Below are 40842 nucleotides of genomic sequence, written 5' to 3'. Positions count from 1 at the left end.
GAAACGTTTAAAAAATTCTCAGAAGCTATTTTTAATTTTATGTCAAATACGATACCAAGTATAGTCGACATGTTGGTTGATCGAATTACTGACAATTTTCAGATCATCATCCCTGGAAAATGATCTGGAAGGGGTATATATCTATACAACCCTAACGCAATTCCAATGCCAATAAATACCTTAAGAATCAATTTTCTATTATTGTAGAGGGGGGGGGTAATAGGATACACACTCAAAGCAATCCAAAATGGCCACAAGAAAAAGGCAAAAAACAAAAAGACATAGGCCGAATTCATGGTGAGGGATTGGGACCCTATTTCAACCCCTTTCCATACTAATCCTTCGGAAAATTGTTGCACGCCAAACAAAAACGGAATCGCAGCCAACAAACTATAGTTTTTATTTTTTTGACTACTTTGATAAAGGCAATATGCCCCTGTTGGAATCAAAAGGGCGGCGGCTGAAAAACTGGCTGTTGCGGAAAAACACATTTTTGTGAATCCTTTGTGTGCCGTTGGGTTGTTATGTTGTTTTCATAAATTATCGATCAATCGTTCGGATCCTGGATGGCCACGTCGGATTTCATCCTCCTCGCCATGACGTCATGGCGAACGAACGAAGTGAAGTGTGGCCATCCAGGAATAGTGATCAATAGTTCATGAAAATGGTATTGGATGATCTACCTACAAGTCTGTTGCATAATCATTAAAATTCCGTTAATGCCGTGTGAATTCAGATTTCAATTCCAAGGATCTGTGAATTATGTGTATACTCAGGTGTTCAAAAAATAAGGAAAAAAGATAATGGCAGCATATCAGTATATTTATGTAATGAAGGGGCTTTCAAAGATTTATCCGGGCGGGCGGGAAGTCATGAAGGATCTTTGGCTTTCGTTCTATCCTGGGGCGAAAATCGGGATTATTGGTCCAAACGGGTCCGGTAAAACGACATTGCTTCGCATCATGGCGGGAATCGACAAAGAATTTAATGGCGAAGCCTGGTCTGCTGATGGTATTAAAATTGGCTATCTTCCCCAGGAGCCTGTTCTTGATCCCAATTTGGATGTTGCTGGAAATGTGATATCGGGTCTGTCGGAAATCAAATCGCTGCTTGATCGGTTTGAGGCGGTCAATATGCAGTTTGCCGAACCGATGAGCGATTCCGAAATGGATGCGCTGTTGGCGGAGCAGGCCGATCTTCAGGAAAAAATTGATCACCTTGATGCATGGGATATGGATCGCAAAGTTGAAATTGCCATGGATGCGTTGCGGTGTCCGGCTGGCGACGCAAGCGTTGACAGTTTATCCGGTGGTGAAAAACGCCGTGTGGCGTTGTGTCGTTTATTGCTCCAGAAACCGGATATGTTGCTTTTGGACGAACCGACAAACCATTTGGATGCTGAATCGGTTGCATGGTTAGAACGGTACCTAACAGATTATACGGGCACAGTCGTTCTGATTACCCATGATCGATACTTTTTGGATAATGTTGCTGGTTGGATTTTGGAATTGGATCGGGGTCAGGGTATTCCTTACGAAGGGAATTATTCATACTGGCTGGAACAAAAACAAAAACGTCTGGGCACAGAACAAAAACAAGAATCAGCCCGGCAAAAACAATTAGCGACTGAATTGGAATGGATTAGGCAATCCCCAAAGGGGCGGCAAAGCAAAAGCAAGGCGCGTATTCAGTCATACGAAGAATTGTTGAACGAATCGTACGATCATGGACAAGGGGAGGGGGCGATTCATATCCCGCCGGGTCCGCGTTTGGGTGATGTCGTGATCGAGGCCACCAACCTCTCAAAGGGATTTTCGGATTGTTTGTTGGTTGATAACCTCAGCTTCAATTTGCCGCGTGGCGGAATTGTTGGTGTGATTGGTCCAAACGGCGCCGGTAAAACAACGCTGTTTCGGATGCTGACGGGGAACGATCAACCTGATCAGGGATCCTTGAAGATTGGTGAAACCGTTGAAATGGGGTACGTTGACCAATCACGTGATACGTTGAATCCTGGCAAAAGCGTGTGGGAAGAAATATCCGGCGGTTTGGACGAAGTTGCCCTTGGGAAACGGACAATGCCTAGTCGTGCTTATTGTGGACTGTTTAATTTCAAAGGGGCAGACCAACAAAAGAAAGTTGGACAATTATCGGGGGGGGGAACGCAACCGCGTCCACCTTGCTAAGATGTTGAAATCTGGTGCAAATGTTTTGCTGCTTGATGAACCAACCAATGATCTGGATGTGGAAACCCTGCGTTCATTAGAGGAAGGGTTACTGAATTTTGCCGGATGCGCCATTGTCATTAGCCATGATCGCTGGTTCCTGGATCGTATTGCAACGCACATGCTGGCATTCGAAGGGGACAGTCAAGTCGTGTGGTTCGAAGGAAACTATCAGTCATACGAAGCCGACCGAAAGCGACGCCTGGGAATGGCAGCGGATCAGCCTCATCGCATTAAATACAAACCCTTGGCACGCTAGGGAATCAAGCAAGAAAAGTAAAAAGTAAGAGAGCACAATGCAGCAGCACAGTAAGAATTTTTCAGCTAAAATGGTTTTAACGGCGGGTTTCGCCATGTTTTCGATGTTCTTTGGTTCCGGGAATCTGGTGTTCCCCTTGATTATTGGCAGCAAAACTTTGGGCCATTATTCGTATGCCATTGTTGGCTTGATCATCACGGCCGTCTTTGTGCCGTTTTTGGGATTACTGGGTATGATCCAGTTTGAGGGGGATCGAAAGGCTTATTTCTCTAGTCTTGGAAAGATCGTTTCATTTTCGCTGATTCTTTTGATGCTATCACTCATGGGGCCATTTGGCATTATTCCACGATGCATTACGGTTGCGTTCGGTGGTATTCAGGTTGTGGCGCCGTCTTTGTCCTATGTTGCGTTTAGTCTTTTCTTTTGCGTATTAATTGGCGCGCTGATTTGGAAAAAAAACAAAATCGTCAGCATTATCGGATTGGTGTTAACGCCATTTAAGCTTGGCAGCATTATTTTGCTGATCGTGATTGGTTTGTGGTTTAATGATCTTCCTATCCCGCTGGAATCCTCCACTGAAAATGCATTTTTGATGGGGTTTTCTTATGGATATCAAACCATGGATCTGATGGCGGCCTTCTTTTTTGCCTGTACGATTTGTGACTATCTGCGGATGCGTTATCAGGCAGAACAAAATGGTTTCCTGATCAACAGTCAGCAGCTTTTTAAAATGGCTATTGCGGCAAGCTTGATTGGGGCTTTGTTGCTAAGCGTGGTTTACGTTGGATTTGTAATGTTGGGGGCAAAGTATGCGCCATACCTTCATGGTGTGCCACCTGAATCGATGCTTGCAGAAATTGCAAAACATGCCCTTGGGCATTATGCGACGCCTGTTATTGCCATGGTATTGGCCGTTTCTTGTTTGGCAACAGCAACCGTCGTTGCAACATTGTTTGCTGATTTTCTGACGGATGACATATCATCGAATCGGCTTAGTCGTCCACAATCGATTGTACTGACGTTGGTTACAACGTTTGGAATGTCGCTTTTGGGGTTCCAGACGATTTGTTCTTGGTTGGGGGCTATTCTTTCGTGGATTTATCCACTTTTGGTCGTTTATGCCATTATGCAAATCATTCGAAAATTAAGAATGCCAAGGTTGGTTAATTGCTAAAATTGGATTTTGCACTTGACGGTATAAAACCAGGGGGCCGCGTTGCGGTCGCGATGTCCGGTGGTGTCGATTCGTCGGTTGCCGCTGGATTGATGGTGGAGGCTGGTTATGATGTTGTGGGGATAACCCTGCAATTATATGACCAGGGGGCGATGGCTGCCAAGAAAAAGGCATGCTGTGCAGGGCAAGATATTTACGATGCGCGTTCCGTTGCCGATCATTTAAATTTCCCCCATTATGTGTTGGATTATGAAACGGTGTTTCGTCAAAGCGTGATTGAGGATTTCGTCGACAGTTACTCACGCGGGGAAACCCCGATCCCCTGTGTCCGATGCAATCAGCAAGTCAAATTCAAAGATCTTTTATCAACTGCCCGTGATTTGGGGGCGGACGCTTTGGTAACGGGGCACTATGTTCGTCGCGTTGCGTCCCCCGATGGGGCCCATCTGTACAGGGGGATTGATTCCAATCGCGATCAAAGTTATTTTTTGTTTACCACAACCCAGGATGAATTAGATTATCTCCGTTTTCCATTGGGGGATATCAGTAAAACAGTAACGCGTGATATTGCGCGGCGCCTTGGGTTGACGATTTCCGAAAAACCTGACAGTCAGGATATTTGTTTTGTCCCGGCTGGTGGATATGCTGAAATTGTGGCAAAGTATCGGCCTGGTGCGTTGGATCCCGGTGACATTGTCCATATTGATGGGCGGGTTTTGGGTACACACAAGGGCATTATTCATTATACGATTGGCCAGCGAAAGGGGTTGGGGGTTTCGGCGCCAGAACCGCTTTATGTGATTCGACTGGACCCAGCAGAACGCCGCGTTGTGGTGGGGCCCTATGAATCGTTGGCCATCACTACGATCACCCTGAAAGATGTGAATTGGCTTGTGGATCCACAGATGTTTAAGGGTGGATATTCTTGCCAGGTCAAAATTCGATCAACCCATCAACCGATTTCTGCAACTGTTCAGTATGCCGGCCCGACGTCAGCCAGGGTTACTTTTAAGGATCCGGAATATGGCGTTGCGTTTGGTCAGGCCTGTGTGTTCATAGAAAACGGACCCCTGGGCGATCGTATTCTTGGGGGCGGGTGGATTACAAACCATGCTTAGGGGTGTTTATCAGTCTTTGAAATCATTCATCAACGCAGGCATAAGCGTTCTTTCTGTCCTAATTTTTGATGCAAATCCCGCGCATGGGCTGAGCAAGCCAGAGGCTGAAAACCGATGTGAAAGATGTCTGCAGGATATCGAAAAACAGCAAAGCACAATTAAGGGCGATGATTTAAAAAGTGTTTGCACAAAGGGCATAGAAAAAATCCGGGATACGCTGTCCAAAATTAAAAAATCCCCGAAACCTGAAGAAATCCTGAGTTTGAACGAGGACTGTCATAGGGCTGCCCGATCAATGCAATGGTTGATTGATACTTTTGGGGCGTTGCCTAATGCGCCAGTGGTGCAACCGCTTATTCTGCCAAAACAAGAGATTGCCCCAGTTTCCCCAAAGAAATCCAAGTCTAAAAAAGGCCGGTAGCGGGGAATTGTAAAATGACTTGCTTTCTGATGAAACCCCTCTAAACTGTACTGTATGTATTTGAAAATAGCCCGCATTGTAATGGGGCATTAAATAAGGAATTTATTATGGCTAGTAAGTGTTCAAACAAACAGTCCTGTTTGTCTGGTTTTTTGGTTGGCGCAGCTGTTGTGGGCGCCGTTGGATATGGTGCTTATCATTTGGGATGCAAAAATAAACCCCTGGGGGGATCTGGTGGCCAGCAGCAAGAAATTCAAGATATTGTCATTAAGGTGATCAAGGAAAAGCCAGATTTGATAATGACCGCCTTAAACGACGGGATGCAAGCCCAACAAGATAAATTGCGGATTGATATGGAAAAAGACGCATCAGCAATGAAAGATAAGCTTTTGCAATCCAGTATTGTGATTGGGAATCCAAAGGCTGATGTTCGTCTTTTGGCATTTATTGATCCAATGTGCCCACACTGTGGGGAATTTTTGCGGATTTCAAATGCACTGTTGTTGAAACGTCAGGACCTGGCTATTCACCTGATTCCAATTGCGATGCTTGGGGCAAATTCTGTTGCTTTGTCTAAAATGATGTTAGCCGCATCAGGGCAAAATGTTGATAAAATGAAAACATTTTTCCTAAAATTTGGCGAGAAAGCAGGGGAAATCGATCAACGGCCTAAGCTTTTGAAATTGGCAAAGGAATCGGGTTTGGATGTCGACCAGTTAGAAAAAGCAGAGACTGCTCCGGAAACCGAAAAACAGCTTGAATCCAACACAAAGCTTGCGGAAACGTTAAAGATTCCCGGCGTGCCAACTGTTTTTGGAATTTATGCCAGCGGAAAAATGTCAATTATTCCACCGACGGATTTAGAGAATTTTAACACATTGATTGATACAATAAAGGCAGACAAACCTATCGAGGCTTCATTAGCCAGCAAAGAGTAGCATGGGATCGAATTTTAGTTTTTTAGCTCCGCTGATCAATCACAGGCATTCCCGACCAATTGTCGGGGGTGTGATTGCTTTTATAGTTTGTATTCTTTTTGGTAAATGGATGCTTCATAAGGATCCCGTTCCCAAACCTGCGGAGATTTTTTCTGTGGGAGTCGTAAAATCAATCGCCAAAGATTACAGCCCGACACTTAAACTAACGGGCAACACAAAAGCATTTCGTGAAGTCACTATCAAGTCCGAGGCTGCCGGCAGGGTCATCAAAATCCTTGTTGAAAAGGGGCAGATCGTTAAAAAGGGGCAAGAGATTCTGCAGATACTCGATGACAACAAGGCAGAACTTTTGTCGAGCTCCAAGCTAAAGCTTAGTCAAAAAGAGATAGAGCTCCATGGCGTTAAGGCCTTAAAAACAAAGGCCTTTAAGACAGAGACTGATTTTTTGTCGGCTTCCGCTGATTTAAAGGCCGCCAAGGCTGATTTGCAAAAAACCGAACGGACAGTTGACAATCTAATCATCAAGGCTCCGATCGACGGATATTACGAAAAAAATTTGGTGACCGAGGGAGATTATGTGAATGCGGGTGATCCCGTTAGTTTTCTTGTGGTGCTCAACCCCCTTAAATTGATTGTTAATGTTCCTGAATCCGAAATTTCCTTTATTCAAATGGGGCAAAAAGCAAATGTTTTGCTTGCGTCGCAAAAGGACCCCATCCCAGCAACGGTGATTTATGTTTCCAAGGTTGCCGATAAAAACACGCGGACGTTTATAGCGGAATTATCAATCGACAACACGCAAATGCTTTTGGCTGATGGTATAACGGCTTTTGTTTCCATTGAAAAATCACCTGTTAAGGCCCATGTTATACCAACCTCGTCTTTGGCATTGAATGACCAGGGTATGTTGGGGATTAACATCATCGAACAACAAAACAAGACCAATTTCAAACCGGTTGACATTGCTGTATTTGATCGGGATCATGCGATTGTTCCGGGCTTGCCTGACGAGGTGATCTTAATTACAACGGGTGGGGAATTTACGAAACCGGGTCAGACCGTTAACCCTGTGGAAGCGAGCCCCAAATGAAAGCCCTGATCGCGGCTGCCCTGGAGCGTACTAGGACCGTTTTGTTGCTTCTTGTTTTTTTTATTGTGTGTGGCACCTATGCCTATGTGACAATTCCAAAAGAATCAACGCCGGATATTAAGGTTGCCATCATTGGCGTAACGTTAACCTACAATGGGATTTCCCCGCAAGATTCGGAACGTCTGCTGGTTCGACCAACCGAGCAGGAATTAAAATCCATAGAAGGTATCAAAAAAATAACCTCGACCGTCTACGAGGGCGGTGGTTACATTGTGATCGAGTTTCACACCGGCTTTGATACAGACAAAGTCCGTTCAGATGTACGGGAAAAAGTGAACGTGGCAAAGTCTAATTTTCCAGACGGAACCAAGGAACCCGAAATAGACGAAATTAATCCAAGCCTAGAGCCAATTCTAACCGTTAAGCTTTCTGGTGATGTTCCGGAACGCCAGTTATTACGATTCTCCAGAGACATAAAGGACGAGATCGAGGCCAAAGTTTCATCGGTCCTGAAAGTCAGTATTATCGGCGACCGAGAGGATAGTATTGAAATCTTGCTCGATCCCCTGCGTCAGGAACAATATAATCTTGTTTTTGATCAAATCTATCAGCAATTTGCCGGTAACAATCAAATCATCCCTGCTGGGAGTATTGATGGAAAGGTTGGCAGCTTTGGTATTAAAGTACCTGGTCTTTTGGAAAATATAAAAGACATACGGGATTTGCCTATTGTTGCCAATGATGGGGCTATCCTTCGTTTGAGAGATGTTGCCGACATAAGGCGAACATTCAAGGATCCAACAAGTCTTGCCCATGATCGGATTGAGCTTGGTAAAAGTGTCCAAACGATTGCCTTGGCCATTACAAAACGAAGCGGTGAAAACCTGATCCACACTGTCGAGGCCGTTAAGGAAATTGTGGAAAATGCAAAAAAGGACTGGCCAAGCGGTGTTGTTGTTAATTATGCCCAGGATCAATCCGACAACATTCGTGAGATGTTAAATGATCTACAAAACAATATTATCCTGGCCATCATTTTGGTTATGGCTGTGATTGTTTTCTCGCTTGGGTGGCGATCCGCCGTTCTGGTTGGTATTGCGGTGCCGGGGTCTTTTTTGATGGGGATTATGGTAATATCCCTGCTTGGGTATACCGTTAATATCGTCGTTTTGTTCAGTCTGATTTTTTCAGTTGGAATGTTGGTGGATGGCGCCATTATCGTTGTCGAATACGCGAATCGGAAAATTGCGGACGGATTGTCCCCAAAGGAGGCCTATAAAGCAGCGGCGACGCGGATGGCATGGCCGGTCATAACATCGACACTGACCATTCTTGTGGTGTTTTTACCGCTGCTTTTCTGGCCTGGGGTTGTGGGACAGTTTATGAAATTTATGCCGATCACGTTGATTGCTGTGTTGGCGGCATCCATGCTGATGGCTTTATTATTTGTGCCGGCAATCGCAAGCCTTTTAAAGCCACAGCAGAATGATCACCACGAAGAAACCAGTAATGCGTTCACGGTGTGGTATTTCGGGATGTTGCAAAAAGCATTGGATCATCCAAAAAATGTTTTAATGGGGGCGTTTGCGATCCTTATTATCATTAAAACCATTCACGGCTTTGTTGGAAAAGGTGTGGAATTTTTTCCTGATGTTGAGCCGGATTCTGCGTCGATTTCTATTCATGCGCGGGGAAATTTATCGATTTATGAAAAGGAAACTATCGTCAGTCAGGTTGAAAAAACAATTCTGGATATGGCTGAATTTAAATCCATTAATTCGAGCATCGGGAATAATACCGATGATACGATTGGGGAAATTACGTTAGAATTTGCCAATTGGAAAACGCGGCGGCCAGCGCATCTGATTCTGGAGGATGTCGAAAAACGAACAAGCGTTGTCCCGGGCATTACCGTTGATGTGAGTAAGGAAAAATCAGGGCCATCAGCCGGGAAGCCTATCAGTATCGATATCAGCAGCAATGATCGGGCTGTTTCAGAGGAATTTTTGCTGAAAATGAAAAAATTTATGCAATCGATGACGGGCCTAAATACTGTCGAAGATAGCCTTCCAACGGGTGGCATTGAATGGAGCTTGCAGATTGATCGTGACCTGGTGGCGCAGTTTGGATGCAATATATCGCTGATTGGTAGTGCCCTGCAATTAATCACCAATGGCATCAAGGTTAGCAGTTACCGGCCGGATGATGTCAAAAGTGAAGTGGGTATCCTGTTGCGATTTTTGCCGGAATATCGAAGCCTAGAGCAGCTTTCTTTGTTGCGTATTCCAACAAAAGACGGCCTTATTCCAATGAGTCTTTTTGTTAAAAGCGTGCCTACACTAAAGGTCGGGAGCCTCAGCCGGATTAATGGATATCCAGTTGTATCCCTTTCTGCAGATGTGCAACCCGGGGTGTTGGTTGCCGATAAGATCAAAGAAATTCAACAATGGATTCAAAAAGAAAAACTGCCGACAGGTGTTTTCGTTAATTTTTCGGGTGAAAACGAAGATCGAAACGAGGCAACCTCCTTTCTGATGCGGGCATTTTGTGTTGCCATCTTTTTGGTCGCCGCTATTCTTGTGACGCAGTTCAACAGTTTCTTTAGTATGGGCCTTGTCCTCAGTGCTGTTGTGCTGTCAACCGCGGGTGTGTTTTTCGGTCTGATCGTGCACAACCTTGCCTTTGGGGTGGTTATGGGGGGAATTGGTGTGATTGCCCTGGCTGGTATTATCGTTTCCAACAACATTATCCTGATCGATACATATGACATTCTGTTGGATGACCTAAAAAAACGGGTTGGGGTGCCCACCCTTGCCCAGGTTAGGGAGGTTATTGTTCAAACATGCCAACAACGATTGCGTCCTGTTATCTTAACGAAATTGACGTGTATTTTGGGGTTGTTGCCCATTATGTGTGGAATTAATATCGATTTTATTAACTTTGAAATTACGCATGGTGCACCATCAACGCAGTGGTGGGTTTTATTGTCGACCTGTATCGTTTATGGAGTGTTGTTTGCATCGTCATTAACGCTGTTTGTAACACCATCAGCGCTAATGCTTAGGGCAAAGAAGCTTTATCCCGCAAATGAACGGCCTCTCTTATCTGGTTTCAATTGTAGCACGCATTAGGGGCTTTACTCTGCAAACTCTCTCGCTTACACTTATACCTATGATGACGCACACTCCCTTGTTCGCAAAATTGATCCAGGTCCACATTTTGATTGGGGGTGACTGGAATCCATGGGTTTGAGAAAGAATTGCCTCAAGTTTCTTGGCTTTTCTTGATAAAAGGTAAATAAAGTCTTAATAAGCATCAAAAATTAAAAAAATATAGCATTAGTCTCTGAATACTTTTCTTGCTACCATTTTAAGTAGGGGACATATGCGCAGTGGAGATATCATGCGGGTTTTATTGATTGAAGATGATTCCGCTACGGCGAAAAGCCTGCAATCTATGCTTAAGTCAGAAGGTTTTATATGCGATACAACCGACCTTGGTGAGGATGGCCTAGAGATTGGAAAATTATACGAATACGATCTGATCATTCTGGATCTTGTGTTGCCAGATATGGATGGATTCGAAGTTTTACGCCGCCTACGGGCTTCGCAGATTAAAACGCCAATTTTGGTTTTATCGGGGTTGAGCGAAACAGAAGACAAGGTCAAAGGGCTTGGGTTCGGGGCTGACGATTACATAACAAAGCCATTCAGTCGGGTGGAATTATTAGCCCGGGCGCATGCCATTGTCAGGCGGTCGCGTGGTCATTCTGATTCTATTATAAAGACGGGGCGCCTTCGGGTTAATTTACAAAATCGAACGGCCAGCATCGATAGCGAAACCCTTAACCTTACCAGCAAAGAATATGCGATTCTGGAGTTATTATCCCTGCGCAAAGGGACAACGTTGACGAAAGAAATGTTCCTTAATCATCTTTATGGTGGGATGGACGAACCAGAACTTAAGATTATTGACGTGTTCATTTGTAAATTACGCAGGAAAATTTCTGATTTCGTTGGGGATGATAATTATATTGAAACGGTGTGGGGGCGGGGATATGTCCTTCGCGATCCTAATGAAAATACTATCGAAAAAATAATGCCCGTGCAAAAGCAGCATCTTGAGAAAACAAATCTGATGACTCAAGCTGCACCCTCATTAGGAAATTCAGATGATGATAGAATTAATGGGGCTTCTTCAATAGGCTAATATAATTTAACGCATTTATAATTTAGGAAAAATCTGCTAGCCTGATGGTCAAATTATATCACCAAAGAGGTTATTTTATGTCCCACATTTTGCCACCATTGCCCTATTCAAAGGAGGCTTTAGAGCCCCATATTTCCGCGAAAACACTGTCTTTTCATTATGACAAACACCACCAGGGATACGTCACGAACCTGAATAATCTACTTTCGGGGACGGCGCTTGAATCTTTATCCCTGGAGGAAGTCATACAAAAAAGCGCCAATGATTCTGAGCAGGTTGGTGTTTTTAATAATGCCGCCCAGGTTTGGAACCATACATTTTTTTGGAATAGCCTTTGTCCAAATGGCGGGGGAGAGCCGACCGGTTCAGTGGCCGAATTAATCACACAATCGTTTGGTAGTTATCAGGATTTCGTAACCGCTTTTAAACAAGCTGCCATCACGCAGTTTGGCAGTGGTTGGGTTTGGCTTGTTATTGACGGTCAAAAACTATCCATCATGAAAACGGGTAACGCGGACCTTCCTATGGCGCGCGGAATAACCGCCCTTTTGACATGCGATGTGTGGGAGCATTCTTATTACCTGGATTACCAGAATCGTCGCGCTGATTATGTAGATACTTTTTTGACTCATCTGGTCAACTGGTCGTTTGCTGAACAGAATTTAGCGGCTTATACCCTATCAGAATAGTCGCCCTGTTGTGATAGCCACACTCGTAACAACGTCGTCATGGCGAACGAGCGAAGTGAAGTGTGGCTATCCAGGAAACCCACTAGAGCTCTATCCCTGAACTCTAAATACCGCAAAACCCGAGTGATATACCCGTCTTTTTCTTGTCAGTTCATAAGAATTACCCCGTCATCCCGCGACTTGATCGTAGGGTCCATGTATTCCGCGTTGTGGATCCCGCGATCAAGTCGCGGGATGACGGGGCGGTCTTGTGTGATGTGGGGGAGCTTAGGGATAGAGCCTAATCATTTATTGAAAATGGGGTTATTTATGCGAAAAGGACTTTTGAACCAAGTCAGACGGAATTTCTTGAACCTCGTGTGGACTTAAGGGATCCAATGAAAATGGACCATAGGAGGATCGAATAAGGCGACTGACTTGCAATCCCAGGTGGTTCATGATTTTGCGGATTTCGCGATTTTTCCCCTCGGACAGCGTCATCATGAGCCAATGATTTAACCCCCTGGGCTGACTGTCTTGGACGCTGACGTCGATGGAGCCATAATTGACATCATCAATCGTGATCCCGGATTTAAGCGACTCCAGGGCCCTCATATCCAGCAATCCAAAAACCCTGACCTTGTAACAGCGTTTCCATCCTGTGCTGGGTAATTCGGCATGGCGCGAGAATTCGCCGTCATTGGTTAACAAAAGCAACCCTTCGGAATTGATATCCAACCGTCCAACCGATACAACCCGAGGCAGATTATAACTTTCGATATCCTGGAAAACGGTGTATCTGTCTTGCGGGTCATAATGGGTTGTGATGCAGCCCGTTGGTTTGTAATACCGCCATACCCGGGTTTGCCCAGCTTCTTGGACATGTTTTCCATCAACCGTTACCCTTGAATTTGCCGTGACAAAGGTGGCCGGAGTCGTAATTCTTTTTCCATCAATCCAAACGCGGCCGTCCTCTATCATGCGTTCTGCATCCCGGCGGGAACAAACGCCTGCGTGAGCTAGGAATTTGTTGATGCGTTGCTTATCTTCTTTATTGTCCACAGGCTTTAATAAACTCCTTAAATATTGAATAATCGGTTTCAGAAGCATAGCATTCTGGGTGCCACTGAACCCCAAGGCAGAACCGATGCTGCGGCGCCTCTATCCCCTCTATCACGCCATCTGGGGCAATGGCATTCATGACCAATGAGGGTGAAACAACCTTAATGGCTTGATGGTGGACGCTGTTCACGTGGATGGTTTCTTGGTTCCCGGATATGCGGCTTAAAAGGGTATTGGGAGTTAGGGCCACGGTGTGTTGAGGCTGATTTCTTTCCTGGGTTTGTGAATGGCCAAGATTCGATGGCACCGCGTCGGGGATATGTTGAATCAACGTGCCCCCAAACAGAACGTTCAAAAACTGCATTCCACCACAGATTCCCAAAATGGGTTTGTCAACGGCCAGCATGGCTTGGGCCATTTTCCATTCAAACTGCGTTTTTTGGGGCTTTATTTTGACGGTTGGATGGACAATCGTTTCGCCATACAGCGCTGGATCCACGTCGCCACCACCCCCGGTAATCAATAATCCATCCAGCTTTTGGGCGTAATAGGCGGCATCATCCCCACAATATGGCAAAGCAATAGGGACGCCCCCCGCATGATGAATAGCCGTGCAGTATGCGTGGCGCAGGGCATACCAAAGCTGATTGGAATACCATTTCCCCTCGGGCTGAGTATCCGGATTAACCTTGTCCAGCGTTATGCCAATCAGGGGTTTTGTCATTAACGATGCGGTCATGATAAAAGCTTTCGGTGTTCAAATTTTAGTAAATGCTCCACAGTTATGCGATCCCTAATAAGATAAAATTTATCCCCCTCCACCAAAACTTCTGGTATTAACGGACGTGAGTTATACGCTGATGACAACGAGGCCCCATAAGCACCTACATGGGTTATGGCAACGATATCACCAGACTTTAAGGTCTTGGAAAGACTGATACCTTTGGCAAAAATATCACTCGATTCACAAACGGGGCCGACTACATCGACGATTTGCTGGTCGGTGTCCAAACTTTGCTCGCAAGAAATGATTGGATGTGTTGCCCCATACAAAGCGGGCCTTATCAAATCATTCATACCTGCATCTATAATAACAAATGTTTTATCAAGTGTCTTTTTAATATAGAGGATTTTTGTTAATAAATAGCCGGCTTCAGCAACCAAAAAACGACCGGGTTCGATAATAAAATCGCAATCCAAGGATCCCAATTCTTTTCTGAGGCTTTGGGCAAAGGCTGACATATCAAAGGGGGGTTCGGTCGGGCGCTGTGGGACACAAAAACCTCCGCCAAGGTCCAGTCTTTTGACCGGGAGGCCCTTGGACAGGAATGTTCGAGCCAAATCCCCAAGCAGCTTAAATGCCGCTGTATAGGGGGCGATTGTGTTGATTTGGGATCCAAGATGAACGGACAATCCTAAAAAGCGACTATGGGATGATGTCTTGATCATATGAATGGCATCGTTTAGCTGGGGCAGGGGGATTCCGAATTTATTATCCCCAAGGCCGGTCGTAATTTTTTCGTGTGTGCCGCCATCAATATTGGGATTAATGCGCAAACAGATGGGGGCTGTCAGATTTCTGGATTGGGCGATTGACTGGATTAGATGCAATTCCTCAAGCGATTCTACGCTGATTTGGTCAACGCCTGCGGCAAGGGCGGCAATAATTTCTTGATCGCTTTTTCCAACGCCAGAGAAAACAATCTGCTCGGGGAGGAATCCAGCCGCAAGGGCCCTGGTCAATTCCCCACCGGACACAATTTCTGCGCCGCTGCCCATCTGTTGGATTAAACGAAGGATTTCTAGGTTTGGGTTTGCTTTGACCGCATAGCGAATGGAAACGCGTGACCCTGGGGCTGCCGACAAAACATCCCTTAAAAGATGGTATTGATTGCGTATTTTTTGTGCACTGTACACATAAACAGGCGTCCCAACAGAGGATACAATCCTGGAATAGTCGATGGTTTCTATAGGGAGCCTGTCGTTGATGTATAGGTCGCTCACGTTTGAAAACTTATGTTGACGCAGGAATGCTTTTTGGATATGTACGGGGATAGGAATCTGATTCTAGGGGTTCCAGGCTTGATTTCTTTCCGCAAGCAGAAAGAAAAAGCACGAGAAGGGCAAGTGCTGCCCCTGTGCTTAACAAGGTGGTGGGCGATGACGGGATTGAACCGCCGACCCTCTCGGTGTAAACGAGACGCTCTACCGCTGAGCTAATCGCCCTTGACTGTGCTTGATACGCATCAAGGAAACCCACTGTACCAAGAAACATACTAGATTTCAAGCGCTTCTTTTAGCTGTTTGCCTGGTCTGAATTTTGGTAATCTTTTGGCCCCTATGGCAATTTTTTCACCCGTCTTTGGATTTCTGCCTTCTCCGGCTGGGCGGTCAGTCGTAACGAACGTTCCAAAGCCCAGAATTCTGATTTCTTCACCATTTTTGAGGGCTTGCGTGATAGAACTGAACACGGCATCAATGGCGCACTCTGCGTCTGCCTTTGATAGCGTTGCTGCATTGGCCACATTCAAAATGAGTTCACTTTTATTCATGGACGATCCTTTTTGTTAGGGTAGATAATTGTAATTCCAAAGGTCATCGTAATCGGGCCCTTGGCCCAGGGTCAACAATTTTATTTGGTATTGGCCGTATGTTTATTGATTGCAGAATGGGGCGCAATTTGATAAGGGCATGTTTTTTGCAAGGTATCGATGACGTCTAATATGGTGGCAGTTCGACCGCATTTTTCAAAGGAGGTCACGCCAAAATCCCTGAGGCCGCAGGGAATAATCCCCTGAAAATGATCAAGGTTTGGATGAATATTAATGGCCATGCCATGCCAGGTCACCCATTTTGTGATGCGGACGCCGATGGCGGCGATTTTTTCCTCAACAGTATCCACGACCCACAAGCCTGGACGGCCCTCGCGTCGTTCGGCGTGAATTCCAAAATGATTTAGGGTGTCAATTCCCCATTGTTCCAAGGTTTTTACAAACTGGTGGACATCTTTTTGTCGATGTTCCAGATTAACCATGACGTAAACGACAAGCTGTCCCGGCCCGTGATAGGTATACTGCCCACCACGTCCCACGGAATAGACCGGAAAGCCAAGGGGATTGAAAAGATCATGTTCCTTTGCGCTGGTGCCGGCAGTAAACAGGGGTGGGTGTTGTAGGCACCAAATAAGTTCTGGCGATTTTCTAGAGATAATACCTTGTACTGTTTTCTCCATAAAAGCGTGTGCGTATGGATAATCCACAAGGCCTGTTTCTATTTTCCAGGAAGTGGATTCGGCGGCGGTCATTTCAAGGCATGTATTCGAAGCTGGCGCGCTTTCGTCAGAATGATATCCTCAAGTTCTGTTCCTGTCTTTGGATCCGGGGATGCATTGAGCCATTGACCGGACTTATCTTTCAGTTGTTTGTGAACAGTGACTTTGACGGCGTCCGCCCTTAATGCTTGATCGGTGATGTGAACCGTGACTTTGATCTGTTCATTCTTGTTTTCGGCAGGGGCATACCAATCTGTGATCAGGATTCCCCCTGTGGCATCGGCGGACAGTAATGGCATGAAACTAAGGGTTTCGATGCTGGACCGCCATAGATAGGGGTTGACCATCGATCCATAGCCTGCAGTGGGGGCAGCTTTTTTGCTTCCGCCAAATACCAAAAAATCGGCACCACCTAAGGAGCCAAATCCCAGCTTTCGTTTGTCTTCGTGATCTATGGGTGTGGATGTCTCATTTGTTGCGGTGTTCGAACAACCACAAAGCAAAGCCAGAATAAAAAATCTAAAAAAAGTCATGTATGCCTTTCGTGGACTATAATATCATTCGATCAAGCTCTGGATGGCCACGCTCTCTTCGTTCGCTCGCCATGACGTCCTGTACGAGGAGAGGGCGAAGCCCGACGTGGCCATCCAGAGCTTGATCGAATGATCGATTATTTTTGTAAACAGTATAATATCCATCTTGGGTATGTATACACTGTTTGCAAAATCTGCACAATAAAAAAGCGGGCATGACACCCGCTTTTCAAATTAAACAATTAGATTCTAGTTTAGAAGCTAACTTTTGTACCAACAACAAAAACAGCGCCGGAGTTATTACCGATGGCGGTGCTGCCTTTTTTCTCACTGTTCATATAGGCTTGTTGCAAGGCAACAGCTTTGTCGTTTGTTTTTGTTTTGATCAAGTCCATTTCACCAAAGAATTTTAAGCCTTGTAACGCATTCAAATCAACAGATGTGCAAACGATGTCACTGGACGCGCTGTTTTTTGCGTCTGTTTTGCGATCTGTTCTGTGATAAGCAACAGCAAACTGGTACGCTTCGTAGGTATAGCTTGTTCCAAGGTTCCAGCTTTTGCCTGCGTTCCCTAGGTGGGTGCCACTTGTGCTGAGGGCGCTTAGATATTTTTGTCCATCTGTTGTGCTGGATCCTGTGTAAGGACCCTTTAGAACGCGGGATTTGCCATTGTCAATCCAGCCTGCTGCTACCTTTAATTGATCGTACGCAATGGAACCACTTAATTGATACGACTTGGCATTGTTAACCGGAATCGCGCCCTGTGCAGCAATGGTTGGGTCCACATATTTGCTTTTGTCGACAACACCAACGGCGGCCAGTGCATAAGCCCATTTCCCGATACTGTTTTTATAGGTCATACCGGCGGTAAAGCTGTTTGTTCCAAAGATAGGGGTTTTGCCGTTAGGATAAATGCTTGATGAATTTCCAGGCATGAAACCGGAATCTCCAACCGCATTGCTTTTTTCGCCATTGCCCCTGTTACTTGTGTTGGGTGTATAGGCAAGCCCTAATTGAAATCCACTGACTTCCGGGCTGTATAAAACAATCTTTGATGACTTTTTTGTGTCGCCAACATACGTAACCCCGTGGATAACGCCAGCGGAATAATTATAAACGCTTGGCATGACACCATCGATACCATTGGCCCCACCGATAAGCTCTGATCCACTTTCTGTCATTGAATTTTCTGGTCCGGCAACGCTTCCGGCCTGGACAGTTCCAAATCCGCCCTTGAATTCTACATAATTCTTGTTCACATAGGCGCTTGAACCCGGTATGGTTTCAAAGTTAATGCGATATGAATAGGTCATCCCATTTGCGGATTTACCGGTAACCGTAAAATAAAGGTCAGATGCGCCAATGGCAACATGTACCGGGGCGCCGCCCTTACCATTATCGGTACGCTGTTGTTTTGCAAAGGCGCCGTTTACAGCGGTATACCCTTGAATTTTTAATGTTGGGGCCTGTGCTTCAGCATAGGCAAATTGAAGGGAGCTTGCGCACATAAGGGCAACTTTTACGGCTGTTCTGATGTGCAACGCGGTTTTTTGTATTTTTTTCATGAATCCACTCCAAAAAAGCAAAATTATCTTTGCTATAAACTTATTCTTACTCTAATATCCCCGGAAAAAAAAGCATACTCTGGTGACATCTTTTTTTAAGAGAAATCATCAAGGTATGCTTTTTATGTTACAGCTTAGTTTTTAAAATTTCATTAACTAAGGTAGGATTGGCTTTCCCATTGAGTTCTTTCATAACAAGGCCAACAAAGAATCCAAACAATTGCTGTTTCCCGGAACGATAGTCCGCAAGCTTGTCTGGGCTTTTGTCCATTATCTTTAGGATGGCTTGTTCAATAACGGCTGGATCCGAAATTTGCTGAAGCCCCAGTTCCTGGACCAGGATATCTGGGGATTTTTTGGTCAGCCACATCTTTAAAAAGACATCTTTGGCAATTTTCCCCGAAATTGTTCCATCAATAATAAGATCAACAAGTCCCGCCAAATCTGCCGGTGAAAAGGGTAAATTTGACAAGGATATCGAATCCTTATTCATGGCCCCGAAAACATCACCAATGATCCAATTCGCGATTAATTTTGATGCTTGTTTTGTGTCCTTGGCTTTTGATTCCCGAACGACACTTTCAAAGTAAAATGCGGTTTCTTGTTCCGCCACCAACACGCTAGCATCATAATCCGTTAGGCCGTAATCATCCATGAAACGCTTTTTTTTCTCGTCCGGTAATTCCGGCATGGATTGACGTATTTGGGTGATTCGATCATCCGAAACAATTAGGGGTCGCAAATCCGGATCGGGGAAATACCGATAATCGTGTGCGTTTTCTTTGTTGCGCATCGATCGTGTCTCGCCCTGCGATGGATCGAAAAGGCGCGTTTCCTGAACGATTTCGACGCCGTCCTCTAGGATTTCCAGCTGGCGAACAATTTCATACTCAATAGCCTGTCCTAAAAACCGAATCGAATTCACGTTTTTGATTTCGGCCCGCGTTCCAAGGGGCTGCCCTGGCCTTCTAAGGGAAATATTGGCATCAACGCGCAGGCTTCCCTGCTCCATATTGCCATCGCATGTACCAAGATAACGCAGGATCGACCGAAGCTTTTTGACATAGGCCATTGCTTCTGTGGATGACCGCATTTCAGGCTCAGAAACAATCTCCATCAAGGCAATGCCAGCCCGATTCAAATCGATATAGGAAAAATTAGGGTGCAGATCATGAATGCTTTTTCCGGCATCCTGTTCCATATGAAGGCGTGTAATGTTGATACGCTTCGTTTGGCCACCATCCAGATCAATATCCAGATACCCACCGGTTACAATTGGTTTGGTGAATTGGGAAATTTGGTATCCCGTTGGCAGGTCCGGATAAAAATAATTTTTCCGATCAAACACAGAAACGGTATTAATATCGCCATGGATCCCAAGGCCCGTTTTGATCGATTGGTCGACGCAGTACGCGTTAATGACGGGTAACATCCCGGGCATGCCGGCATCCAGAAAATTGACGTGCGTGTTGGGATCGGCGCCAAAACCGGTCGAGCTTCCGCTAAACAATTTGGCTTTCGATGTAACTTGGGCGTGAACCTCGAGCCCAATGATGACTTCCCATTGGCCCGTTCGTCCCTGAATCAAATTTGTGTGGTCTGAAGAATTGGTATTCATATGGTTTTTTGCCTGAAAATTTAGTGACTGATGATTGCCTGAAGACCGTGCATCACAAAGCAGTATATACCCAATCTAAACGAAAATGTTGATTTTTATGTTTGCTATTTTCTTCATAAACAGCGACAAAAAATCCTTACATAGAATAGCTATGCTCGGTTTTTTTGTCTTGTTTCTGAAAAAACTATCTTTCATAAAATTTCAACATTTCCATTCATCTTGGGTATAAATGGCCGACACTGATTTGGCAAAGCCCAAATTGGCTATGTGCAGGTATTGGAACTTACCAAAACAACCACAGGCTTGCCCCCAGGAACAGCGGTAATAAAATCGAACATGACCACCCCATATACCCCAAAAAGGTTGGCATTTTGATATTATTTTGTTTGGCAATGGATCGAATCATGAAATTGGGGGCATTTCCAATATAGGTCATCGCGCCCATTAATACGGATCCCATGGATATGGCGACCAACGTTTGGTGATGGTTGTTCATTAAATCAGCGGCATCCCCACCAGCCATCTTGAAAAATAAAAGGTAGGTTGGGGCATTATCCAAAAATGACGAGAAAATACCAGTCAGCCAGAAATAAACAAATGCCTCGTGGGGTGAGTTTGTGAGCTCCAGGACGGCCGCCAGTGGTCCGTTTTGCCCGGCTTGCAGCATCAGATTGATGGGAAGCATGGTGATAAAAATTGCAGCAAAAACACGGGCAACCTCTGTCATTGGCGTCCATGAAAAATTCTGCTGAGTATGAATTTTCTCTGGCGTTATTTTGTACGAAATCAGCGCCAATGTCAGCAATCCACCATCCCGAATCAGCTGATTAAGGGTGATGGGTAATCCAAATAACTGCAAAGCTGGACTTTCGGGAATAAACCCGGTTCCAACCAGGCAAGCAATTACACAGAATAAAAGGACTAAATTAATGCCCCCATCCAATGCAATGGCCGACCCGGATCTGGTGTGGTTTTGTGTTTGTTCTGATTGTGATTGATTTGTGCGGGATCTCTCTTTTCGCATCAGAAACCAATCCAAACACCAATAAAATCCCAAAAGTGGCCCGCAAATGATCAGACAAGGAATAAACAGATATTTCAGTGGCCAAAAGAAATCAATCCCATTCAAGTATCCTAAAAACAATGGGGGATCCCCCAAGGGGGTCAAGCACCCGCCGACATTTGCAATGACAAAGGTGAAAAAGATAATATTATGAACTTGATAAACGCGGTGACGGTTGAGGAGGATAAAAGGCCGGAGCAAAAGCATGGCGGCCCCCGTTGTTCCAATAAAGCTTGACATCAACGATCCAATAACCAGAAAAAGGACATTCTTTGTTGGTGTGATTTTCGTTTGCAGCCGAAGGTGTAGACCACAACTAATGGTGTACAGGGTCACAAGCAAGACAATAAATGGCATGTATTCATGAAAAAACACACCAAGGAATGACGCGACCGCACAATCAAATCCTGCAAAAGAATAAAACATTGCTATGGAAAAAAGGCTCCAGCCAAACAAAAGATAGTTTTCCCAATTATGCCAGAACTTTGGCAATAGCAGTGGTAGCAAGGAAATAGACAGCAGCACTCCGCAAAACGGAAAAATCATCGAAAAAGGCGGAACGCAAACATCAGAATGGGGAACAAGTGTTGACGCTGACCCGGGATCAATTAACAAGATCCCCTGGCAAGCAAAAACTATACAGCGCAATAGATTCTTTTTTACAAGGGAAAGAAACAAGTTAACTCGCTACAAATAACGGATTGAGACAGTAAATCAAGAAACAACTGACTGGCCCGATTGATTCATACCCCTTTTTAATAGGAATTAATCAATCGCACAACTGATTTCTATAATTTTTTATAAGTTCATCATAAATTAACCAAAAGTAGACTTTTCGAGCCCATTTTAACGCGGATCGAAAATTTAGAGCAAAGCGCCTAGGATTAACTCTTTATAAAGAAAATTACGCTAGACTAAGAAATAAGGATAAAAAACACAAGGCTGATAATTAAAAATGGTTAAAAAAAATATACCTCATGAAAACGAAATTACGCAGGATCAAAAAACCATTACTGCGGCGGATTCTGCGGTGGATGAATCGACTGCGCTTATCTCAAAATTAATCAACCAGGCGGAACAAGCCCTTCGTGAATACAAAGAACTCGACCAAAATCAGGTGGATGCCATTGTACAATCCATGGCTTATGCGGGCATTGATCAGCACATGGAACTTGCGCGCATGGCGATCGATGAAACAAAGATGGGTGTTTTTGAGGATAAAATCATTAAAAACCTTTATGCAACCGAATATGTGTACGAAAGCATCCGCAAGGACAAAACGGTTGGGGTCATTCGCGAGGACAAGGAGGATGGCTATTTCGAGGTTGCTGACCCCGTTGGAATCATCATCGCCCTGACGCCGGTTACCAACCCAACGTCCACAACGTTATTTAAATCCCTGATTTCTGCCAAAACACGCAACCCCGTTATTTTTAGCTTTCATGGAAAGGCCCACGACTGTTCGGCACAAGCGGCGCGCGTTATGCGTGATGCTGCCGTAAAAGCGGGCGCCCCTGAGCATTGCATACAATGGTTGCCCCCTGTACCCTATGACACCGTGCAAAAATTGATGCAGCATGATAGCGTGTCCATGATTTTGGCTACCGGCGGGGCATCAATGGTTCGTGCGGCCTATAGCGCCGGAAAGGCAGCGCTTGGCGTGGGGCCAGGCAATGTTCCCTGTTATATTCATCAAAGCGCCAATCTTAAACGGGCAACAGCCGATTTGATTGTCAGTAAAACGTTTGACAATGGGATGATCTGCGCATCCGAACAGGCAGTCATTGTTGATCGCAGCGTTAGCCAGACGGTCAAGAATTTGCTTGTTAACCTGGGCTGTTATTTTTTGAACCCAGAGGAAGTGGAGCTTTTACATCAGCGCGTTATTGATCCGGCAAAAGGGTCGGTGATGCCTGATGTTGTTGGTCAGCCAGCATATATTATTGCCTTAAAAGCCGGGATTACTGTACCGAAAGAAACAAAAATATTGATCGCCCCCCTTTCGGATGTCGGACCAAGTGTTCCATTGTCACGCGAAAAACTGAGCCCTGTTTTGGGATGGTTTGAGGTGAATGACCATCATGAAGGCATTGCAGTCGCACGACGAATCACTGAATTCGGGGGCCTGGGGCACACAGCCGTTATTCATTGCGAGGATGACAAAATCATTCACGATTATAGTGACCAAGTCCAAGTCGGTCGTGTCATTGTCAATTCCCCATCTGCGCAAGGGGCCATTGGCGATATCTATAACCATTTCCGCCCATCACTGACCCTTGGGTGTGGCACGATGGGACACAATGCCACAACATCCAATGTCAGCACATCCAACTTGATTAATATTAAACGCACAGCAAATCGTGTCCCAAGACTCAAGTGGTTCAAGGTCCCCCCAAAGATCTACTTTGAACCCGGATCTTTGCGATACCTCGAGGGGATAAAAGGCAAAAGTATCCTCATTGTGACAGATCCATCCATGGTCAAACTCAAGATCCTTGATAAGATCCTGTACCATCTTGATAAAACAAACATAAAATATACGATTTTTCAGGATGTTGAACCGGATCCATCAATTGAAACAATTTATAAAGGGGTTGAGGAAGCCAACAAAGCCAACGCTGATATTATTATCGCCGTTGGTGGGGGATCAGCGATCGATGCCGCCAAAGGGATTTGGATGTTTTATGAGGATCCGGAAAGCAAATTCGACATGATGAAGCTGAAATTCCTGGATATCAGAAAACGGGCTGTACGGTTTCCAAAAATGGGAAAGAAGGCGATTTTAATTGCGATTCCAACAACGGCGGGGACGGGATCCGAAATTACGGCCTTTACCGTCATCAGCGATAAAAAAGAAAACAAAAAATATGCCCTGGCTGATTATGAGCTAACCCCAAATATTGCCATTATTGATCCTGAGCTGACGTATACCCTTCCAAAATCTATGACGGCCGATACCGGGATTGATGTTTTAACCCATGCGATTGAATCCTATGTATCGGTTTTGGCGTCTGATTTTACGGATCCACTTGCCCTTAAGGCGGCGGAATTGGTTTTCGAATACCTTCCAAAGGTTTGCAAAAACTTAGATGATAAAAAAGCCCGCGAAAAAATGGCAAACGCATCAACCATTGCAGGAATGGCGTTTACGAATGCTTTTCTGGGTCTGAACCACAGTATGGCCCATAACTTGGGTGCCATTTTTCATATCCCCCATGGTCGTGCCAATGCATTGCTTTTGCCACATGTGATCCGGTATAACGCCAACATGCCGTCTAAGCTGAACTTTTTCCCCCAATATGAGTATCCAAAGGCTGATGTGCGCTATGCAGAAATTGCAAAATTCCTGGGGCTGAAATTCAATTCGACAGAGGAAGGCGTGCAAAAACTGATAGAAGCCGTCCGAACCCTTATGGAAGAGGTCGGAATTCCAAAATCGCTGAAGGAGGCTGGAATCCGTCGGGATGATTTTGATGCTGCCCTGGATACCTTGGCCAACAATGCGTATGCTGATCAGTGCACAATCACCAATCCGCGTGAACCGTTAATTAATGAGATCAAGGAGATTTTCATTCGGTGCTATGAGGGTGCTTAGGGCGCACTGTTTTTTTGCTGTGCTATTTCATGCTTGTCATCTTCGAACTTGACCCGGAGATGACAACGGGGCTGTCTTGCCAGAAATGATTGGGAATGGGTGAATCTAATTCCATTTCCATAAATGATCAGTGAGTTTCCTGGATGACCACGCCGCCTTCGTCGGCTCGCCATGACGTCATTGCGATGAGGGCGAAGCCCGAAGAAGCAATCCAGAAATCGCCCCGAACTCATGAAGATTTATTGAAAATGGCCTAAGAACACTCGCTCATATCTCGATTTGTTGCTTCCTTTAGTGTTTTGACAGAAATGTCCGCCGACAAGGCATAGGATCTTTCTCCTGGATTGATGATTGTCAGAGAGTCCAATTTTAAATCCTCCATGGCGATGTGCATGGATTTGGTGATCTTTGGGGATTCCGAATATTTGAATTCGTATCCGATGCGCTGCCCGCCTTTAATCACCAACAAATCGAGCTCGGCACCCTTTTCGGTGGCCCAGAAATAAAATTCACACAAATCCGTATCATATGAATTGATGATAGTTTCAAGGGCATACCCTTCCCAAGATGCACCGCACTTTGGATGTGTCAGTATGGTTTGTCCGGACACCCCAAGAAGCGTATGCAAAAGACCACTGTCCCGTATATATAATTTGGGGCGCTTGATCTGTCTTTTTGATAGATTTTCAAACCAGGGCTTTAGCTGACGAATCATAAAACAGCCTTCCAAAATATCCATATACCGTTTAATTGTTTTGTCCGTCATGTCCAGTGAACGAGATAATTCGGAAACGTTGGCGATTTGCCCATGATAGTGAGCCAGCATATTCCAAAGCCGCCTCATGTTGGTTGGCATAATTTGAACGCCCATCATTGACAGATCACGTTCCAGAAAGTTTTTAATATAGTTCAGTCGCCATTTTTCACTTTGAAGAGGAGATGGAGCCAAAAATGATCTTGGAAATCCACCAACTATCCAATGCTTGTGCATATCACCAACCTCATTCAGCTGAAAGGGAGGAAGCTCAATATACGCAATGCGACCAGCCAGTGTTTCACTACTTTGCTGAATGAGATCTTGGGAAGCGCTGCCCAGGATCAAGAATTTTTTATCAGAATTATCCACCAAAAATCGCAAATAGGGAAATAGATCGGGTCTTCTTTGGATTTCATCAATGACGATGGTGCCATTTAAAGGGGGTAGGGTTAAGGAGGGCGATTCCAACATAGCTAAATCTTGTGGATTTTCTAAATCAAAAAAATGAAAATTTTTTAAACCTTGGGTCAACCCCTTGGCTGATTTCTGCGCATACACTTTGGCAAGGGTCGTTTTTCCACATTGACGGGGACCAAGGAGAGCGCACACAGAATGTGATAAAAAAGCTTCTTCTATTTGGTTAAGATAGTGGGTTCTTTGGATCATGCTGCACATCCTTGAATTTTGTTCGACCTAATAATACATCGTATTTATAACATTGAACAACCGAAAATACGATGAGATATAGAGCTCTATCTATGATGGCCCCTGTAACCCACAAGCTGTCTGCAAACAATAGCATTACAGTGCGTTGTTACGAATCGGATCCTCCTTCGTATCAATTTTACCGCTCCCCTAGCAAATATCCATAACATCGTTTATGGTAATCAAAAGATAAAGATGACAAATTCAACGTGGGGGACAGGCTAGACATATGACCGAATTAACGAACTTTACCTTAACAGAAGCGCGAGATGCTCTTTTGTCGAAAAAATGCAGTGCCGTGGAATTGACTCGTGCGTTTCAGGGCCGCATGGATGCGTTTCGGCACCTCAATACCTACATCACGGAAACACCGGAAATTGCGCTGAGCCAAGCAAAGATCGCGGACGACAATCTGGCCAAGTCATCATTTGATCCGGTTGAACGCCCCCTGGAAGGGCTTCCCCTTGCGATCAAGGATTTGTTCTGCACAAAAGGGATTCGTACAACCGCGGGATCCAAAATTCTGGATGATTTTACCCCACCCTATGAATCAACAGTTTCGCAAAACCTGTTGGACGCGGGTGCTGTTTTTTTGGGCAAAACAAACATGGATGAATTCGCCATGGGGTCCGCCAATGTGACCAGCGCCTTTGGGCCAGTTATCAGCCCCTGGAAACGCAACGACGCCCCAGAAAAGCAATTAATCCCCGGCGGATCATCCGGTGGATCATCGGCCGCCGTCGCCGCACGATTGGCATTGGCTGCAACAGCATCGGACACAGGTGGATCAATCCGCCAGCCGGCGTCGTTTTGTGGGTTGGTTGGCATTAAGCCAACATATGGGTTGTGTTCACGGTGGGGAATGGTGGCCTTTGCATCATCGTTGGATCAAGCTGGCCCCCTGACTCATACAGTTCGGGATGCAGCACTGATGTTACAAGTGATGGCAAGTTATGACGAAAAAGATGCCACGTCGATCAAGGGGGACACATCCAATTATTTGGGGAATCTTTGCCCCAATATCAAGGGCCTTAGGGTTGGCATCCCCGCTGAATATGTGGCAAATCTGACTCCAGAAATGCAACGTCTGGTGCAACAGGGGATTGATTGGCTGAAACAAGCCGGTGCCACGATTCAGGAAGTCAGCCTAAAAGCAACGGCCCATGCCCTGCCAACCTATTACATTATTGCGCCAGCCGAAGCATCATCCAATCTGGCACGATATGATGGCGTTCGTTACGGAAACCGGGTAAGTGGCAAAACAATCGAAGAGCTTTATGAAAACACGCGCCGCGAAGGGTTCGGCGAGGAAGTCCGCCGTCGCATCATGATTGGCACATATGTTTTGTCGGCCGGCTATTATGATGCTTATTACAGCAAGGCGTTAAAGGTTCGAAAGCTGATTGCGCAGGATTTTGACCAGGCTTTTTCAGCGGTTGATGTTTTGTTGACCCCAACGACCCCCGGGCCCGCATTCGCGTTGGATGAACAACCGTCCGATCCCATTACGATGTATCTGAATGATATTTTTACCGTGACGGTGAACCTGGCTGGATTACCCGGTATTTCGGTACCAGCAGGGTTAACGGCCAGCGGATTGCCGCTTGGGTTGCAGCTGATCGGGCCCCGGTTTTCGGAACAACGATTGTTGAATGTCGCCAGCGTTATTGAGGGTGCTGCCGATTTTTCGGTACCAACATTCTAAAAATTATGCTCACAATAAACAGAGAGGTTGAAAAATCGATGCTTTAATTTTTGAGAGGGAAAAACATGACATTAAATCCAAATAGACTTTTGACTGTTGCCCTTGTGGGGTCAGCGCTATCAATCGGAATGGGTGTTGGCGGTGGCGAAACACAAGCGGCATCCTTGGAAACAGACAGTGCCTGGGGTGCCAATAAAGCCGCCATTGTATCACTGCAGTTGGCTGCCCAATCTGTACAATGTGACTTCCTTAGGATCACCAGAGATAGCAACCTTACAACAGCGGCAGAAGTATACGATAACGATCCGACTGACACGAACAAAAACGCATTTGAGGCCGAAATAAAACGGGCGAACGCTATTGTTAAAATGGGATCAGAGATGAGTAATGCAGATAAAAAAGCCAGGGCTAGCTTCAATGCTGCCAGGCTCACGCTTGATCAAATTTATATCGAAATCGACATCTTTCAAAAGAAAGCCGCAGAAGCCGAAACACAAAAAGATAAAGAAGTGTTTGGTGGCAAGGCTGAAGTCTGGGTTAGGTATCGAACAGAACATCTTCAGACCATGGAATACAACAAGGGGCCATTTATTGGCTATTACATGGCAATAGGGGAAGATCCCGGGAATGACCCCACCCTAACGAAGCTTGCCCGAGATATTGCTAACGAGAACGAGAGAGTCGCTGCGTTTGGCGGTATTCCAATTCAACGATCTTAGTGGGTAACGTATTTTTGCTGAAGCCTCCCACATGAATCCCCACACAGCTGTAAATTTGTGTGGGGTTTTGTGAAATGCCCGGTAGAATTGCTCTGTTTATCTTAAGTTTGCATTCAGCAATAACCGGGCTTTAGTACAATCATTTACGTAATTATCGTATTGCTCTCTCCTGTCGTTGGGAATTGACTCAGCTGCGTAGTCTTCCTCAAGTTCCTTGAGAGCCTTGTCCAGAATATCCCCAAACAATGTGAGTCTGCTAAATGATTCAGAATCAAACAAGTGAGGAAACCGAGACAACGTTATAGTGATGAAGCCTGATTCTTCATTCAACGCCTCATTTAAGGCGGATTCTTTTACAGTCATGATGTTTTTGAGGGCCATTCTTCTTAAGGCTTCCTCGCCCACCCTGGCTAATTCAGGGGAATCTTTTGATAGGTAATCACACAAATCTCCATAAATACGCTCATGAAGCATTTCGTCCTCGGGGGGCAAAAAATGATCCTTGTATTCAGATCTAATAACATATGGATAATAGACCTCCACGCGATCACCAAACAAACGGCCCATTTTATACCCGCAGTTTATAATATTGTATTTTAATGACGACTTATTCCTCATATGAATAAGTCCACAAAACCCCAGAAAAAGCGCAGAATCCGGATCAGCATGGACGTGAGGAATTAATCCAAGGTTCTGCCAGTGACCAAAAAGGGCTTTTTTAACCTCTGTTCCATATCCTTTGCCTTGGTGGATTTTATGATATTTTTCATCTGTACCAATGTACTCCCGGCCGCAAAAATTCATTTTAATAACCCCAAAGAGATTATCGTTTTTGGTAGATTCGTCGAAAATCCCATAATACATAGTCATGAAATTTAAATTTTGTCGCAATACATGCTTATCTGTGCTTTCTAGAATGCTTTTCTGAGTTTTAAGCAAATCTCCAATATTGTCGCTCTCGATAATTTGCACAAAACTATCATCGGAATTGTCCAGTTCTCTCATCATTTCCAAATGCTCAAAGGATAACGGTTGAACGCGGGTCCGGGCTGTTTTAAAGCTCAATAAATCAGCCAACTCAGGGAGTCCCTGATTAAACTGACAAGAACATCCATTGTTTAGGGTTAAAAAAGAACATAATATAAATACGAAAACAAACTTTAATTTCACAATATCTGCACAAAACTTTTATAATTATCAATGCTAAAATTTACGGTTACTATCGTTCCTTGTCAAGTTTTTGATTTGCCCTATAATACCATTTTCACAAATTATTAGTGAGTTTCCTGGATGGCCACGCCGCCTTCGTCGGCTCGCCATGACGACGTCATTGCGCGGAGGGTGCAACCCGACAAAGCAATCCAGGCTTTAAAGCACCAGGCTCAATAATGCTTTTTGGGGATTCTTATATCGAACTTGGGTTACTTTATTTTGTTAAGCCATTTTTTCAGGAATTGTTCTTTTTCTTTTTGGTCTAGCTTTTCATACTTTTTTTCTTCGGCCAGGATCTCTTCTAATGAAAAATCTTCGGATGAATTATTGGCAAGCTTAAGGGTAAGCATTTTATCCTCTGGGACAAAGGCATAAAGCCCTATAAGGGAAATCGAGGCTGCGACAAACAGCAAAAGACACAATCCTTGAAATCCGGTGACCTGACTAAAAATACATGCTGTCATTAGATAAATTAAGGAATGCGATATGGCCCATATCAAAAGAAGAGAAGTGTATCGTCCTATGACGGGAAATCCCTTAGTGATAATAGGGTAGGCAGGGCTAAGCTCTTGCCCAAGGCAGGCAACGCTTACTTGAATAATAAAAATAAGTAGTGGGCTGGTAAGTCCATCAATATAAATGGCAAGAACGGGTATCACCATCAAAAGAGAGAACATTTTAAATTTAAGAATGCTGAAGGGGTGAAATTTTAACCCCAGGAGCCCATAGCCAACCTCGGAACACATGACGAAAAAAAGAACAAGTGTTGATTGGCCCATGACCCTGCTTGGACTTATTCCCAGCTGATTGATAAGAACAGATGGTAAGTAAGCGAGGGAAAAATAAAAAGCCACAGCGGGAAAAAGATGCAGGGCAAACAAAGCGGGAATATTTCGGCTTCTAAAATTCAAAGATAAATATAAATCCAAAAATTTTCGTTTGGTTTTCTTTTTCTCCAGGGTTTTTACAAATTCGGGTGTTTCTTTTAGTGTTTTTCGGGCAATTGTTCCAATAACAGCAACGCCAGATCCGATATAAAAGGGGATCTTCCACCCATTTTCCGGGGACATCAAAATGCAAATCGCCCCAATTCCACAGGCGACCAATCCGCCGCATGAGCAGGTGGCTGCAACAAGAGAACTGCACAAATAAACTTTTGGCTTTGGAACTGTTTCGGCAATAAAAACATCGGCAGCAATAGCCTCGCCGCCGGATGCAAATCCCTGAACAAGGCGTAAAGTCAGAAATAACACAGCTGATAGCGTTCCCCATTCCGCATAGGATGGGATGTTGGGAATTAAGACACACGATATTGACATCAAGAATGTTGTTGATATCAAAACAGGCACCCGGCCGATCGTGTCACCAATATACCCCCAGAAAATGGCGGCAAAAGGACGGATAACAAATGAGGAACAAAACGTAAAGGCGACTAAAATTGGAGTAAGGGCAGAATCACCTGGGATAAAAATTTTTGTTAAAATTACCGTCATATGAACGGCCAGCATCAGATCAAAATAATCAAGAAAATTTCCAACCAAAACGATAGCAACGGATTTTTTGACGTCTGGGCTTAAATTCGTATCAGGTATGTCTGTAAGCGTACTCGTTTTCATGCTCTTGACTCCTTGTTTAAAATTCCAGGACCAATAACAGCTAACGCATATCACCTTTTAAATCTGATTTCCAGTTGTTTTATAACTTTATTTTAATTTTTTATTTGTTTTAATAAGATAAATATAAGAACCAATGATCATTGATGCGCCAATAAGCGTTGTCCAAGCGGCCTGTTCTTCAAAAAATAAAAATCCCGATACAACGGCCAATGGGAATCGGGAAAATTTAAAGGGCGCAATAAAGGATGCCGCGGCATGGGTGTACGCCTCGATCAATGCAAACTGCCCCAAAACGTATAACGCAGAAATGCCCGCTAATTTTAAAAACAGGGCCAATGATGAAATTTCATACCAATTCCAAAATGCTGGCCCAGCGCTGAATAGGGTCATAAAAAACAATAAATAGAACAAGGTTGTGGCCGATGAATCCCTGATGGATACTTTTTTAATGATCAATGATGACGCTGAAAAAGCCAGAGCCGATAACAGCGGGTATAGGGCATAAACTGTGAAAACACCCGATGAGGGGCGTAAAATAATTAAAACACCCGCAAATCCAATCCCCAGAGAATAAAGAATGGGGCGGGTCAGTTTCTCCCCAAAAAAACAATAGGCACCCAGTGTTGTCATTAATGCGCTTGTCAGGGATAACGCGCTGCTGTCCGCCAAGGGAAGCAACTGAACGGATGCAATCAAAAACCAGTTGCCCAGCGCCCCCGTTATCCCCTTGAAGATTTGCCAGGGCAGGAATTTTGTTTGCGTTACGGCGGTTAGTTTGCGGGAATAAAACACGGAAACAAACAAAAGCCCGATCCCTGCTTTCAGGAAAAGGGCTTGTGTTGTTGGAAAATTTTTTGGCAAGGAATGGGTCAATGAATTGCTTGCTGCCGCAAAAACGGCAACCAAGACAATCAAAAGGGCCCCATAGAGGTTCCTATTGTTTGTTGTGTTCATTGTGGATCCCCTCCTTTTTGAAAAGGGGATGCGCGCAATGGGCATAAACCCCTAATCCCCGGACTGGATGCGTTCCACCAATTGCTTGACTGTTGGGATGAATCCATCATTATAGAACGGATCTTGTCCGAAACGGTAGGCTTGGCGACCTCCAAACATGAGCTCGTTTTCTATATCCCCATTATGGGCCACGGCTTGCAATGTTTTTTCGATACAAAAACTGCGCGGATCTGCACGTCTTCCTGTGGTTCCTTCTTCATTCTGCGCCCAATTGCTGAACAAACAAGCCGACAAACATCCCATGCAATGGGTTTGATCGGACAGAATCTTGGCTGCCCTTTCTGGGGTTACGAAAATTAACGTCGTGTCTGGTGTCCTGAGAATTTCTGTAAAGCCAGCTGCTTTCCATTGTTCTGCCTTTGGCATGTCTTCTGGTTTTAAATAAACAAGCCTTCCGCGGGCACCAGTTGCCAATGGTTCGGTGCATCCATCGGCTGGTGTTGTTCTGTAATCAATTTGTCGTTCTGACCGTTGTCTTAATTCCTGGATAAATCCATTATTGACGGCCGATGAATAAAATCCTGTTGGGCTAAACCGGTTCAAGAATATATCCCCCTCTTTCAGGGTTAGAAGCTTTTTCTTCCACGCCATTGGGATTGGGCTTTCCTGAGTTAACAACGGGCGCGTTCCGAACTGAAAGGCGATTGGTCCCAGATCAGGATTATCCAACCAGTCTTCCCATTCATTAAGGCACCAGACGCCACCCGCCATAATAATTGGTGTGTCGCCCATACCGCAGGCGCGCATAGCTTGGCGTAGTTCTATAACGCGGGGCATTGGTGGTTGCGGGACCAGGGGATCCTCGCTGTTTGACAAACCATTGTGACCGCCGGCCAACCAGGGATCTTCGTAAACGACGCCACCCAACCATTCGGGGAATCGGTAAAATGACCGTTTCCACAAAATCTTAAATGCGCGTGCTGATGAAACGATGGGATGGTAATAAACGCCATAGCTGGCACAGATGTCGGCCACGCGAAAGGGCATGCCGGCCCCGCACGTTATACCGTGCAGAATTCCTTTTGTTTGAGACAGAACACCGTGGAGGAGCTCCTCTGTTCCGCCCATTTCCCACAAAACGTTCATGTGGATTCTGCCTTCTCCGTTAGACAGTTCGTGGGCTATTTTTGCCTGCGTTACGCCGCCCCGGATAGAATAAGCAATCAGTTCCTGCTGGCGTTCTCGTCTTGTTTTTGCATGGTAAACCCAGGGGACCAAATTGCCGTGTTCGTCTTTATCGTCGGCATTACATCCCGAAAAAGTCCCCACGCCCCCGGCTGCCGCCCAGGCTCCAGAGCTATCTCCGTTAGAAACAGCTACACCTTTTCCACCTTCAATCAAAGGCAGAACTTCTTTCCCAGAAATCATCAGGGGACGCAAATTATTTTTCACTTATGTCTCATCCTTACTTTTTTTAAGCATATATATTCCATTCTTTTAATCCTACCCTGCATAGGGGGGAAGATCAAGATCAAGAAAATACACAGAGCAATGATTGAGAAAGTGCTTGCAAAAAGATGAGAAAACAGTACTATATTGAATGTCTATACGGAATGCGGGCGTAGCTCAGGGGTAGAGCACAACCTTGCCAAGGTTGGGGTCGAGGGTTCGAATCCCTTCGCCCGCTCCAAGTTGACAAATTCTTTGATCGAAGTTTACTTTTGGGAAGTTTTCTAACAATGGCTAAAAAATCAGCAACAATCAGTATTAAGTTATTGAGCACGGCAGACACTGGGTTCTTTTATGTTACAAAGAAAAATCCCCGCAAAAAGCCAGAGAAAATGGAACTTCGCAAATACGACCCAGTAAAAAGACAGCATGTTCTTTTTAAAGAAGCAAAAATTAAATAAGACTGGCAATATTTTAGCCTGTTCTCAGGTTTCTTTTTCTTCTACCCAAAAACTTATAGCTGCAGCCCCATAAATTCGTTGTTCTTTCTTTGTAAGATGGGGAATATGGGCCGGGCAATCAGTCAAGGATGATTCGATACAAACAAGGGTGTCTGGGTTTATCCAGCCCTGCTTGTAAAGTTGTGCACATGTGGGAAGGATTAATCCCTGGTTGTATGGGGGATCCATGATTATTACGTGCGCCCCGCCATCTGGTGCTTTTTTTATCTGGGGGGCATCACCCCTTAACAGATGCACTTTCTCATCTGCACCTAACGTCGTACTGTTTTCTTGGATGCATCGAATAGCCTGTTTGTTGTTTTCGACAAAATAAACCTGCTTCGCTCCCCTGGATAGCGCTTCAAAACCCATCGCGCCTGATCCTGCAAAGACATCTAAAACAACGCAATCCTGAAATTCAACGCCATAAGTGTGAATCAAGATATTAAATACAGCTTCCCGTGCCCTGTCTGACGTTGGACGCGTTGTGTCAGATGGTGGCCTTTTTAACAATCGGTGGCGAAATTGCCCAGAGATAATGCGCATTTACGTAACTCCAGATTTTAAATTCAGTATGTTGTCCATGTTTTGTTTTATTGCTTCTTGGCTTTTTAAAAGGACGTCCACATCTTGCCGAGTATAGGCATTTCCCTGAACAGAATTTGTAAGAACAAGGAACATTTGATTATCCGCCATATAGTCATTATACAGGGCCGCTAGCGTTTTTAAGTGATCATATTGATTGGATCTGTAATAAATCATTGCTCGTTTTAAAATGGATTCTTTTTTGAGGGGGGCATCTTTTTCCCGATCCAACAAAGGGTCCAATTTCGAAAGGATCTCCGCAGCCTTGTCGAATGCCCCATGATAAATCAAAAGATTCCCTAGTAGTTCCAGGCTTTGAACTGTCCCGATGTCACTCAGAATTTTTATGGCATCCTCTGTCTTTCCTTGGGCTGCCAATGCTGTCGCCATAATTCTGGACCGATTCTTTGATGTTTCATCGTCTTGTGGTTGTGCCATGTTTTTTAGCACGACCAGGGCTTCTTCGTATTTTTTTTCTAGTAAATGAATATCGGCAATTTTTATCAACAGAACATTCGTTTCTTTCGGATTTTTTATTTTAAGATCATTTTTTTTTGAGGCAAATTTTGTCAACAAATCAGCTGCCTGATCCAATAAATCTAGCCGTATGAATTGATCGGAAATGATTTGAATAATTCCATCCTCTTCGGCGACCATGGGCAAGTAATCACGATATTTCTGATAGGTTGAGATAACTCTCAAGGGGGAAAGGACGCTTAAATCTTGCTTAAAATAGGATTCAAACGCCTTTTGCATTTTGGCATCGATTTGATTAACGATAGCCCTTTCTGGATAGCGTTCTTTGATCAATTTCAGATATTCCAGTTGCGCAATATAATCATTCTTTTGGATGGAAAGCTCTGCAAGTTTGTGCAGGATTCGATAGTCCAAGACGTTGCTTTTCCAGGTCAGACGAAGATTCGACATCTCCCTTAAGATATCCTCCTGTGATTTTTGTCGGGATTCTTGGGGTTGTAAAAAATCATATAATAGAAATTCATAATCAGCCTCTTGTCGGATTGCGATAGATACCTTGTTTTCTGACTCTTCTGTGCCTAGTTTTTTAAATATGGCTATTGCATCCTCTGGTTTTTTGTTCAGGGACAATATTTTTGCCTGATAGAGTTGCGCCTGGTCTTGAAGAGTTTTCTGGCAATCAAGCGTTTCTATTTGCGCGATAATGTCATCTATCGTATCGATATCTTTATTTGAAATGACAGCTTTGAGCAGTGCATCCAGCATGGCATCCCGCAATAAGGGGGGGTAGCCAGTCAGAATTGATAAGCAGTCCTTAATAAAAGAACGATCAATTTTTGTGCCAAAAACCAGGGCTGATAGTATGTGTTTCCAGCAAAGGATTTCGGCTGTGTCGGTCAATAGATCCCAATTTTCCAGGGCTTTTGCGGGGTGCCCCTCTAGGAAATTTGACATGCCTTCAAGAATCATAAAACAAGGTGTGTATTCTATGCCTGGATAATCTTGGCTCAGGCTTTTCAAGGCTGACAGGGCTTCTGGCCATCGAGTTAGGGCAACCTCTATCCATAGGCGTTGCAGGGAAATTTCTAATGGGCAGGTGGACGGCATCAACCTTATTTTTTGGACCAATTTTGTCAGATACTGATTCCACTCTATTTTCCCGCTGCCACCATAGAAAAATGTTTGCTTGTTGGTGCTGTCTTCCTTTTTGGATTCTTCTTTTTGGGGTTCTTCCTTTTGATTGGATTCAGGGTTCGGTTTGGGCCTTTGTTTTGTCGCCATATAAAGCTGACTCTTTTTATTTTCAAAAAACAAATCCGGGGACAGAATTTGGCAGGCAAACCCCTGTTTTGTTTCCATAAAAACAGAGTTTGGGGTGGATTCAAATTGGTATAACCCGCCGTCAACTTTGGTGGTGGGGCAAATATAAAGATCCCGTCCGTTCATTGTCAGATACACTTCGTGTCCCAAATCAACGGGATGGATAATCAAAAGAGATTGTTCATTGTGGCTTATTTTTATGGATTTCTTGGCTGTCAAAGCATGGAGTAGTGCGTCATCAATAAATGAAAAAATTACGCCCCACCCTCGGTCATCTTTTTGAACAATGAAATGGATATCGGGCTTTGGGACAAGCTCTATCAGGGTGACAGAATTACTATTATTGGGGATGTCGACGATATTCAGGGATTGAATCACGGATGAACAATCAGCGCTTTTTGGCAAAGAAAACTGAATTTTCGCATCAAAAACAAAGACCCATTTGGGGCCATCTTTTATAACGGCCAATCCAGCCCCCGGGTGCGAAGGTATCGCAAAATGCAGTTGATAGTGATTTTCTAGGGCATTAAAGGTGACTTGGTCCTGTGACGTTGGGGCAGGGGGTGTGGGCGAATTTTGGGCACACCCATAGGACAGCAGGAAATAAAGGAAAGCATATCTCCGGGCTCTAATCAGTAGCATATTAATAATGATTGCAAGAAACGGTTATCTAGCACAATTTGCATCTTGTTGGCCCTACCTCATCCGGGGGGTGTATTCCTTCCTAAGAAACAAGTGCCTTTACGGCTTTTTCAATGCGGGCGCAGGCTTCTGTTAGTTTTTCTTTTGATATGGCATAGGAAATCCGAAAGTACGGGGACAGGCCAAACGCATCGCCGCTGACAGCTGTTACTTGGGCCTTATCAAGCAAATACCCACAAAAATCATTATCGGTTTCGATCGGTCGTCCGTCTGGCGCTGTTTTACCCAAAACCCCGGCGCAATTTACATATAAATAAAATGCCCCACCAGGCCTTAGGCACGTCAGACCCTCTATTTTGTTGATGCCGTCCAAAGTCATGTCCCGTCTGTCCTGAAATGATTGGCGCCAGTCGGCCAAGAAATCCTGCGGGCCATTCAATGCCATCACTGCGGCTGCTTGGGCAATGGAACACGCATTGGATGTGCTTTGGGATTGAATCAGGTTCATCGCCTTGATCAGCTTTGCGGGGCCCGCGCCATATCCAATGCGCCATCCGGTCATTGAGTATGCTTTTGAAACGCCATTGACAATTAGCGTGCGGAATTTTAATCGGGGCTCTACCTGAACGATGTTCGTAAACGAAAGGTCATCATAAATAAGGTGTTCATAAATATCATCACTCATCACATAAATATCGGGGTGCGGGCGCAATACAGCGGCCAGGGCTTTAAGCTCGTCCGCTGAATAAACAGCCCCCGTTGGATTGGATGGTGAATTCAGGATCAGCCATTTTGTCTGTGGCGTTATCGCTGCCTCTAGCGCGCGTGGGGTTAGCTTAAAACCAACGTCCTCTCCACACGGGACAATACGGCTAATTCCACCACACAAATGAACCATGTCAGGGTACGATACCCAATAAGGCGCTGGTATAATGACCTCGTTATACGATTCGAGCGTGGCAAACAGGGCGTTAAAAATAACCTGCTTTCCGCCATTGGAGACATTAATTTCGTCTAAAGCATAATCCAGGGAATTATCCCGCAGAAATTTTTTCTGAACGGCTTGTTTCAGGCTGAGCATACCATCGACCGCTGTATATTTCGTCAGTCCCTGATTCATGGCTTGGGTCGCGGCTTCCCGGATCCAGGCGGGGGTATCAAAGTCGGGTTCTCCGGCCGCCAGGTTAATGACGTCTATGCCCTGTAGCTTCAGTTCAAGCGCACGTGCGTTGAGCGCCAGAGTTGGTGATGGTTGGATGCGACTTAGTCGGCTTGCTAGCAGTTGCATATTTTATCCTCTTCCATAATGATCTTCGAATCGAACAATATCATCTTCGCCAAGGTTGTGTCCTTGTTTGGCCCTTTATTAAGATTAGCATATCTGACCCGTTGTTTTCGAGCCTATGTTTATGGATTGGGTATAGATGTGTGGATTCATTGCTGATGGTGCTTGAGCATCCATCGTAATGTTTCCTTGAGTGAGCATGAGGGGAGATTTGGAAAAAGCTCACCTAGGGTACGCGGGTCACCCCTTAATTCACGAATTTCGTTCTGACGCACAAATGCCGGATTGATAACGATTTTAATCGTATGATTTGTGATTTCTTGGCACATTGACATAACATCTTTTAGCGAATAGATCTGACCTGTGCAAATATTAATTGTTTGATGGATTGGTGGGTTGAGCAACATTTTGCCATATATGTTAACAACGGAACGTACATCACCAAACTCCCTCCACACGTCAATATTTCCAAGCTCAATAATGGGTATTTTTTTGTTAAAATGAGCCACAATTTTGGGAATCAAAAAGTGTTCCTTTTGTCCCAATCCTGTATAATTGAATGGTCTCACCATAAAAATAGGAAGCTTTTGAAACCAAAGCTTGGCCATGTATTCCATTGATAACTTGCTAACGGCATAATCATTGGGTGGATCTAGCGGAGAATTTTCGCTGATCGGGTTGGATGTTGAATTCCCATAGACTGTTGCGCTGCTTGCTAATAAAACACTCCGCACGTTAGGTGCGGATTGATAAAGCGCCCCTAAAAGATTGCATGAGCCAATGACATTGACATCGTATATTTTTTGAATATTTTGATCGTGTGCAAATGATTGCGCTGCTAAATGAACGACAGCTTCTGGTTTGCATAACTCGATTTCTTTGTTGATGGCATCGAAATCCAAAAGATCGGACTTTAATCCAACGACGTCATGGCCGTTGTCCCGAAGTTCTTTTTCCAGATGTCTGCCTGTAAAACCATGGATGCCCGTAATCAAAACTTTCATCAGAATACCATCCTCAAAATGATTGCCCTTTTTCAACGCGATAAAGATCGGCCTTGACCATCATTGTGCATAGATCCTCTAATGAGGTTGTTGGTACCCAGCCCAAATCTTTCTTGGCTTTTTCTGGGCTTCCAACAAGAAGCTCGACTTCGGCGGGGCGATAAAATTGCGGATTAATTTTGACGATAATCTGGCCTGTGTTGTTGTTGAGGCCTATTTCTTCCTCTTTCTCGCCCTCCCATCGAAGATCAAGATCAAGATTTTGGCAGGTCAAACGAACAAAAGTTCGAATGGTTTCCGTTCTTCCGGTGGACAAAACATATGTATCCGGTTTGTCTGCCTGCAACATGCGCCACATTCCATCAACGTAATCTTTCGCAAATCCCCAATCACGTTGTGCATCCAAATTTCCCAGTTCGATATGAGATTGCTTACCAAGCTTTACACGGGCCAAGCCATCAGTAATTTTCCGTGTAACAAATTCTAGGCCACGAAGGGGGGACTCATGATTAAACAAAATCCCGCTCGATCCAAAAATATTATAAGACTCTCTGTAATTTATAGTCATCCAGTGGGCGTATAGTTTAGCTGCTCCATAGGGGCTTCTGGGATAAAAAGAGGTCTTTTCCGTTTGGGGTATTTCTTGTACCAAGCCAAACATTTCAGATGTGGATGCCTGATAAAAACGAATTGACGGATCAATAATTCGAATCGCTTCTAGTATATTGACCGGACCAATGCCGGTAATCTCGGCGGTTGTAATGGGTTGTTCAAATGAGACGCCAACAAAACTTTGAGCTGCTAAGTTATAAACCTCATCAGGTTTTGTTTTTTGGATCAGTCGAATTGTGTTGCCAAGGTCGGTTAGATCGTATTCAACGAGGTGTAAATTTTCACGATCATCAATGCCAAGATCTTTTATGCGCCAAAAATTTGTGGATGCGGTACGGCGGTATGTTCCGTAAACGATATAGCCTTTGTCAAGCAAAAGTTCTGCTAAATAGGCACCATCTTGCCCTGTTATTCCTGTAATGATAGCTGTTTTTTTCAAGATAATTCACCCATTTTGTTTAAATCTTTTAAAAGTTGGTCGATGCTGTCTT

Annotated in this window: 32 protein-coding genes, 2 tRNA genes and 1 pseudogene; 14 read left to right on the top strand and 21 right to left on the bottom strand. The window is 44.7% G+C overall.

What is annotated here, in order from left to right; translation table 11 throughout:
* Nucleotides 1-98: 98 nt before the first annotated feature.
* Nucleotides 99-491, bottom strand: a complete 393-nt coding sequence (locus NTX76_03570) for a hypothetical protein (protein ID MCX7338345.1) — start codon at nt 489-491, stop codon at nt 99-101.
* 312 nt (nt 492-803) lie between these two features.
* Between NTX76_03570 and ettA the strand changes: the two are divergent.
* The 9 genes and pseudogenes from ettA (at nt 804) to NTX76_03525 (ending at nt 12123) form a co-directional block, all read left to right on the top strand.
* Nucleotides 804-2484: pseudogene (gene ettA / locus NTX76_03565) on the top strand (energy-dependent translational throttle protein EttA).
* Between the two features lie 37 nt (nt 2485-2521).
* Complete coding sequence (locus NTX76_03560; GenBank protein ID MCX7338344.1) at nt 2522-3658, top strand: branched-chain amino acid transport system II carrier protein; 1137 nt, start codon at nt 2522-2524, stop codon at nt 3656-3658.
* Nucleotides 3652-4776, top strand: coding sequence for a tRNA 2-thiouridine(34) synthase MnmA (gene mnmA, locus NTX76_03555; protein MCX7338343.1), 1125 nt, complete (start codon nt 3652-3654; stop codon nt 4774-4776). The genes NTX76_03560 and mnmA overlap by 7 nt, the downstream gene beginning before the upstream one ends.
* A complete protein-coding gene (locus tag NTX76_03550; GenBank protein MCX7338342.1) occupies nt 4769-5197 on the top strand; it encodes a hypothetical protein in 429 nt (142 codons plus the stop codon). The genes mnmA and NTX76_03550 overlap by 8 nt, the downstream gene beginning before the upstream one ends.
* A gap of 107 nt (nt 5198-5304) precedes the next feature.
* On the top strand, nt 5305-6135 hold the full coding sequence (locus NTX76_03545; GenBank protein ID MCX7338341.1) for a thioredoxin domain-containing protein: 831 nt from the start codon (nt 5305-5307) through the stop codon (nt 6133-6135).
* A gap of 1 nt (nt 6136) precedes the next feature.
* Nucleotides 6137-7225 carry an efflux RND transporter periplasmic adaptor subunit gene (locus NTX76_03540; protein MCX7338340.1) on the top strand — a complete coding sequence of 363 codons (1089 nt, stop codon included), beginning with the start codon at nt 6137-6139 and terminating at the stop codon, nt 7223-7225.
* Nucleotides 7222-10356, top strand: a complete 3135-nt coding sequence (locus NTX76_03535; protein MCX7338339.1) for an efflux RND transporter permease subunit — start codon at nt 7222-7224, stop codon at nt 10354-10356. The genes NTX76_03540 and NTX76_03535 overlap by 4 nt, the downstream gene beginning before the upstream one ends.
* Nucleotides 10357-10627: 271 nt before the next feature.
* On the top strand, nt 10628-11434 hold the full coding sequence (locus NTX76_03530) for a response regulator transcription factor (GenBank protein MCX7338338.1): 807 nt from the start codon (nt 10628-10630) through the stop codon (nt 11432-11434).
* 77 nt (nt 11435-11511) lie between these two features.
* Nucleotides 11512-12123, top strand: a complete 612-nt coding sequence (locus NTX76_03525; protein ID MCX7338337.1) for a superoxide dismutase — start codon at nt 11512-11514, stop codon at nt 12121-12123.
* 303 nt (nt 12124-12426) lie between these two features.
* Here NTX76_03525 and NTX76_03520 read toward each other — a convergent pair whose 3' ends face one another.
* From NTX76_03520 to NTX76_03475, 10 genes are all read right to left on the bottom strand, one after another.
* Nucleotides 12427-13164 (bottom strand): pseudouridine synthase, encoded by a 738-nt coding sequence (locus tag NTX76_03520; GenBank protein MCX7338336.1) that lies wholly within the window; start codon nt 13162-13164, stop codon nt 12427-12429.
* Complete coding sequence (locus NTX76_03515) at nt 13154-13903, bottom strand: gamma-glutamyl-gamma-aminobutyrate hydrolase family protein (protein MCX7338335.1); 750 nt, start codon at nt 13901-13903, stop codon at nt 13154-13156. Before NTX76_03515 ends, NTX76_03520 begins: the two co-directional genes overlap by 11 nt.
* Nucleotides 13900-15168, bottom strand: a complete 1269-nt coding sequence (gene lysA, locus NTX76_03510; GenBank protein MCX7338334.1) for a diaminopimelate decarboxylase — start codon at nt 15166-15168, stop codon at nt 13900-13902. The genes NTX76_03515 and lysA overlap by 4 nt, the downstream gene beginning before the upstream one ends.
* A gap of 147 nt (nt 15169-15315) precedes the next feature.
* Nucleotides 15316-15390, bottom strand: a tRNA-Val gene (locus NTX76_03505).
* Between the two features lie 50 nt (nt 15391-15440).
* Nucleotides 15441-15716 carry an HU family DNA-binding protein gene (locus NTX76_03500; GenBank protein ID MCX7338333.1) on the bottom strand — a complete coding sequence of 92 codons (276 nt, stop codon included), beginning with the start codon at nt 15714-15716 and terminating at the stop codon, nt 15441-15443.
* A gap of 80 nt (nt 15717-15796) precedes the next feature.
* A complete protein-coding gene (lipB, locus tag NTX76_03495) occupies nt 15797-16468 on the bottom strand; it encodes a lipoyl(octanoyl) transferase LipB (protein ID MCX7338332.1) in 672 nt (223 codons plus the stop codon).
* On the bottom strand, nt 16465-16968 hold the full coding sequence (locus NTX76_03490) for a DUF3576 domain-containing protein (GenBank protein ID MCX7338331.1): 504 nt from the start codon (nt 16966-16968) through the stop codon (nt 16465-16467). Before NTX76_03490 ends, lipB begins: the two co-directional genes overlap by 4 nt.
* Before the next feature lie 254 nt (nt 16969-17222).
* Nucleotides 17223-18533: a porin gene (locus tag NTX76_03485; protein MCX7338330.1), complete on the bottom strand. Its 1311-nt coding sequence runs from the start codon at nt 18531-18533 to the stop codon at nt 17223-17225.
* 127 nt (nt 18534-18660) lie between these two features.
* Nucleotides 18661-20151 carry an Asp-tRNA(Asn)/Glu-tRNA(Gln) amidotransferase subunit GatB gene (gatB, locus tag NTX76_03480; protein MCX7338329.1) on the bottom strand — a complete coding sequence of 497 codons (1491 nt, stop codon included), beginning with the start codon at nt 20149-20151 and terminating at the stop codon, nt 18661-18663.
* Between the two features lie 283 nt (nt 20152-20434).
* Nucleotides 20435-21862 carry a sodium:proton antiporter gene (locus tag NTX76_03475; GenBank protein MCX7338328.1) on the bottom strand — a complete coding sequence of 476 codons (1428 nt, stop codon included), beginning with the start codon at nt 21860-21862 and terminating at the stop codon, nt 20435-20437.
* 307 nt (nt 21863-22169) lie between these two features.
* Between NTX76_03475 and adhE the strand changes: the two genes are divergently transcribed.
* Nucleotides 22170-24809 (top strand): bifunctional acetaldehyde-CoA/alcohol dehydrogenase, encoded by a 2640-nt coding sequence (gene adhE / locus NTX76_03470; GenBank protein ID MCX7338327.1) that lies wholly within the window; start codon nt 22170-22172, stop codon nt 24807-24809.
* Between the two features lie 253 nt (nt 24810-25062).
* Here the strand turns inward: adhE and NTX76_03465 are convergent, their stop codons facing one another.
* The gene (locus NTX76_03465; GenBank protein ID MCX7338326.1) at nt 25063-26232 is read right to left on the bottom strand and encodes an ATP-binding protein; all 1170 of its coding nucleotides are present in this window, start codon (nt 26230-26232) and stop codon (nt 25063-25065) included.
* A gap of 268 nt (nt 26233-26500) precedes the next feature.
* Here NTX76_03465 and gatA point away from each other — a divergent pair, with 268 nt between their 5' ends.
* Nucleotides 26501-27976, top strand: a complete 1476-nt coding sequence (gene gatA / locus NTX76_03460; protein ID MCX7338325.1) for an Asp-tRNA(Asn)/Glu-tRNA(Gln) amidotransferase subunit GatA — start codon at nt 26501-26503, stop codon at nt 27974-27976.
* Nucleotides 27977-28041: 65 nt separating this feature from the next.
* A complete protein-coding gene (locus NTX76_03455; GenBank protein ID MCX7338324.1) occupies nt 28042-28695 on the top strand; it encodes a hypothetical protein in 654 nt (217 codons plus the stop codon).
* Between the two features lie 96 nt (nt 28696-28791).
* Here the strand turns inward: NTX76_03455 and NTX76_03450 are convergent, their stop codons facing one another.
* The 4 genes from NTX76_03450 to NTX76_03435 all read right to left on the bottom strand — a co-directional run bounded on the left by NTX76_03450 (nt 28792) and on the right by NTX76_03435 (nt 33905).
* Nucleotides 28792-29865: a hypothetical protein gene (locus tag NTX76_03450; GenBank protein ID MCX7338323.1), complete on the bottom strand. Its 1074-nt coding sequence runs from the start codon at nt 29863-29865 to the stop codon at nt 28792-28794.
* 251 nt (nt 29866-30116) lie between these two features.
* A complete protein-coding gene (locus NTX76_03445) occupies nt 30117-31523 on the bottom strand; it encodes an MFS transporter (GenBank protein MCX7338322.1) in 1407 nt (468 codons plus the stop codon).
* An 87-nt stretch (nt 31524-31610) separates the two neighbouring features.
* Nucleotides 31611-32477 carry a DMT family transporter gene (locus tag NTX76_03440; protein ID MCX7338321.1) on the bottom strand — a complete coding sequence of 289 codons (867 nt, stop codon included), beginning with the start codon at nt 32475-32477 and terminating at the stop codon, nt 31611-31613.
* A 51-nt stretch (nt 32478-32528) separates the two neighbouring features.
* Nucleotides 32529-33905 carry a nitronate monooxygenase gene (locus tag NTX76_03435; protein ID MCX7338320.1) on the bottom strand — a complete coding sequence of 459 codons (1377 nt, stop codon included), beginning with the start codon at nt 33903-33905 and terminating at the stop codon, nt 32529-32531.
* A gap of 187 nt (nt 33906-34092) precedes the next feature.
* Here NTX76_03435 and NTX76_03430 point away from each other — a divergent pair.
* Nucleotides 34093-34167: transfer RNA gene (locus NTX76_03430), tRNA-Gly, on the top strand.
* A gap of 49 nt (nt 34168-34216) precedes the next feature.
* The gene (gene rpmG, locus NTX76_03425; GenBank protein ID MCX7338319.1) at nt 34217-34387 is read left to right on the top strand and encodes a 50S ribosomal protein L33; all 171 of its coding nucleotides are present in this window, start codon (nt 34217-34219) and stop codon (nt 34385-34387) included.
* Between the two features lie 24 nt (nt 34388-34411).
* On the opposite strand, the gene rsmD is transcribed toward rpmG, so the two are convergent.
* The 5 genes from rsmD to gmd form a co-directional block, all read right to left on the bottom strand.
* Entirely contained in the window at nt 34412-34972 is a 561-nt protein-coding gene (rsmD, locus tag NTX76_03420; GenBank protein MCX7338318.1) for a 16S rRNA (guanine(966)-N(2))-methyltransferase RsmD, read from the bottom strand.
* Nucleotides 34973-37450 (bottom strand): hypothetical protein, encoded by a 2478-nt coding sequence (locus NTX76_03415; GenBank protein ID MCX7338317.1) that lies wholly within the window; start codon nt 37448-37450, stop codon nt 34973-34975.
* Nucleotides 37451-37532: 82 nt separating this feature from the next.
* Nucleotides 37533-38738 carry a pyridoxal phosphate-dependent aminotransferase gene (locus NTX76_03410; protein MCX7338316.1) on the bottom strand — a complete coding sequence of 402 codons (1206 nt, stop codon included), beginning with the start codon at nt 38736-38738 and terminating at the stop codon, nt 37533-37535.
* A 146-nt stretch (nt 38739-38884) separates the two neighbouring features.
* Entirely contained in the window at nt 38885-39739 is an 855-nt protein-coding gene (locus tag NTX76_03405) for a GDP-mannose 4,6-dehydratase (protein ID MCX7338315.1), read from the bottom strand.
* Between the two features lie 13 nt (nt 39740-39752).
* The gene (gene gmd, locus NTX76_03400) at nt 39753-40790 is read right to left on the bottom strand and encodes a GDP-mannose 4,6-dehydratase (GenBank protein ID MCX7338314.1); all 1038 of its coding nucleotides are present in this window, start codon (nt 40788-40790) and stop codon (nt 39753-39755) included.
* Between the last annotated feature and the right edge of the window lie 52 nt (nt 40791-40842).

This window comes from Alphaproteobacteria bacterium (assembly GCA_026400645.1).
GTDB lineage: Bacteria > Pseudomonadota > Alphaproteobacteria > Paracaedibacterales > CAIULA01 > JAPLOP01.
Note: the sequence above shows the minus strand (reverse complement) of the source record. Positions and strands in the feature narration are given on the sequence as shown.

Coding starts and splice junctions, on each gene's coding strand:
- NTX76_03570 (MCX7338345.1), bottom strand. CDS start 491: ATGTGTTTTTCCGCAACAGCCAGTTTTTCAGCCGCCGCCCTTTTGATT.
- NTX76_03560 (MCX7338344.1), top strand. CDS start 2,522: ATGCAGCAGCACAGTAAGAATTTTTCAGCTAAAATGGTTTTAACGGCG.
- NTX76_03550 (MCX7338342.1), top strand. CDS start 4,769: ATGCTTAGGGGTGTTTATCAGTCTTTGAAATCATTCATCAACGCAGGC.
- NTX76_03545 (MCX7338341.1), top strand. CDS start 5,305: ATGGCTAGTAAGTGTTCAAACAAACAGTCCTGTTTGTCTGGTTTTTTG.
- NTX76_03540 (MCX7338340.1), top strand. CDS start 6,137: ATGGGATCGAATTTTAGTTTTTTAGCTCCGCTGATCAATCACAGGCAT.
- NTX76_03535 (MCX7338339.1), top strand. CDS start 7,222: ATGAAAGCCCTGATCGCGGCTGCCCTGGAGCGTACTAGGACCGTTTTG.
- NTX76_03530 (MCX7338338.1), top strand. CDS start 10,628: ATGCGGGTTTTATTGATTGAAGATGATTCCGCTACGGCGAAAAGCCTG.
- NTX76_03525 (MCX7338337.1), top strand. CDS start 11,512: ATGTCCCACATTTTGCCACCATTGCCCTATTCAAAGGAGGCTTTAGAG.
- NTX76_03515 (MCX7338335.1), bottom strand. CDS start 13,903: ATGACCGCATCGTTAATGACAAAACCCCTGATTGGCATAACGCTGGAC.
- NTX76_03500 (MCX7338333.1), bottom strand. CDS start 15,716: ATGAATAAAAGTGAACTCATTTTGAATGTGGCCAATGCAGCAACGCTA.
- lipB (MCX7338332.1), bottom strand. CDS start 16,468: ATGACCGCCGCCGAATCCACTTCCTGGAAAATAGAAACAGGCCTTGTG.
- NTX76_03490 (MCX7338331.1), bottom strand. CDS start 16,968: ATGACTTTTTTTAGATTTTTTATTCTGGCTTTGCTTTGTGGTTGTTCG.
- NTX76_03485 (MCX7338330.1), bottom strand. CDS start 18,533: ATGAAAAAAATACAAAAAACCGCGTTGCACATCAGAACAGCCGTAAAA.
- gatB (MCX7338329.1), bottom strand. CDS start 20,151: ATGAATACCAATTCTTCAGACCACACAAATTTGATTCAGGGACGAACG.
- adhE (MCX7338327.1), top strand. CDS start 22,170: ATGGTTAAAAAAAATATACCTCATGAAAACGAAATTACGCAGGATCAA.
- NTX76_03465 (MCX7338326.1), bottom strand. CDS start 26,232: ATGATCCAAAGAACCCACTATCTTAACCAAATAGAAGAAGCTTTTTTA.
- gatA (MCX7338325.1), top strand. CDS start 26,501: ATGACCGAATTAACGAACTTTACCTTAACAGAAGCGCGAGATGCTCTT.
- NTX76_03455 (MCX7338324.1), top strand. CDS start 28,042: ATGACATTAAATCCAAATAGACTTTTGACTGTTGCCCTTGTGGGGTCA.
- NTX76_03445 (MCX7338322.1), bottom strand. CDS start 31,523: ATGAAAACGAGTACGCTTACAGACATACCTGATACGAATTTAAGCCCA.
- NTX76_03440 (MCX7338321.1), bottom strand. CDS start 32,477: ATGAACACAACAAACAATAGGAACCTCTATGGGGCCCTTTTGATTGTC.
- NTX76_03435 (MCX7338320.1), bottom strand. CDS start 33,905: ATGATTTCTGGGAAAGAAGTTCTGCCTTTGATTGAAGGTGGAAAAGGT.
- rpmG (MCX7338319.1), top strand. CDS start 34,217: ATGGCTAAAAAATCAGCAACAATCAGTATTAAGTTATTGAGCACGGCA.
- rsmD (MCX7338318.1), bottom strand. CDS start 34,972: ATGCGCATTATCTCTGGGCAATTTCGCCACCGATTGTTAAAAAGGCCA.
- NTX76_03415 (MCX7338317.1), bottom strand. CDS start 37,450: ATGCTACTGATTAGAGCCCGGAGATATGCTTTCCTTTATTTCCTGCTG.
- NTX76_03410 (MCX7338316.1), bottom strand. CDS start 38,738: ATGCAACTGCTAGCAAGCCGACTAAGTCGCATCCAACCATCACCAACT.
- NTX76_03405 (MCX7338315.1), bottom strand. CDS start 39,739: ATGAAAGTTTTGATTACGGGCATCCATGGTTTTACAGGCAGACATCTG.